We start from the raw sequence: 55,058 nt of genomic DNA, 5'->3' as shown, positions 1-55,058 counted from the left end.
CTTCGATGGCAGGAAAGCAACCATGCGGTCACAGATGCGTGATAAGGACCGCCATCCGGTACGAGTCAGGCGTCCGCGTGCTGGCGGGCGGCCAGGGCGTGGGCGACGTCCTTCGTCGCCGGGTAGAGGTCGAGGTAGTGGCCGTAGAGGTCTTCGTAGACGGCACCCGCGGCCGGGGCCGGGGTGACCGTCGACTCGACGGGGTTCCAGGCGGCGATGTCCGCCGGTGCCGCCGTACCGGCACCGACTGCCGCCAGGAAGGCGTCGCCGTACGCCGCGCCGATCAGGTGGCGGGGGATCTGCTGCTCCTTGCCGGTGACATCGGAGACGATCTGCGTCCACAGCTCGCGCGCGCCGCCGCCGACCGCGACGAGACGGGCCGGTGCGCCGCCGGCCTCGGTCATCGCGGCGAGGTTGTGGCGGACGCCGTACGCGGTGGCCTCCAGCGCGGCGCGGTAAAGGTGGCCGCGGGTGTGGCGCAGGGTGAGGCCGTGGACGAGGCCGCGGGCGTCGGGGTCGAAGAGCGGGGTGCGCTCGCCCGCGAAGTACGGGAGCATCAGCAGCCCTTCGGCGCCCGGCGGGACGGCGGCGGCCTCGGCGACGAGGGTGGCGTAGTCGGACCCGGTGAGGTCGCGCAGCCAGCCGGTGACGGCGCCGGAGGTGGCCATGCCGGCGGCGAGGCAGTACGTGCCGGCGAAGGCGCCCGCCGTACCCCACAGCTTCGGGCTGGACACCGGCTGCTCGACGACGTTGACCAGGAACATGGTCGTGCCGTACATCAGCATCAGGTCGCCCGCGCCGGTGGCGCCGACCGCCGTGGACTCCGCCCAGGCGTCGACCGTGCCGGCGACCACGGGGATCCCGGCGGGCAGGCCCGTGGCGGCAGCGGCGGCCGGGGTGACCTCGCCGACGACGTCGGCGGGCCACACCAGTTCGGGCCACTCAAGACCCGGCGCGATCTCCTCGCACCGCTCCGCGATCCAGCGCCGCTCGCGCAGGTCGTACAGCGGCGTGCACTGGCTCGCGGAGTGGTGGTCCAGGACGTACGCGCCGGTGAGCCGGTGCGCCAGCAGCGAACTGGCCATGTACCAGCGGCGGGTACGGGCGTACACCTCCGGCTCGTGCCGGCGCAGCCACTCCAGCTTCGGCCCCACGGCCTGGCTGGTCAGCGGCGAGCCGCACTGCGCGATGACCGTCTCCGCGCCGTACCTGGCGGTCTGCGCCTCGATCTCGGCGCCGGCCCGGGTGTCGACCCCGTAGAGGATCGCGGGCCGCAGCGGGGTGCCGGCGGCGTCGACGGGCAGCAGGCAGGGCCCGATCCCGCTGACGCCCACGGCGTCGATCCCCTCCCCCGCCGCGGTGGTCAGCTCCGCGGCGAGCGCCGTGAAGTCCGCCCACCACACCTCCTCGGCATCGTGCTCGACCCACCCGGGCCGCGGGGTGGAGGTGGCGTGTTCGCGTACGGCCTGGGCGACGAGCGTGCCGTCACCGCGGACGAGCACGCCCTTGGACGACGAGGTGCCGATGTCGATGCCGAGGAGGAGCCCCATGATTGTCAGTCGACCTTCCCGCTCATGTCGTACTTGGCGTAGACGTCCTCGGCGTTGTCCTTGGTGATCTCCACCGTGCCGAGGATCTGCTTCTTCTCCACCTTCTTGCCCGCGGCGATGTCGGCCGCGGTCTTCGCGGCCTCCTCCGCCCCGGTCGGGTACAGGTAGGTGTACGCCATCCGCTCCTGCTGTACCGCGCGGATGCCGCCGTCCGGGATGGCGAGGCCGTCGATGCCGATGAACGTGATCTCGTCCTTGCCCGCGGCCTTCGCCGCCTGCTGGGCGCCGATGGCCATGGGGTCGTTGTGGGCGTAGACGAGGTCGATGTCGGTGCCGCGGGCGAGCCACTGCTGCATGATCTTCGTGCCCTCGGGCTGGAGCCACTTGCCCTCGCGCTCCTCGACGACCTTGATGTCGGGGTTCGCCCCGATGGCCTCCATGAAGCCGTCGTGGCGCTGCTTCTGCGGCTCGGTGGAGAGCAGGCCGCGCAGCTCGGCGACGTTGCCGCCGTCAGGCAGCTCGCGGACGACGGCTTCGCCGGCCTTCTTGCCGATCTCGCGGTTGTCGCCGCCGATGAAGGAGGTGTAGCACTCGGTGTCGACGGTGCGGTCCAGGATGATCACGGGGATGCCGGCGGCGCACGCCTGCTCGACGGCGGGGGTGACGGGGGCGGGCTCGTTCGGCGAGACGATGAGGATGTCGACCTTCTGCTGGACGAACTGCTGGATCTGGCTGACCTGCTGCGCGTTGTCCTGCTGGGCGTCGGCGATCGGCAGCAGCTTGAGGTTCGGGTAGTCCTTGACGTAGTGCTCCAGTTGCTTGTTCAGCTGGGCGCGGTACGGCTCGGCGTTGTTGGCCTGCGAGTAGCCGATGACGAACTCGTCGCCGGCGCCCTTCTCGCCGCCGCCTCCGCCCTCCTCGGTCTTGGAGGCGCAGCCGGCGGCCAGCGCGGTGGCGGCGAGCACGGCGGTGGCGGCGGTGAGCGCGCGGCGGAGGGTGCGGGTGCTGGTGCTGGTGCTGGTGCTCAACGTGGGGTCTCCTCTGAAGCGGGGGCCGGGGACTGGCCGGGGACCTGGGCCTTGGCGGGGGTGCGGCCCGGTCCCGTACGGGATCGGCCGCCGCGTAGCCTGTCGATGCCGTTCTTGATGCTCTGCAGCAGGTCGGGGCGTTGCAGCACGACCGCAAGGACGACGATCGAGCCCTTGATGACCAACTGCCAGTTGTCGTCCACGGCGTTCAGGCCGAGGACGTTGTCGAGCAGGGTGAGGATCAGCGCGCCGACGAAGGTGCCGATGATCGTGCCCTTGCCGCCGGCGAGCGAGGCGCCGCCGATGACGGCGGCGGCGATGGCGTCGAGTTCGTACGTGTAGCCGGCCTGCGGGTCGGCGGAGACGCTGTACGCCGCGTCGATGGGGCCCGCGAAGCCGGCGAGCATCCCGGAGAGGGTGAAGACGGCGATGATGACGAAGGTGACGTTGATGCCGGAGAGCCGGGCGGCGGTGGGGTTGCCGCCGACGGCGTAGACGTGCCGGCCGAAGGTGGTGCGGGACAGCAGCAGGTGGAAGACGACGCAGACCATGAGGAAGGCGAGGACGGGGAAGTAGATGCCGTCCGGGCCGAGGATGCCTTCGAGGACGTTGTTGTCGGGGGTGCCGAGCTTCTGGAACGACTCGGAGTTCTCGGTGAGTTCGCCGTCGGGTCCGGCGACGAGGGTGCCGACTGACTCGTTGTCGCTCATCTTGCGGTCGAGCCCTCTGGCGATCGACATCATCGCCAGAGTCATGACAAACGATTGAATCTTCAGCCACGCGGTGCCGATGCCGTTGGCGAGGCCGAAGCCGGCGCCGATGAGCATGCACGCGGGCACGATCAGCCAGACGGGCATGTCGTGGTGCGCCACCATGATGGCCGCGGACATCGACGCGAAGCCCATCAGCGAGCCGACCGACAGGTCGATGCCCGCCGCCAGGATGACCAGCGTGACGCCGACCGCGAGGATGCCGCGGGTGGCGAACGCGCCGACCGCGTTGGTCAGGTTGGTCTGGTTGAGGAAGACGTCGCCCTTGGTGATCACGCCGAGGGCGACGATGAGGATCAGGCCGATGTACGCCTGCAGCGAGCCGAGCACCGGCAGGATCCGCCGGGCCCGCGACACGGCCCCGTCCGGGCCCTCGTCGCCGGCGGTCGCCGCCTCCGGCTGGGTCTTGGTCATCTCCGCCTCAGCTCCGCGTTCCTCGAAGGTGGTGGGTGGTGACGGTCTCGCGCGCCATCGCCGCGGTGAGGATGGCCTCCTGGCCGGCCTGCGGCCCGCGCGCCGGATCCCGGTGGAACTCGCCGGTCAGCCGGCCCTCGCAGAGCACCAGCACCCGGTCGCACATGCCGATCAGCTCCGGCAGCTCGGAGGAGACCGCGAGGATCGCGGTGCCCTGCGCGGCCAGTTCGTCCATGAGCCGGTGGATCTCGGCCTTCGCGCCGACGTCGATGCCGCGCGTCGGCTCGTCCATGAGCAGCACGCTGGGCTTCGTCAGCAGGCACTTGGCGAGGACGACCTTCTGCTGGTTGCCGCCGGACAGGTGCTGTACGGCGGTCTCCATGCCGGGCGTCTTCACCTTCAGCGCCTCGATCTGCCCGGCGACCGCGGCCCGTTCGCGGCGCTTGTGCACCGTGCGCCACGGGGTGCGGTAGCGGGCGAGGGCCGCGAGCGAGCCGTTGAAGCGCACGGTGTTGGCCGTGACGAGGCTCTGCCCCTTGCGGTCCTCGGCGACCAGCGCGAGGCCGCGGCGGATCGCGTGGCCGGGGCTGCGCGGGCGGTACGGGCGGCCGTCCACGGCGATCCGGCCGTGCGCCCGGGTGCCGTAGTGGCCGAAGAGCGCCTGGAGCACCTCGCTGCGCCCGGCGCCCATCAGCCCGGCGAGCCCGACGATCTCCCCGGCCCGTACGGAGAGGTCCACGCCGTACAGCGACGGGCCGCCGTCCTGCGCGACGTACGTCAGCCCCTCGGCGGCGAGCCGCACCTCGCCGCCGCGGTGCTGCTCGGCGCGGCGCGGGAACAGCTCGCCGAGGGGGCGGCCGACCATGAGCCGGACCAGCTCGGCCCGGGTGGTCCCGGCCATCCGGCGGCTGGCGACGTACGCGCCGTCGCGCAGCACGGTGACGGTGTCGGCGATCTCCTCCAGCTCCTCCAGGCGGTGGGAGATGTAGACGACGCCGACGCCGCGGGCGGTCAGGTCGCGGATGACGGCGAAGAGGCGGCGTACCTCGGCGTCGGCGAGCGCCGACGTCGGCTCGTCCATGACGAGCAGCCGGACATCGAGGTTGAGTGCCTTCGCCACCTCGATGAGCTGCTGCTCCGCGAGCCGGCAGTGCTTGACCGGCCGCCGCGGCGGCACGGCGAGGCCGAGGCCCGCGAGCAGTTCGCGGGCGCGGGTCTCCTGGGCCTTCTTGTCGACGGTGCCGCGGGCGGTGCGCAGCTCGCGGCCGAGGAAGACGTTCTCGGCGACGGACAGCTCGGGGACGAGGTTCAGCTCCTGGTGGATCATCCCGATGCCGTGCCGCTGCGCGTCCCTGGGCGAGTGGATGGCGGCGGGCACGCCGTCGCGCTCGATGACGCCCTCGTAGTCGGGGTGGACCCCGGCGAGGACGTTCATGAGCGTCGACTTGCCCGCGCCGTTCTCGCCGAGGAGCGCGACGACCTCCCCGGCGTGCACGGTCAGCTCGACCCCCTTGAGGGCCTGCACACCGGGGAACGACTTGGCGATCCCGCGCATCGCCAGTAACGGCGCTGTGCCTGCGTGGTCTGTCATGGCTACGCGGCGTCTCCGAAGCCGTCGTACGCGATGCCCAGTTGGTCGCAGACCGCGCGGAGGTCGGCGACGTAGTCGCCGGGGACGGCGTGGATGTGGTTGCTGCCGAAGCGGGTGAGGAACTCCTCCGCCGTGGCGTTCAGACGGGCGAAGGCGTGCGGCCACTCCCAGGTGGAGGCGCGCATCATGCGCTCGTTGGTCTCCGCGTCGTACTGCTCCAGGTCGCCGCGCATCACGTGCATCCGGTACTCGCCGCGCAGCCGCGTGAGCCGGGCGAAGGTCATCGATCCCGGCGCGGCGAGGTGCTGGACGGACGCGCCGCCGGCCGGGAAGTAGAAGACCTCCGGCAGGAAGCTGACGTGCCGCAGGTTCTCCGCGGGGTCGTCGGAGCGGGCCGCGTACCAGGTGGCGTGCTGGCCGGAGTTGCACAGGTCCCAGACCTGCTTGTCGGTGTGGTAGTGGCGTACGTCGGCGAAGAGCACGGGGTCGCCGGAGAGCAGCTTGAGCACCTGCATCGTCAGCGCCGCGTCCATGTCCGCCTCGGTGGAGGTGACGTGGGTCTCCTTCGGGCCCTCCCAGTCGTACGGGTCGTTGAGGAACGCCTCGGCGACGTCCATCGTGCAGAAGTTCGCGGTCAGCTCCGGCTGGCCCTTGATGCCGGAGAAGTCGAGGTTCCACTCCTCGATCAGCTCGCGCATCGCGTAGTACGCGCGGATCTGCCGCTCCAGCAGCTCGGGGGTGAGCCGGTCGCCGTCGTACTCCACGCCGGCCGCGTGCCGCTCGATCCAGGTACGGGCGTTCTTCACCCGCGCCGCGTCGGCGTTCTCGCTGCGCCGCACGACCTCCCACTGGTCGATCTCCTCGACGTCGACACCGAAGACCTTCATCCACTGGTCGGTGTTTGCGGTGGCGGTGTACATGCCCATGGGCCGGCCGCCGATCCGGCCGAAGGTGGAGCCGCGCAACTGCTGCACGGCGGCGCCCGCGCGGACGTGGGTGAGGATCCGGTCCCGTACCGCGGGATCCGCCAGGTCGCCCCAGGCGCGGGCGTGGACGCGGCCGATCTGGTCCAGGCCGCCGGCGCCGGCGAGGAGGCCGACCATGCCGGGGTACTGGGGGTCGAGGTTGGCGACCATCAGGATCGGTCCCGGCGTGGACTCGGCGGCCAGCATGGTGAAGTGCGGGAACGTCCACACGGAGTGGTGGAAGATCGTCACGTCCACGTGCCGCTCGGCGAGCCAGCGGGCCTGGGAGGTGGCGAGGACGTTGGACTCCACGTGCTCGGGCGCGACGATCACCTCGTGCCCGGCGTCGGTGAGCATGGCGGCCAGCTCGCGCGCGGCGCGGGAGACGTGGTCGCGTACGTCCCGCTGGACGTAGTCCCGGCCGTCGGAGATGGACAGCAGACCGATGCGTGCCATGTGGCTGGCCTCCAATTGCGTGCGGTTGTGATGCGTGGTGACGGTGCTGCGGTGGCGTACGCGCGCGAGGTGACGCCTGCGCGTACGGGCGGGCGGCGGCGCGTTACTTGAGGCCGGAGGTCTTGATGGACTCGACCATCTGGCGCTGGAAGAAGAGGAAGAGCATCAGCATCGGGATCACCGCGACCACGGCGGCGGCGAGGATGTAGTTCCAGTTCGAGCCGTACTGGGTGGTGAAGGACGCGATGCCGACCTGGGTGACGGTCAGGTTCTCGCTGCTGGTGGCGACCAGCGGCCAGGCGAAGGCGTTCCAGTTGGCGAGGAAGAAGAACACCGAGAGCGCGGCCAGGATGGGCCGGGACAGCGGCAGGATGATGCTCCAGTAGATCCGCCAGTAGCCCGCGCCGTCGGCGATCGCCGCCTCCTCCAGCTCCCGCGGGATACCGAGGTAGAACTGCCGCAGCAGGAAGATGCCGAAGGCGTTGAAGAGCGGCGGGATGATGAGGGCCGCGTAGCTGTCGAGCATGCCCATCTCGCGGACGACGATGAACAGCGGGATGAGGATCACCGGCGGGGTGATCAGCAGGGTGGAGAAGATGACGACGAAGATGCCGTCGCGGCCGGGGAAGCGCAGGCGGGCCAGGGCGTAGGCGGCCATCGAGTGGAAGAACAGCGCGAGGATCGTGATGATCGCGGCGGTGAAGAAGCTGTTCCACAGCCAGCGGTCGAAGGCCACCTCGGTGAGGACGTAGCGGAAGTTCTCCCAGGTGACGTCCTCGGGCAGCAGCTTGCCGTCGGTGACCGCCTCGCGCGGCTTGATCGCCGAGGTGATCAGCCAGAGGACCGGGAAGACGCTCAGCACCGACAGCACGATGGCCAGCACCGTGAGCCCGGCGCGGGCACGGCGGCGGCCGGGGCCGCGCAGCGGGGTGGGGCGGGCGGCGGTGGTGCCGCCGGCCAGGGTGTCAGTGCTCATCGTCGAACCTCCCGCCCTTGGTCGCCTTGAAGATCAGCCAGGACAGGGCGACCATCACCACGACGAGGAAGGAGCCCAGGGCCGCGGCGTAGCCGTACTCGCCGAAGACGAACGCCTGTTGGTAGATGTAGAACATCGCCACGGCGGTGCCGTTGGCGGGGCCGCCGTCGGTCAGCACGAAGATGAGGTCGAAGGTGCCGGTGATCGCGGCGACCGTGCTGACGATGAGGACGAAGAAGCTGGTGGGCTTCAGCAGCGGCCAGGTGATCTGCCGGAACGAGGTCCAGGGTCCGGCGCCGTCGATCTTCGCGGCCTCGTACAGCTCCCGGGGGATCTCGTTGAGGCCCGCCAGGAAAATGATCATGTAGTAGCCCATGTAGTACCAGACGGTGACCGCGATCACCGCGTACAGCGCGAGGCCGGGGTCGCCGAGCCAGGAGCGGGCGCCCAGACCCACCTCGCCGGCGCCCTTGTTCACCACGCCGGTCTGGTCGTCGAGCATGAACTTCCACAGCAGGCCGACGACGACGAGGCTCAGCATGTGGGGCAGGAAGAGTGCGGTGCGGTAGACCGCCATGCCGGGCAACATCTGCTTCATCAGCACGCCCAGGCTGAGGCTGACGACGAAGAGCGTCGGCACCAGGATGACGACGTACTTCGCGGTGACCCACATCGAGGACCAGAAGTACGGGTCGTTGAACATGCGCTCGTAGTTGCCGACACCGATCCATTCGTACGAGCCGAAGCCCGAGACCTGGAAGAAGCTCAGCACGAACGACAGCAGCATCGGCAGGACGACGAAGAGCCCCAGGCCGAGGGTGTCGGGTAGCAGGAACAACGCGGCGGCCAGCCGCTCGCGCCCCTTGCGCCCCAGCTTGCGCCGACCCGCGGGAGCGGCAGCGCGCTCCACGGCGCCGGGGGCGCGCTCTTGCTGTGTGGCGATGCTCGTCATATGAGGCTCGCCCCCTTATAGCTCTTCATGAAGGCATCGATCGTCTGGGCGGCCCGGTCGGCCTCGCCGTCGACGCCCTTGCCGGCGAGCATGGTGGCCTGGATGGCGTCGGAGATCGCCTTGTAGACGATCGGCGGGTAGCGGGGCTCGGCCCGGCCGCCGGGGAAGATGTCCTCCTTGAACTTCTTCATCGCCCAGGAGTCGTAGCCGCCGCGCTCCGCGCCGCGCTCCAGGGCGGAGGTGCGCGGGGAGATGTCGGACTTCACGCCCGTACACCACTCGACGGTGCGGTCGATGGACTCATCCGACATACCGCCGAGGGCCCAGCCGCAGAACTCGGCGGCGGCGTCGGGGTTGGCGCCCTGGGTGCTGGCGCAGAACGACCAGCCGCCGAGGGTGGTGGTGTACTCGCCGCCGGGCGGTACGGGCAGCTTGAAGACCCCGTACTCGTGGTCGGGGGCGCCCGCCTTGAACGCCTGGACCTCCCAGATGCCGATCTGCCACATGCCGGCGAGGTCGGAGGTGAAGGCGGTGATGCGGTCGTCGGCGGCGGGGAGCGTACGCGGCGCGATGCCGGCCTCGACGGCGTCCTGCCAGAGCCCGAGGGCCTGGCGGGCGCCCTTGGAGTCGAAGGCGACGTTGCCCGCCTTGTCGACGACCTCGCCGCCGCCCTGCCACATCCAGCAGTACCAGGTGAAGTTCTGGTAGTAGCCGGGGTCGGTGTGGAAGACGAGCCCGGCGGCGCCGGTCTTGCTGCGGATCTTGTCGCCGGTGTCGAGGAGCTGGTCCCAGGTGGTCGGGATGTCGGCCTCGGAGAGGCCGGCCTTCTCCCAGACGGGGACGTTGTAGAACATCGCCAGCGGCTCGACCTCCATGGGCAGGGCGTAGACCTTGCCGTCGACGGTGCGGCTGGTGAGGCTCGTGCCGTAGTCCTCGACCACGCCGTCGTCGAGGTGCGGGGTGAGGTCGGCGAGGATGCCGCCGTTGTAGTAGCGGGTGAAGTCGCCGGGGCTGAGCAGGAAGATGTCGGGGCCCGCGCCGGCGGCGAAGGCGGTGACCATCTTCGAGCCCTGGTAGCTGACGCCGGGGACGAAGTACGGCTCGATCTTGACGTCGTGGGTGTCGTTCCAGTCCTTGATGAGCTTGTCGAACCACTTCGACTGGGCGACCATCGCGGGGTCGGACGCCTTCGGGTCGTAGAAGTGCCAGAACTTCAGCGTGCCGCCGCCGGCGCTCGCGGAGCCGCCGCAGCCGCTGAGCAGCGGGGTCGCGGCGGCCGTCGCGGCGGCGGCCGCGCCCGCGGTGCCGCCGAGGAAGCGGCGGCGCGAGGGGGCGCCGGGGGTGCGGCGGCGCGCGGGGGCGCCCCGGGCGGGTACGGCGCCGTTGCCGTGGTGGAGCATGTCGTGCCCCTGTCTGTCGGGTGGGTGCTGGGGTCGGGAGCGCGGGGGCTCGTACGGGCTCAGTCGGGGGCGTCGACTTCCAGGTCGAGCAGTCCGGGGGTGGCCGGGAGGGCTGCGCTCGACGGCGCGTCCAGGTAGAACAGGGAGGTCGAGGCGATGTCGTCGCGGTTCTTGCGGTAGCGGTGCTTGAGGCCGTTGCCCTGTCCGGCGCCGATACCGAGGCACTGCACGGTCACGCGGAGGTCCTCTTGGAAGCGGACGGGGTCCAGGACGTGCCAGCGGTACATCCCGAACCGCTGCTGGCTCGCGTAGAGGCCGTCGGGCCGGAGGATCTGGTTCAGGCCGAGATAGGGCGTGGTGTACGCGGTGTAGCCGTGCGGCTTGACGTCGAAGTTCCAGGCGCCGCCGAAGTAGTCCTCGGTGCCCGTGCCGCAGATGGTGGGCCAGTCCTCGTCGCCGTCGAGGTAGAACTTCAGCTCGCCCTCGCCCCACCAGCCGGGGCTGTTGGTGCCCCAGGCGAGGTACGTGCCGACGTACTGGCCGGCGCCGGTGACGCCGTCGAGGAGGGTGTGGATGCCGGATTCGTCGACGGGGTTGCTGCGGCGCCACTGGGCGTGGAAGTAGGAGGCGTCGGCGGGGACGTCGGCCAGCTCGTAGTCGATCTGGTAGTAGAGCGTCATCTGCTCGGGGGCGAGGTTCTCCAGCGTGACGCGGGCGCGGCGGCGGAAGGGCATGGGCCAGTACGCGTTGAAGCCGCCGTTGGGGGCGACGGTGACGGGCACCGAGGAGACCTGGCTGAAGACGCTCCAGCCGTTGCAGAAGAAGTCGCCGAGCGGCACCTCGACGGCGGGGGTTTCGGCGCCGTCCCAGTAGACGCGCAGCAGGGTCTGCCGCCAGGCGGCGTGCGGGGCGGTGGTGCACCAGAGGTGGCGTATGGTGCCCGGCCCGTCGATCTCGGCGAGCACGGCGGTCTCGCCGGGGGCGATGTCGATGCTCGGGGAGACCTTCCAGCCCTGGCCGAGCCGGCTCGCGGCCCGGGCGCCGGTGCCCTCGGTGGCGGCACCGCCGGCGCCCTTGGCGCCGGTGGGGTTCTCGGCGCTGATCGAGCGGGTGACGGCGGGGGTCGTACGGGCGAGGTCATCCAGGCCGAACGTGGTGCTCATGGACGCTCCGTTGTGAAATCGTTTTCGTACGGGTGTGGCGAAGGGTCATCCCAAGTGCGCGCGCAGCAACTGAGCGGGTTCCGGTGACGTGAGGCGGCCCCACCGGAAATCCCTTGAAATCCATTTCACGCGAACGTAGAGTTCACGCAAGACGGTGTCAAGAGGTCCGTACGAGACCGTGGAAAACACCGTCCGCGCCGACCCGTCCACGTACCCGACCGGATGCCGGGGCCGCGCCGCGGGCCGCATCGCGGGACCGCCGGATGCGCGTATCCGATGCCCCGAGGCGGTCCGACCGGGCCCCGGACTGGCGGAGAATGGGCGGCAGGGCACCGGACGCGCGGCCGACTCCCGCGCCTGCGTGAGAGGTTCAGGTAGCGGAGAAGTGACGACCATCAACGATGTGGCGCGCGCCGCGGGGGTCTCGCCGGCCACTGTCTCCCGGGTCTTCAACGGAGGCCGGGTCACCGCGGAACGCGCGGAGCGCGTCCGCAAGACCGCGGCGGAGCTGGGCTTCTCGCCGAACAGGGTGGCGCGGTCGCTGCGGATGCAGCGGGCGAGCGTCATCGGGCTGATCATCCCGGACATCGAGAACCCCTTCTTCACGTCGCTCGCGCGCGGGGTGGAGGACGCGGCGCAGCAGACGAACCTGTCGGTGGTGCTGTGCAACACCGACGAGGACGTGGACAAGGAGCGGCGCTATCTGGAGATCGCGGCGGCCGAGCAGATGGCGGGCGTGATCGTGGCCGCGGCGTCGCGGAACCGGACGGACCTGTCCGTGCTGGAGGGCCGCGGGATGCCGGTGGTCGCGGTGGACCGGCGGCCGCGGGGCGCGTCCGTGGACGCGGTGATGGTCGACAACCAGCACGGCGGCGAGGAGGCCACCGCGCACCTGCTGCGCAGCGGCTACCGCCGGATCGCGTGCATCGCGGGCCCGGAGGGCGCGTCCACGTCCGACGACCGGCTGGCGGGCTACCGCGCGGTGATGCGCGACCACCTGCGGGAGACGGACGGGGGCACGCTGCCGCCTGAGTACGTACGGCACGCCGACTTCCGGGTCGAGGGCGGCCGGGCGGCGATGCGGGACCTGCTGGCGCTGCCGTCGCCGCCGGACGCGGTGTTCGTGGCGAACAACCTGATGACGGTGGGCGCGTTGCAGGCCCTCAGGGAGGCGGGCACGGAGCCGCCGCGGACGGGGGTCCTGTCGTTCGGCGACGTCCCGTGGGCGTCACTGGTCCGCCCGCCGCTGTCGACGGTGCAGTTGCCGTCGTACGACCTGGGGTGGACGGCGGCGGGGCTGCTGCAGGAGCGGATCGCGGGGACGGAACGGCCGCTGCAGACGGTGGTGCTGCGGACGGCACTGCAGGTGAGGGAGTCGACGTCGGGACCGGGGACGGAGGAGGCGTAGGCCAAGGCGGCGGGGGCGCAGCCTGCGGCGGCGGGGGACGCATAACGCTCTCCCCCGCACCCCCGCCCCAGGGTAAGCCGCCCCTGTGACAGACAGCCCGCCACCGGAGCACGCCCTGTGGCGTACGTACAGGCGCACAGCCCACAGCGCCCGGCTCGCCCCGCAACAGTCCCCCCCGGCCGGCCGTCGGCCCCCGACCCGCCACGCAGGCCGCCTACGCCACCAGCGCGCGGCCTCGGGCCCGCCGCCCCCGCGGAGCGCCTACGTGTCCAGCAGGCGCCGCCACTCCGCCACCGACTGCGGCGACACCGGGCCCGACCAGCCCTCCGGGCGGACCGCGCCGCCGACGTGGAAGGCGTCCAGGCCCGCCGCCCGGAGGTGGGGAACGTGGGCCGTGGTGAGGCCGCCGCCGGCCATGATGCGGGCCTCGTAGCCGGGCTGGCAGGCGGTCGCGCGGGCGGCCTCGGCGACCAGCACCGGCAGGCCGTCCGCGACACCCTTCGCCGAGCCCGCCGTCAGGTAGGTGTCCAGCCCCGGCAGGCCCGCGAGCTGCTTGCGCAGCGTGTCCCGGTCCGCCGCCCGGTCGATCGCCCGGTGGAACGTCCACCGGCACCCGTCCCCCACCGCCTCCAGCAGCCGCCCGACCGTCGCCAGATCCGGCCCGCCCGCCTCGTCCAGGAACCCGAGGACGAACTCCTCCGCCCCCTCCGCCCGCAGCGCCCGCGCCCGTACCGCCAGCGCCTCCACGTCCCCCGCCGCGAACCCGTCCTCGGCCCGCAGCATGACGCGTACGGGGATCTCCACCGCGGCCCGCACGGCGGCGACGGTCTCGCGCGACGGGGTGAGCCCGTCGGCGGCCATGTCCGTGACCAACTCCAGACGGTCGGCACCGCCCGCCTCCGCGGCGGCGGCGTCGGCGGCGTTCAGGGCGATGACCTCAAGCAGCATTGGTCTAGACATGAAGCACAGCCTGCCATATCGCGCAGAATGGTGACCATGCCCGCCCCCGGAGATAACCAGCCCGCACCATCGGCGCCCGAGCCCACCGACCCGGCCCTCCTCGACCGCTGGACGGCACTGCTCACCCGCTGCCGCTCCGGCGCCGCACCCCCCGACCCCGTACCGTACGGGATGAACCTGCTGGAACGGTGGGGTGAGTCCCAGCGGCGCTACCACACCGCGGCGCATCTGGCCGCGGTCCTCGACCGCATCGACGAGCTGGCCGCCCACGCCGATGACCCCGACGCCGTACGCCTGGCGGCCTGGTTCCACGACGCCGTCTACCGGCCGGAGCACAGCGAGAACGAGGAGCGCAGTGCGCGACTCGCGCAAGTCGCCTTGGCAGAGGCGGGAGTTGAGGCCGAGCGCGTGGCGGAAGTGGCGCGGCTCGTACGGCTCACGGTGACCCACGACCCGCACGCCGGGGACCGCAACGGCGAGGTGCTGTGCGACGCGGACCTCGCGGTGCTGGCGGGTACGCCGACGGCGTACGCGGCGTACGCGGCGGCGGTCCGGGAGGAGTACGGCTTCGTGCCGGCCGACGCGTTCCGGGAGGGCCGCGCGACGGTGCTACGACAACTGCTCGGGCTGCCCCGGCTGTTCCGTACGGAGACGGGGTACGCCCGCTGGGAGGCGGCGGCGCGGCACAACGTGGGGACGGAGCTGGAGCTGCTGGGCGGGTAAGGCTTCCGACAGGACGTCAGTCGAGGTGAACGGGAGTGACAGCCGTGCCTACCCCGCCGCTTTCACCGCGCCCTCGGCCGCCGGCTCGCCGCCGCACGCCACCAGCCTCGTACGCCGCGCCGCCGACCGGCCGGCGACCACCGTCATCACCACCGCGCCCACCGCCAGCACGGAGCCGGTCCACGCGGTGGCGGCGTACCCGAGGCCGGCGCTGATGACGAGGCCGCCGAGCCACGGGCCGACGGTATTGCCGATGTTGAACGAAGAGGTCGCCGTCGCGCCCGCGAGGCCCTGTGCGTCGCCGGCAACATCGAAGATGCGGGCGTTGAGCGCGGGCGCGGTGGTGAAGGCCGTGGCGCCGAGGAGGATCGACAGGGTCACGATCGCCACCGGGTACTCGGCGAGCAGCGCGCACGCCACCAGCACGGCGGCGGTCGCGGACAGCCCGACGTACATGGTCCCGAACCGGTACCTGTCCGCCATCCGCCCGCCGACGAGCGTGCCGAGGAACGCCCCGGCGCCGAAGAGCGCGAGCACGGTCGGCACCCAGCCGTCGCCGAGGCCGGCGACGTCGGTGAGGAGGGGGGCGAGGTAGGAGAAGAAGGAGAACGTTGCGCCTGCGAAGAGCGCGACCGTAGCCATGGCGAGCCACACCTCGCCGTCACGGTAGATGCGCAGCTCCTGCCGGAGGCTCTGCGGCTGGGCGTCGTCGGGCCCGCCGCGCGGTACGAGCGCCACCACGCCGACGAGGGCGACGGCGGTCATCAGCGTCACGGCCCAGAATGCGGACCGCCAGCCGAAGTGCTGCCCGAGTAGCGCCCCACCGGGCACCCCGGCGACGTTCGCGACGCTGAGCCCGCCGACCATGATCGCCATCGCCCGTGCGCGGGCACCTGTCGGAACGGTTGCGATCGCGACGGCGGCACCGACGGCCCAGAACCCGGCGCAGGCGAGGGCACTGACGATGCGGGTGGCGAAGAGGACACCGTAGGAGGTGGAGACGGCCCCTACGATGTGCCCGGCATAAAGAAGGAAACGCTGGGACGCCGGGGGAACATTCCTGCGATCGCGGGGATCCCGTCACCCCGTCCCTGTCTTCCTCCCCCGTCTCCGCAGGCCCCCCTCCACCAGTCTCCGCAGCAGTTCCTTCGAGCCCACCTCCACGGCGCCCCGGCTCACCGCGTCCCCGTACCGCGTCGACGGGATGTCGTAGTGGTCCCCGTCGAACGCCCTCCGCGGTACCCCCATCGACTCTGCGAACGCGTGCAGTTCCTCGTACGACACGTCGCTCACCAGGTGCGACCACATCCGCCCGTGACCCGGCCACGTGGGCGGGTCCACGTAGATCGTCATCCGGCACCGCCTCCCCCCAGGCTCCCCACCCGGGCCACCACCGCGCCCGTCCTGCCGCACACCCACCGCGGGTCCGGGCCCAACTCCGGTTCGATGTCCAGCGCGTGCGGGCCCGCGGAGTCGACGTCCTCGCATACGGGGCACAGCGGCCATCTGCCGTACTTCTCCAGCAGCGCGTCCTGGACGTCCTGGGCCACCAGGCCGTCGAGGTACGCCACGCCCTCGGGCCACTGCTCCACCCACCAGCGGCGGTGGACCACCGCGTCCTCGACGAAAGTGACCACGTCCGGTTCCGCCACGTCGGCGGCGCTGAGGTCGGCGAGGATCAGCGCGCGGGCGCGGTGTAGCGCCTGCTCCAGCCCTTGGTGCTCCATACATTCATTGTCCCGCAACCGGCACCCGCGAGGCCGGGCCGCGGCCGGGCGCCGGGGTTTTCCACAGGGCCGACGCGGGGGGTTGACTCGCCCTCCGTCGCGAAAATATCTTTCGTGTGTGAGCTACAGCGTGAAGGAAACTTTCACTCCTGACACCCCGACCGGACCCGCGCCGCCCGCGCCCGCCGCCCTCGCGGCCAAGGTGCGCACGGTCGCGCCGTCCATGACGCGCTCCATGCAGCGCGTCGCCGAGGCCGTCGCCGGGGACCCGGCCGGCTGCGCCGCGCTCACCGTCACCGGCCTCGCGGAGCGCACCGGTACGTCGGAGGCCACCGTCGTGCGGACGGCGCGGCTGCTCGGCTATCCCGGGTATCGCGATCTCCGGCTGGCCCTCGCCGCCGCCGCCGCGCAGCAGGAGGCCGGGCGGGCGCCGTCGGTCACCGCGGACATAGCGGTGGACGATTCGATGGCCGACGTCATCGCCAAGCTCGCGCGGGACGAGCAGCAGGCCCTCGCGGACACCGCGGCCGGGCTCGACCCCGTGCAGTTGGAGGCGGCGATCGCCGCCATGGCCACCGCCCGGCGCATCGATGTGTACGGCATCGGCGCCTCGAACCTCGTGGGCCAGGACCTGGTCCAGAAGCTGCTGCGGATCGGCGTCGTGGCGCACGCCTCGCCCGACCCGCACCTGGCCGTGACCAACGCCGTCCAACTGCGCGCGGGCGACGTGGCCATCGCGATCACGCACTCGGGCCGCACGGTCGACGTCATAGAGCCGCTGCGGGTCGCGTTCGACCACGGGGCGACGACGGTGGCGATCACCGGCCGCCCGGACGGCCCCGTCGCGTCGTACGCCGATCACATACTCACCACGTCCACGGGTCGCGAGAGCGAGCTGCGGCCGGCGGCCATGTCCAGCCGGACGGGCCAACTGCTGGTCGTGGACTGCCTGTTCATAGGCGTGGCCCAGCGGACGTACGAACGGGCCGCCCCGGCGCTCGCCGCCTCGTACGAGGCGCTGGCCCACCGGCACAGCCCGCTCCGCCCGCGGTCCTGACGCCGCCCGGCGACACCCGACGACGACCGATGCACCGGCGACCCGCCCTCCGTCCAGGCGCGGACCCCGCCCACGGCACCGGCCGCGCCGGAGGCCGCGGACGAGTCGGATCTGTCGGATACGCCGGGCGTACGGGCCCTGCCCCGCGCGCCCGACGCGTCCACCGCGCCACCCGCACCACGCACCGCCCACGCGCCACGCACACCCCACACCGCATACCGCTCCCGCGCCAAGCACCGCTCGTGCAGCTCGTGCCGTACATGCCGTATGTCCAGCACGCACCCCTCACACCACGGTTACCGCTCATGCGCCACATACCGCTCACGCACCACTCGCGGGCCTCACCCGCCCGCGGCCACGCTCCACCCCGCACCACCCCGGGCGCCGGGCTCCGCACCGGCCTGCCCCAGGACGTCCCCGCGGGCGTCCGAGGGCCGGCGCCCGACCGCACCGCCGTACGACGCCGGCGCCGCCCGGTGGCCTGGCGCGCTCCGCGCGCCGGACGCCCGTGGCGGTAGTCCGACCGCCGGCGACAGCACCACGCAAGCCGCCGTGATCGACCCACCTCCGCGTGCGCGCACCGCCCACCGCGCGCCACGCACCGTATGGAAAGAGCCGCTCCGACATGCCCTCTCCCTCAGCAGACATCCGCCGGGAGCTGGAAAACCTGACCACCGAGGCGTTCCGTCCCGAGCTGGCAGAGATCGACCGTCTCTCCAGCCTGGAGATCGCCGGAATCATGAACGAGGAGGACAGCGGGGTACCGGGCGCTGTCGCCACGCAACTGCCGCAGATCGCCGCCGCCATCGACGACATCGCCGAACGCATGGCCCGCGGCGGCCGGCTGTTCTATCTGGGCGCCGGCACCGCGGGCCGGCTCGGGGTGCTGGACGCGAGCGAGTGCCCGCCGACGTTCAACACCGACCCGTCGCAGGTCGTCGGCATGATCGCCGGCGGGGACGTGGCGCTGCGGACCTCCACGGAGGGCGCGGAGGACAGCGAGGAGCTGGCCGCGGATGACCTGGCGGCGGCGGAGCTGGGACCCGACGACGCGGTCGTCGGCATCTCCGCCTCCGGCCGCACGCCGTACGCGGTCGGCGGCGTGACGTACGCCCGCGGCCTGGGGGCGCTGACCATCGGGCTGTCCTGCAACGCCGGTTCGCCGCTGGGCGCGGCGGCGCAGCACGGCATCGAGGTCGTCGTGGGCCCCGAGCTGATCGCGGGGTCGACTCGGCTGAAGGCGGGCACGGCGCAGAAGCTCGTGCTCAACATGCTGTCGACGATCACGATGATCCGTCTCGGCAAGACGTACGGGAACCTGATGGTCGACGTGCGCGCCTCCAACGAGAAGCTGCGGGCCCGTTCGCGGCGCATCGTCGCGCTGGCGACGGGCGCGGGCGACGAGGAGGTGGAGGCCGCCCTCGCCGAAACCCACGGCGAGGTGAAGAACGCGATCCTCACCATCCTCGGCGGCGTGGACGGCAGCACGGCGGAGCGCCTGCTCGACGCCTCACACGGTCACCTGCGCGTCGCCCTGAAGTCCGCGACCGACGTGAGCTGAGCCCGGCGGCGGCGATAAGGGGTCGTTGACAGGAGGGTCCCCCAGCCGGCGCCGGCTGGGGGTACCAGACCGCCCCTCCCCCGACGGCGCCGCGGCCGCCGCCGCTGCGCGCCGACGCGCCGCCGCCGGGTGCCAACGCGCCCGAGGGCGGCACCCCCTGCGGGGTACCGCCCTCGGTTCGTCAGCCCGTCCGGCGACCGGCCGCGGCCGGTCGCCGGACGTACGGACTTCGCGATCCCGGATCAGAAGTCCATGTCGCCGCCGGGCATACCGCCCCCGGCCGCGGCCTTCTCCTTCTCCGGCTTGTCGGCGACGACGGCCTCGGTGGTGAGGAACAGGCCCGCGATCGACGCCGCGTTCTGCAGCGCGGAGCGGGTCACCTTGGCCGGGTCGAGGATGCCCTCGGCGATCATGTCGACGTACTCGCCGCTGGCGGCGTTGAGCCCGTGACCGGCGGTCAGGTTGCGCACCTTCTCCACCACGACGCCGCCCTCAAGGCCGGCGTTGACCGCGATCTGCTTCAGCGGGGCCTCCAGGGCCAGCTTCACGGCGGACGCGCCGGTGGCCTCGTCGCCCTGGAGCTCCAGCTTCTCGAAGACGTGGCCGGCCTGCAGCAGGGCCACGCCGCCGCCGGCGACGATGCCCTCCTCGACGGCCGCCTTCGCGTTGCGCACGGCGTCCTCGATGCGGTGCTTGCGCTCCTTCAGCTCGACCTCGGTCGCGGCGCCGGCCTTGATGACGGCCACGCCGCCGGCCAGCTTGGCGAGCCGCTCCTGCAGCTTCTCGCGGTCGTAGTCGGAGTCGCTGGCGTCGATCTCGGCCCGGATCTGGTTGACCCGGCCCTGGACCTGCTCGCTGTCGCCCGAGCCGTCGACGATGGTGGTCTCGTCCTTGGTGATGACGACCTTGCGGGCGCGGCCCAGCAGGTCGAGCGTGGCGCTCTCCAGCTTGAGGCCGACCTCCTCGGAGATGACCTGGCCACCGGTGAGGATGGCGATGTCGCCGAGCATGGCCTTGCGGCGGTCGCCGAAGCCCGGGGCCTTGACGGCGACGGACTTGAAGGTGCCGCGGATCTTGTTCACCACGAGGGTGGACAGGGCCTCGCCCTCGACGTCCTCGGCGATGATCAGCAGCGGCTTGCCGGACTGCATGACCTTCTCCAGGAGCGGCAGCAGGTCCTTGACCGCGCTGATCTTGGAGTTGGCGATGAGGATGTACGGGTCCTCCAGCTCCGCCTCCATGCGCTCCATGTCGGTGGCGAAGTAGGCGGAGATGTAGCCCTTGTCGAAGCGCATGCCCTCGGTGAGCTCCAGCTCCAGCCCGAAGGTCTGCGACTCCTCGACGGTGATGACGCCTTCCTTGCCGACCTTGTCCATGGCCTCGGCGATCAGCTCGCCGATCTGGGTGTCGCCGGCGGAGATGGAGGCGGTGGAGGCGATCTGCTCCTTGGTCTCCACGTCCTTGGCCTGCTCCAGCAGGGCAGCGGAGACGGCCTCGGTGGCCTTCTCGATGCCGCGCTTCAGCGCCATCGGGTTGGCGCCGGCGGCCACGTTGCGCAGGCCCTCCTTGACCAGGGCCTGGGCCAGGACGGTCGCGGTCGTCGTGCCGTCACCGGCGACGTCGTCCGTCTTCTTCGCGACCTCCTTGACCAGCTCGGCACCGATCTTCTCGTACGGGTCCTCGAGCTCGATCTCCTTGGCGATGGAGACACCGTCGTTCGTGATCGTGGGGGCGCCCCACTTCTTCTCGAGGACGACGTTCCGGCCCTTGGGGCCGAGGGTGACGCGGACGGCGTCGGCGAGCTGGTTCATGCCGCGCTCGAGGCCGCGCCGCGCCTCCTCGTCGAACGCGATGGTCTTGGCCATTGTGTTGAGTCCTCCCGGACAGGGGGGTCGTCTGTGTCCGGACCGCGCTGGCGCCCGCGACGGACGGTCCGCGACCCGCGTGGTTCCCTCCCACCCGGCGTACGGACCTCACCGAACCGGTCCCGTGCTGTCACTCTCACGGGGAGAGTGCTAACGCCAATGATTAGCACTCGCCCCCTGCGAGTGCAAGCGGGCAGGGGGTTCTCATGCGCAGAGCCGAACCGGACCGCGGCACCGCACAACAGGCCGCGGGAGGAGGCGGACACGGGAGGACAAAGGGGGCAGGAGCAGGGAGGAGCGCGGACAGCAGAGGGCCCGCACCCCGGAGGGTGCGGGCCGTCGCGAGTCGTCCGTGGTCGATGCCCGGCGCTCAGCCGCTGACGCGGACCATGTCTGCCTGCGGCCCCTTCTGACCCTGCGAGATCTCGAACTCGACCCGCTGGCCTTCCTCGAGGGTGCGGTATCCGTCCATCTGAATCGCGCTGTAGTGGACGAAGACATCCGCACCACCGTCGACCGCGATGAAGCCGTACCCCTTCTCCGCGTTGAACCACTTGACGGTGCCCTGAGCCATTCCAAACTCCCCTATTGCTGGCCCTTACACAGGACCGCACTCCGCGGACCCGGGTCAGACCTCACCCCCGGATACACGCCGGGGCGTGCGCCGGAACGCGTCGACCGCGGCTGAATGTATCCGCACAGATGCCCAGTGCAACAGGTCAATCGGACGAGAATTCTGCGGACACGCGATCGGTATTTTTCCGATCAATTTCCGCCATTCCCTGACAACTCGGGCAGGGCATAACTCACCATCACGACAATTAACTCTCCGCATTTGCACGGAACTTGTCGCGTTCTCATATGCGTGGAGCATGGGCCACGAGGGGGGAACGCCCCAACCCTATCGCGTGTCATGACATGCGAACGGCCCCACTCCGGATCAGTGGGGCCGCACGCGCGCAAGCGGGGTTCAGCAGCCTCCGGCGACCGCCGGAATGATCGAGACCCCGGCCCCCTCGGGAGTGGGAGTCTGCAGGCCATCGGCGAAGCGGACGTCATCATCGTTCACGTAGACGTTCACGAAGCGGCGCAGCTTGCCTTGATCGTCCAGCACCCGGCCGGCGATGCCGCGGTGGTGCTTCTCCAGGTCTTCGATCACCTCGGCCAGCGTCGCGCCCTCGGCGCTCACCTCTGCCCGCCCGTCGGTATACGTACGGAGGATGGTCGGAATTCGGACGTTCACGCTCATGATGCGAGGCCGGCCTCTCGGAAGGAGTCGAGTGTGGGACGAATGATCGCGCTCGGCCCCGTGGTGGGAGCGACCGCGTCGAGGGTCTTCAGACCGTCGCCCGTGTTGATCGCGACGGTGGTCTCGGCCGGGTCGATCCGGCCGTCCGCGACGAGCTTCGCCAGCACGCCGAAGGTCACGCCGCCCGCCGTCTCCGCGAACACGCCCTCGGTACGGGCCAGCAGCTTCACCGCGTCCACGACCTCGGCGTCCGTCACGTCCTCCACCGCGCCGCCGGTGCGGCGGGCGATGTCCAGCACGTACGGGCCGTCGGCCGGGTTGCCGATGGCGAGGGACTTGGCGATCGTGTCGGGCCGCACCGGACGTACCACGTCGTGACCGTCCTTGAAGGCCCGCGAGACCGGGGAGCAGCCGGCCGCCTGGGCGCCGAAGATCTTGTACGGGCGCTCCTCGACCAGCCCCGTCGCGATCAGCTCCTTCAGCCCCTTGTCGATCTTCGTGAGCTGGGAGCCGGAGGCGACGGGGATGACGATGTTGTCCGGGAGCCGCCAGCCGAGCTGCTCGCAGATCTCGTACGCGAGGGTCTTGGAGCCCTCCGCGTAGTACGGGCGCAGATTGACGTTCGTGAAACCCCAGCCCTCGCCGATCGGGTCGCCGATCAGCTCGGAGCAGAAGCGGTTCACGTCGTCGTACGTGCCCTCGATGCCGACGACGTCACCGCCGTAGACCGCGGCCATGACGACCTTCGCGTGCTCCAGGTCGTACGGGATGAACACGCACGAACGCAGTCCCGCCCGCGCCGCGGCCGCGCCGACCGCGCCGGCCAGATTGCCCGTGGAGGAACACGACAGGGTGGTGAAGCCGAAGGCGCGCGCCGCCTCGACGGCGATCGCGACGACGCGGTCCTTGAAGGAGTGCGTCGGGTTGCCCGAGTCGTCCTTGACGTGCAGCGCGCCCGTCACGCCCAGCTCGGCGGCGAGCCGGTCGGCGCGGTGCAGCCGGGTGAACCCCGGGTTCAGGTTCGGCTTGTCCGCCACGTCCGCGGGGACCGGCAGCAGCGGTGCGTACCGCCAGATGCTCCGCGGACCCGCCTCGATACGGGCCCGCAGCCGGGAGGCGGACTCGGCGTCACCGCCGGGGAGCTCGTAGGCCGCCTCCAGCGGCCCGAAACACGACTGGCACGCGAACACCGGACCGAGCGGCACCCGCTCCCCGCACTCCCGGCACGACAGCGCGACGGCGGGGCCCAGATCAGGGGCGCCGTCGACGGCGGTGCGGGTGGGAGCTGTGTCTACAGCCATACTGGCGAGGCCCTCTCTCCTCATCTTCCCCGCGACGCATCTCGCCGCAGGACGGAATTGGCACCATCACCGTCCGGGGCCTCGCAGCGTCGCGAGTACCGGACGGAGGGTTGCCGGGGCTTCAACGGGCCGTTCCCTCTGCCCCTCTGGATGAGCTCTGTATGGCGCGGGTCCGGCGGGGCCGTCCGGCGCTTTTGTCCGGCGCGCGGACCCCGACATAGGGACGTCACGCACGTTGTTCAAGACTGTAACCGACGACCAGGACAGTTGTGAGGGCCGTCCGATACGCGAGACGGCTCTCACACCGGACAGGACACCGGCAAGGGGAGGCCCGCAGGTGCTCGATGACGTGGAGCAGTGGCTGAGGACGCGGTCCTGGTCCGCGGCGGACCGGCCGCCCGCGCGGCTGCTGGCGGCCAAGCGGGCGCTCGGGGCGCGCGGGACCGTGAGCGTGGTGCTGCCCGCGCTCGACGAGGAGGCCACGGTCGGTGCGATCGTCGCGGCGATCCGCGCGGAGCTGATGGCTCCCGGCGACGGCGGGCTGGTGGACGAGCTGGTCGTGATGGACTCCGGCTCCACGGACCGTACGGCGGAGGTCGCCGCCGCGGCCGGCGCGCGGGTCGTGCACCGCGACGAGGTGCTGCCGCGGCTGCCGGCGGTGCCGGGCAAGGGCGAGGTGCTGTGGCGGTCGCTGCTGGTGACGCGCGGCGAGATCGTGTGCTTCGTGGACGCGGACCTGCGGGACTTCGACACGGCGTTCGTGAGCGGGATCGTGGGGCCGCTGCTGACGGAACCTGACGTGGAGTTCGTGAAGGCGGTGTACGACAGGCCGCTGGGCACGGGTGCGACCGGACAGGGCGGGCGGGTGACCGAGCTGGTGGCCCGGCCGCTGCTGAACCTGCACTGGCCGCTGCTGGCCGGCTTCGTCCAGCCGCTGGGCGGCGAGTACGCGGCGCGCCGGTCGCTGCTGGAGCGGCTGCCGTTCCCGGTCGGGTACGGGGTGGAGCTGGGCCTGCTCGTCGACGCGCTGCACACGGTGGGGCTGGGCGCGCTGGCGCAGGTCGACGTCGGCGTCCGCCGGCACCGGCACCAGGACGACCGCGCGCTGGGGCGCATGGCGGCGGCGATCTACCGCACGGCGCAGTTGCGGCTGGCGCGGGGGCACCTGGTGCGGCCGCGGCTGACGCAGTTCGACCGGGGGGCGGACGGGGCGTTCGAGCCGCGGACGTACGGGGTGGACACGGACGAGCGGCCGCCGATGGGGGAGATCCGCGAGTATGTGGAGCGCCGAGCGGCGTAGCCCTCGCCGGGCGGGCGATGGCGGGGTGATCTCCCCGTACCCACCCCTTCCCGCAACTCAGGTCCCCGCCCCGAGACCCCGGGGCTCCGCCCGAGACCTGCCGGGCTCCGCCCGAGCCTCCTAGGGGCCGCACCCCCGAGACCTCCGCGAGTCTCTCTCCCCCGGCCGACTGCGCCCCCGCCCCCTGTCCGGCCTCTCGATCGTCCGGAGCCCCCTGGCCCCACCGGCCCACGTGTCCCCACCGGTATCGGCCACACCGTCCCGGTTGCGTTTCGGCGGGCTCTGCCGCGGCTAGGCTCGGCGCATGGTCGTGTCGCCCGGTGCTCCCCTGCTCGTCGCGTCCAACCGCGGGCCCGTCTCGTACGCCGTCGGCGACGACGGCGCGCTCGTCGCCAAGCGCGGCGGTGGCGGGCTCGTCTCCGGGCTCAGCGCCGTGGGACCCGAGGCCGGGGCGTTGTGGGTGTGTGCCGCGCTCGGTGACGGGGACCGGGAGGCCGTGCGGCGGGGGGTGGCCGAGCCGGGGGTGCGGATGCTCGGCATCGACCCGGACGTCTTCCACGACGCGTACAACGGCGTCGCGAACTCCGTCCTGTGGTTCGTCCACCACATGCTCTACGACATCCCCGTCGCCCCCGTCTTCGACGCCGGGTTCCGCCGCCAGTGGGCCGCGTACGAGACGTACAACCGCGCCTTCGCCGACGCCCTCGCCGACGGTGCCGCCGAGGGCGCGGCGGTGCTCGTGCAGGACTACCACCTGTGTCTCGTCCCCGGCATGCTCCGCGAGCGCCGCCCCGACCTGCGCATCTCGCACTTCACCCACACCCCCTGGGCGCCCCCGGAGTACTTCCGGCTCCTCCCCGACGACATCGCCGCCGCCCTGCTGCGCGGGCTGCTCGGCGCCGACCGCGTCGGCTTCCACACCCGCCGGTGGGCCGAGGCGTTCGCCGGCTGCTGCCGCGGGGTGCTGGGCGGCGAGGCGGAGGTCGCGTGGGCCGGGGAGGAGGCGCGGGGGGAGCGGACGACCTGGGTCGACGTGCACGCCCTCGGCGCCGACGCCGACTTCCTGCGCGAGCGGTCGCGGCGGCCGGACGTCGCCGGGCGGATGGCGGCCCTGCGCGAGCAGATCGGCGGCGCGGACCGCGAGATCGTGGTGCGGGTGGACCGCACCGAGTTGTCGAAGAACATCGTCCGCGGGCTGCTCGCGTACCGGCGGCTGCTGGAAGCGCGGCCGGAGTGGCGCGGGCGGGTGGTGAAGCTGGCGTTCGCGTATCCGTCGCGGCAGGACCTGGCCGTGTACCGGGACTACACCGCCGAGGTACGCCGCCTCGCCGCGGAGATCAACGAGGCGTACGGGACGGACGGCTGGCAGCCGGTCGTGCTGCACGTCGAGGACGACTTCGCCCGCTCGCTCGCCGCGTACCGGCTGGCCGACGTGGCGCTGGTCAATCCGCTGCGGGACGGGATGAACCTGGTCGCGAAGGAGATCCCGGTGGTCTCGGACGACGGCTGCGCGCTGGTGCTGTCCCGGGAGGCCGGCGCGTACGCGGACCTCGCCGAGGACGCGCTCGTGGTGCACCCGTACGACGTGGAGGCCACGGCGGACGCGCTGCACGCGGCGCTGACGATGCCGCGCGACGAGCGTGCCCGGCGGACGAAGCGGCTGGCGGCGGCGGCCACGGCGCTGCCGCCGCAGGCGTGGTTCCTCGCGCAGTTGGACGCGCTGCGGGCGTAGCCGGCGGTACGGGCCGCGCCGCCCTCAGCGGCGCGCGGTACGGGCCGCGCCGCCCTCAGCGGCGGTGGCGCTCCTGGAAGCGGGCCGCCTTCGCGCGGTTGCCGCACCCCTCCATCGAGCACCAGCGGCGGCGGCCGTTCTTGCTGACGTCGTAGAACCACAGCACGCACTCGGGGTTCGCACAGCCGCGGACCCGCTCCGGGTGCTCCTCGTAGAGCCGGACCAGATCGGCCGCGGCGACCCAGGCCGGCAGCCACGCGGGGTCGTCCACGACGATCTCCGAGGTGGCCCGGCCGGCGCGCAGCAGGGGGCGGCGGGCGCCGTGGGCCAGTATCTCGTCGAGCGGCTGCTCGTCGCCGTCGAGGGCGGCGCGCAGGGCGGCGCGGGCGGTGGTCAGCGGCCCGGGGCTGCGGAGTCCGCGGGGTCCGCGGGGTCCGCGGGGTCCGCGGGGTCCGCGGCTGCGGAGTCGGCGGGGTCCGGGGCTCCGAGCCCGACGGCGCGGGGCTGCGAAGCCTGACGGCCAGGGGCTACGTGCCGAGGGCCGTTGCCAGGGCCGTCAGGAGGTCCACCACGCCCTGCGGTCCCTCGACCGTCAGGTCCGCGCGGTCCGCCAGCGTGTCCGCGCCCTCGCCCGTCGTCGCCGCGCTGCACACCAGCAGCCCGGCGACGCCCTCCGGGCGCAGCGCGTCCACGGCGTCGTAGGCGGCGAGGTCGCCGAGGTCGTCGCCGGCGTAGAGGACGGTGCGGGCGCCGGTCTCGCGGGTCAGGGCGGTGAGGGCGCGGCCCTTGTCCATACCCGGGGGGCGGAGTTCGAGGACGAAGCGGCCCGGTTCGACCACGAGGCCGTGGGCCGCCGCCAGGTCGTCCAGCGGCTTGCGCAGCGCGTCGGCGGCCTCGGCGGGGTGGTCGGCGCGGCGGGTGTGGACGGCGACGGCGCGGCCCTTGTCCTCGATCCACGTGCCCCGCCAGGCGCCCGCCGCCTCCAGCACACCCGGCAGTTCGGCCTGCACCGCCGCGACGCCGGGGTGCGGGTCGGGCGCGCGGAGGGTGCCGGTGGCGGCGTCCCACTGCTCGTCGCCGTAGTGGCCGAGGACGCGCAGGTGGGCCAGCCCCTCGACGCCGGCGAAGCCGCCGTACCGTACGGCCACGGCGGCGGGCCGGCCGGTGATGACGGCGACGGTCCCCATGCGCGGCGCGACCCGGGCCAGCGCGGGTACGGCGCCGGGGTGGGCCCGCGCGGAGTCCGGGTCGGAGACGATCGGGGCGAGGGTGCCGTCGAAGTCGAAGGCGACGAGGGCCTGCTCCGGGTCGGCGAGGAGCGCCGCGAGGCCGGCGCGGCCCGCCTCGGTACGCGGAACGGGGAGCTGTGCTGCGGAGGTGCTGCCCATGTCCAGGACCCTACCGGCCCGGGGTAACGTGCAGGGCATGTCGGAGGGTGCGCTGACCGAGCGGGACTTGGCGGTGCTCGCGCTGGAGAAGCGCGCGTGGCCGGGTCCGGGGGCGAAGGAGCGGGCGATCCGGGAGCGCCTGGGGCTCTCCCCGACGCGGTACTACCAGGTGCTCAACGCGCTCCTGGACGACCCGCGCGCGCAGGAGCACGACCCGGTGACGGTCAATCGGCTGCGCCGCGTCCGGCAGGCCCGCCGCGACGCCCGGGAGGGCTGACGCGCGTTCGCGCTCCCCCGGTCCGGGTGGGCTGCGGGGTCCGCGCGGTCCGTACGGGCGGCACAGGAGGACGACAGGAGGACGAGGGGCGGGTCACTCCTCCGTCGTGGAGGCCGACTCCGCGATGCTCTGGAGGTTCGTCAGCACCCGCTCCGGCGGCTCGCCGCCCGCCTCGGCCGCCTTGCCTATCTGCTTCTTCAGCTCCGCGTTGACCCGCGCCCACGAGGTCTTGTTGTCCGGGTAGAAGACCGCGGTCTGGAGCTGGTCCAGGAACGGCTGCAGGTCCTTGCGGCCCTGGCTCAGCTTGTCCACACCGGAGACCGTCGTCGGCAGCAGGTCGTAGCGCTGCGCGAACTTCAGCACGTTGGTGTCGTCGAAGAGGACGTCGAGGAACTTGCCGATCTGGGAGCGGTTGCCGTTGGCCTTGAACGCCATGATCCAGTCGGCGACGCCCATCGTCGACTCCGAGGGCCCGTCGCGTCCGGGCAGCTTCAGGGCGATGCCGAAGTCGACCTTCTCGCGGCGCAGGTTCTGCATCAGCGTCGGGTGGCCGAAGATCATGCCGACGTCGCCCTTGACGAAGTCGGCGAAGGCCGTGCGTCTGTTGGTCTCGGAGGGCGCGGCGTAGGTGAGGCCGGCGCCGACGAGGTTGTCGCGTATCCAGTTGAAGGTGTGGATGTTCTGCTCGGAGTCGATCGTGTAGCTGCCGACGTCGTCCGTGTACGCGCCGCCGCCGCTGATCATCCACATCAGCGTCTCGCCCTGGGCCTCCTCGGGGCCGAGCGGGAGCGCGTACGGGACCTTCACGCCGGTGTCCTTGAGCGCCTGCGCGACGTCGAGGAGTTCGTCCCAGTCCTCGGGCGCGTCCTCGGGGTCGGTGCTCAGACCCGCGTCCTCGAAGAGGGACTTGTTGTAGAACAGCAGCCGCGAGCTGGAGACGAAGGGCATGCCGTACTGGACGCGGTTGACCTCGCCGGCGGCGGCGAGGCTCGGTACGAAGTTGGCCTGGGTGGGGATGGAGAGCAGTTCGTCGGTGCTGTAGAGCATGTCGCGGGAGCTGTACTCGGCGTACGGGCCCATCTGCGCGATGTCCGGCGGGTTGCCGTCCTTCACCATCTTGTCGACCTTGGCGTCGATGTCCTCCCACGGGATGATCTCGATGTCGACCGAGATCCCCGGGGTGTCGTTGGAGAACTTCGCCGCCAACTGCTCCCAGTAGCGCCGGGCGGTGTCGGACTCGCCCGTGCCGTACTCGGCGGCCACCAGCTTCAGCGTGACATCGCCGCCGCCACTGCCGTCCCCGCACGCGCTCAGCGGCAGGGCCGCCGCTCCCGCGGCACCGGCCGCCGCCTTCAGAAATCCACGCCGCTGCACAGCTTTAGCCCACCTTCAGAATCATCTGAGAGGGCCGAGTCTGTCCGGAGCGCCCCTCTCAGGTCTACACCAGACGGATATCACTTCCGTAACCACGTCCCCCCTTCCTGCCATTGCCGCACGGGGTACCGGGCTGATAGGGAAGCGACGAGCTGAACCGCACACCAACGGTCGCGGAACAGCACGAAAGCGCGCACGATCGCAACGGTGCGCGTGGCGACGTACGTCCACGAGCACAACCAGGGAGCCGCACCTCATGGCAGCCGCAGAACCGTCCCGCACCGCCGCCGAGATAGCCACCCAGCCGAGCTGCTGGCGCCGAGCCCGGCAGGAGGCGGCGGCCGTCACCGGGCTGCCGCAGCCCGGGGAGAGGGTCGCGGTGGTCGGCTGCGGCACCTCGTGGTTCATGGCGCAGGCGTACGCCGGGCTGCGGGAGGCGGCGGGCCAGGGACACACCGACGCCTACGCCGCCTCGGAGTTCCCGGCCGGGCGGCGGTACGACCGGATGGTGGCGATCACCCGGTCCGGGACGACCACCGAGGTGCTGGACCTGCTGGCCGCGGTACGGAACGACGCCGCCGGGACCGCGACGACCGCCCTCACGGCGGACGCGGAGACGCCCGTCGCCACGGCCGCTGACGCGCTGGTCACGCTGGCGTACGCGGACGAGGAGTCGGTGGTGCAGACCCGGTTCGCGACGACGGCGCTGGCGCTGCTGCGCGCCGGCCTCGAACTGCACGGGCCGCCCGCGGCGGGTGTGAAGTCCGTCACGGACGCCGCGGTCGACGCCGAGTTGGCGGTGACGCAGCCGCTGCCGAAGGAGCTGGCGGCGGCGGTGCAGTGGACGTTCCTGGGCCGGGGCTGGACCTGCGGTCTGGCGGCGGAGGCGGCGCTGAAGATGCGCGAGGCGGCCGGCGCGTGGACGGAGAGCTACCCGGCGATGGAGTACCGGCACGGGCCGATGGCGATCACCGGCCCCGGGCGGGCGGTGTGGCACTTCGGCGAGCTGCCCGAGGGGCTGGCGGCGGACGTCGGCCGGGTCGGCGGCCACCTGAGCGCGGAGTCGACGGCGCGCGGGCTCGACCCGATGGCGGACCTGGTACGGGCCCAGCGGCTGGCGGTGGCCGTGGCGGAGGCGAAGGGGTACGACCCGGACCGCCCCCGGAACCTGACGCGCAGCGTCGTCCTGCGATAAGGCCGTGCGGCCGGCCTTCGGGACGGCGCATGCGGCGGGGCGGCACCGCGGAAGGGCGCTGACGCGGGCGGCCCGCGGAAAACACACGGCCGTGCGTCACGCGGCGACGCACGGCGGAGGGCCCGGCGGGGTGCGGCCGGCGTGCAGCGGGGGAGCCCGCGGTCGGCGTCCGGGGGTTCAGCGGGGGCACTCACCCGGATACCGGGGGAAACCGGACCCGTCATCGCGACTGGACTAGACCTCTCGCCTCTTTACGGGCGAGACTGTCCCCCGTGAGACACGTCATCGCCCTCGATGTGGGCGGCACCGGCATGAAAGCCGCCCTCGTCGGGGCGGACGGCGCGCTGCTCCACGAGACGCGCCGGCCGACCCCCCGCGAGGCGGGTCCCGAGGCCGTCGTCGCCGCCGTGCTCGACTTCGCGGCCGAGCTGCGGGACATCGGCGTGGAGAAGTACGGCGAGCCGGCCGTCGCGGCCGGCGTCGCGGTGCCCGGGATCGTGGACGACGCCGAGGGCGTCGCGGTGTTCTCGGCGAACCTCGGCTGGCGTGACGTACCGTTCCGCCGCCTCCTCGGCGAGCGGCTGGCCTGCCCCGTCGCCGTCGGCCACGACCTGCGCACCGGCGGGCTCGCCGAGGGCCGGCTCGGGGCCGCGCGCGACGTGGACCGGTTCCTCTTCATCGCCCTCGGCACCGGCATCGCCGCCGCCATCGGCATCGAAGGACGCATCGAGCCCGGCGCCCACGGCGGCTCCGGCGAGATCGGCCACGTCGTCGTACGCCCCGACGGGCCGCCCTGCGGCTGCGGGCAGCGCGGCTGCCTGGAGCGGCTGGCGTCCGCCTCCGCGGTCGGCGAGGCGTGGGCCACCGCCTGCGGCGACCCCGGCGCGACCGCCGCGGACTGCGCCCGGGCCGTCGAGGCCGGCGACCCGCTGGCGGAAGCCGTCTGGCAGGACGCCGTCGACGCCCTCGCCGGCGGTCTGATCACCGGCATCACCCTGCTCGACCCCCGCCGGATCGTCGTCGGCGGCGGCCTCGCCGAGGCCGGCGACACCCTGTTCGTACCGCTCACGCGCGCCGTCCGGGCGCGCCTCACGTTCCAGACATTCCCCCAGATCGTCCCGGCGGAGCTCGGAGACGCCGCCGCCTGCCTGGGCGCCGGGCAGCTCGCCTGGGACCTACTCGCCACGGAGGTAACCGCCTGATGCGGGATTCGATGCGGGAGGGCGGCACGGTGCTCACCGGCGCCCGTGTGGTCCAGCCGGCCGGCACCGTAGAGGACGCCCGGCTCACCGTCGCGGACGGCCGGATCGCCTCGGTGGCACCGCAGGCCGGCCCGGCACGGCCCGGCACGGCACCGCAGGCCCCCGGCGGGCCGCGGGACGACGGCGGGCCCGCGGCCCTCGACCTCTCCGGGCACTGGATCGTCCCCGGCTTCGTCGACATCCACGTGCACGGCGCCGGCGGCGCCTCCTTCTCCGGCGGCACCCACGAGCAGGCCCGCACCGTCATCGACACCCACCGCGGCCACGGCACCACCACCATGCTCGCCTCCACCGTCACCGGCGACCTGGACGACCTCGCCCGGCAGGCCGGCGTCCTCGCCGAGCTGGCCGAGGACGGCGAGCTGGCCGGCATCCACTTCGAGGGCCCGTTCATCTCCCCGCACCGCTGCGGCGCCCACCAGCCCTCGCTGCTGCGCGACCCCGCGCCCGCCGACGTGCGCAAGCTCGTCGAGGCCGGCCGCGGGCAGACCCGGATGCTCACGCTCGCGCCGGAGCTGCCGGGCGGCCTCGACTCCGTACGCCTTCTCGCCGACAGCGGCGTCATCGCCGCCGTGGGCCACACCGACTCCTCGTACGACGCCGTGCAGGAGGCCGTCGCGGCCGGCGCCACCGTCGCCACCCACCTCTTCAACGCCATGCCCGCGCTCGGCCACCGCTCGCCGGGTCCTGTCGCCGCGCTGCTGGAGGACGAGCGGGTCACCGTCGAGCTGATCAACGACGGCGTGCATCTGCACCCCGCGGTACTGCAGTTGGCGTTCGGGACCGCGGGGGCGGGCCGGGTCGCGTTCATCACCGACGCGATGGGCGCCGCCGGCATGGGCGACGGCCGCTACCCGCTCGGCCCGATGGAGGTCGACGTGCGGGACGGCGTGGCCCGGCTGGTCGACGGCGGGTCGATCGCGGGCTCCACGCTGACGCTGGACACCGCGTTCCGCCGGGCGGTCACCGTCGACGGTCTGCCGGTCGGGGACGTCGTGGCGGCGCTGTCGGCGACGCCGGCGAAGGTGCTGGGCGCGTACGACCGGATCGGCTCGCTGGAGCCCGGAAAGGACGCGGACCTCGTCGTGTTCGACGACCGGTTCGCTCTCGTCGGGATCATGCGCAAGGGTGCGTGGATCGTCGAACCCGGTAGCTGAGGCGCGCCGGCGGCGGCGCGCGCCGTCGACGGCGCTCAAGCACCATGGCAGGATCTTTCGCGCATATGTTCCTCACCGTCACACTCAATCTGGCACTCGACGTCACGTACCGGGTGCCGCGGCTGCGCGCCCACGCGTCGCACCGCGTCACCGACGTCACGGAGCGGCCCGGCGGCAAGGGCCTGAACGTGGCCCGCGTGCTCGCCGCGCTCGGCCACCCCGTCACCGTCACCGGCCTCGCCGGCGGCCCCACGGGCGCGCAGGTCCGCGCGCTGCTGGCCGCGGAGTCGGCTGGAGTGACCGACGCGCTCGTCTCCGTCGCGGGCAACACCCGCCGCACGGTCGCCGTCGTGGACGGCAGTACGGGCGACACCACCCAGCTCAACGAGGCGGGGCCCGAGGTCACCGCCGACGAGTGGGCGGTGTTCCTCGACGCGTACGCGTCGCTCCTCAAGGGCTCCGGCACGGGCACAGGCACCGGCGAAGGCCCCGCACCCGTGCGGGCCGTGGCGCTCTGCGGCAGCCTGCCGCCCGGGGTGCCCGTGGACGCGTACGCCGAGCTGGTGCGCGCCGCGCACGCCGCCGGCGTGCCCGTACTCCTCGACACCAGCGGCGAACCGCTGCGCCACGGCGTCGCCGCGGGACCCGACCTCGTCAAGCCCAACGCCGAGGAGCTGGCCCAGCTCACCGGCGACACCGAGCCGCTGCGCGCCGCCGACGACGCCCGCCGCCGCGGCGCCCACGCCGTCGTCGCCTCGCTCGGCGCCGACGGACTGCTCGCCGTCACCGCCGAAGGCACCTGGCGCGCCGCACCGCCGCGGCACGTGCCGGGCAACCCCACCGGCGCCGGCGATTCCGCCGTCGCCGGCCTGCTCTCCGGGCTCGCCGAGGGCCTGGACTGGCCCGCCCGGCTCGCCCGCGCGGTGGCGCTGTCCGCGGCGACCGTCGCCGCGCCCGTGGCGGGCGAGTTCGACACCGCCGTCTACGCGGAGACGCTGCCGCGCACCGAGATCACGTCGGGCCGCGGTGCGGCCCGGGATGGGGCCTGAAGATGCCACTCACGACCACCGGCGAACTCGTCGCCGCCGCCCGCGCCGCGGGCCACGGCGTGCCCGCCTTCAACGTCATCACGCTGGAGCACGCCGAGGCGATCGCCGCCGGCGCGGAGGCCGCGGGCGCGCCCGCGGTGCTGCAGATCTCGGAGAACGCCGTACGGTTCCACGGCGGCCGGCTCACGCCGATCGCCGCCGCGACGGCGGCCGTGGCGCGCTCCTCGTCCGCGCAGTTGTCGCTGCACCTGGATCACGTCGTCTCCCCGGAACTGCTGCGCTCCGCGCACGGTCTTGGCTTCAGCTCGGTGATGTTCGACGCCTCCAAGCTGTCGTACGCCGACAACGTCAAGGCCGCCGCGGAGGCGGTGCGCTGGGCGCACGAGCACGGCATCTGGATCGAGGCGGAGCTGGGGAAGGTCGGCGGCAAGGAGGGCGAGGCGCCCCTCGACGCGCACGCGCCGGGGGTGCGGACGGACCCGGACGAGGCAGTCGCGTACGTCAGGGACACCGGGGTCGACGCGCTGGCCGTCGCGGTGGGTAGCTCGCACGCGATGACCGAGCGCACGGCGGCGCTCGACCACAAGCTGATCGGCCGGCTGCGGGCCGCGGTCGCGGTGCCGCTGGTGCTGCACGGCTCGTCCGGGGTACCGGACGAGGAGCTGCGGCAGGCGGTGGCCTCGGGGATGGTGAAGATCAACGTCGGTACGGCCCTGAACACCGCGTTCACCGGCGCCGCCCGCGCCCATCTGGACGCGCACCCAGATGTGGTGGACCCGCGCAAGTACCTGGCGCCGGGGCGGGACGCGATGGCCGCGACCGTGCGGCGGTTCCTGGAGGTCGTCGGCGGCTGACGGAGCGGGGACGGCGACGGGCCCGTAGCGGCGCTACGGGCCCGGACGTACCGGCGCTACGGCACCGGAAAGCGCTACGACGAGACCTGGCCCTCCTTGAGCTCCACCTTGCTGATCGCGCTCTGGCATTCCTTGTTGCCCGACTCGCAGGACAGCTTGATCTCGTTGGCGCCCTCTTCCAGGGAGATCCACGAGTAGGTCCGGGTCCAGCCCGCCAGCCAGTCGTTCTTCTTCGCCTTCGCGAAGTTCTCCAGGTTCAGCGCCCGGCCCTCCGCCTCACCGTTGATGGTGAGGGTGAGTTCGGCGTCCTTGCCCGGCACGCTGTAGTCGACGAAGAGCGTGTACTCCCCCGCCTCGCTGACCTCGGGCTTCCAGGTGGCGGACGCGCCCTCCTTCTCCAGGCCGTGGACGTACGGGCCGTCCTCGGAGACGTTCGTGTCGCTGCCGACGACCGCGCCGCCGGCCAGCGCCAGCTTCGCGCCCTCCTCGGTGGGCGGGGCGGTCGGGTCCTTCTCGGGCTTGTCGTCGCCGTTCTTGGGCCCGTCGTCGCCGTCGGGGCTGGGGGCGACGGACTCCGAGTCGCCGCCGCCGACGTCCGAGTTCTCCCCGTCGCCGCTGAAGAGCACCGCGGCGACGATGGCGATGACCACCGTGGCGACCACGGCGACCGCGCCGAGCATCAGCCCGTTCCGCCCGCTGCCGCGGCCGCGGCGGGGGCCCTCGCCGGGGTCACCCGGCGGGAAGGACGGGGGCTGCGGCGGGGGGCCGCCGTAGGTCTCGGGCGCGGCGTAGTGCGGGCTGGGGCTGGACTGCCCGTACGGATACGCCTGCTGGGGCGGCACCTGGTGCGCGGCCTGCTGGCCGCCGTACGTCCGCTCGCCGACGGCCCTGACCTGGGTGTACGACGTGCGCGGCACACCCGGGGCGGGGGCCGTGCCCTCCCCCGGTCCCGGCACCGGCGCGGCACCGCCCTCGGGGCGGTACAGATGGGCGAAGGGGTCGTCGTCCTCGGGCGGCGTGCCCGCACCGTGGTTGCCGGCCGTCATCTCCCTCTCACTCCCTGGTGGGCGTTGCGTCCCGGCCGGCGGACCGCCGGCCAGGGGGCGAGCCTACCCCGTCCGGAGCAGTACCCGAGCGTTCCTTCTGTCGACTGTGGACGAAGCCACGACGGCCGCCTGTGGACGACCGGGGGCCGCGGGGCGGCGCCGCCCCGGGCCCGTACCACCGCCACTAGCCTGCCCGGCGGTGCGAGCGGCCCTGCGAGCGGGCCCGCTTCTCGCGGTACATGAGCTGGTCCGCCGAGCTGAGGATCTCCTCCGTCGACATCCCGCACATCGCCCAGCCGGTGCCGATGCTCGCGCCCACGCGCACCCCCCGGCCGTCGACGCGGATCGGCGGGATGATCGCGTTCCGCAGCCGCACCGCCAGGTCCTCGGCGCCGCCGGGCGTCAGGCCGTCGGCGAGCACCACGAACTCGTCGCCGCCGAGCCGCGCGACGGTATCGCCGTCGCGGACCGCGTGGGTCAGCCGCTGTGCGACGGCGATGAGCACGGCGTCGCCGGTGTTGTGCCCGAAGCGGTCGTTGATGGACTTGAAGCCGTCGAGGTCGCAGAAGAGCACCGCGAGCCCCTTGCCCCCGGACTCCCCGCCGCCCTCGGGGGCCATCGCGTGCACATGGTGCTCGTAAGGACCGGGTCCTGCCCACTGCTCCTCGGCACCGTCCGTCCCGAAGCCGTGCCCGTTGCTGTCGACCTCGCCGGGGACAGGACCGGCGCCGACGATGGCCCGGCCGCGCGGCCCCGGCAGCCCGGCGGCGGAGTGGCTGACGGCGCCCGTGTACAGCTCCGGCGGCCGGTCGCAGAGCCGGGCGGTGAGCCGGGCGCGCAGTTCGGCGGCGTTGGGCAGGCCGGTGAGCGAGTCGTGGCTGGCGCGGTGCGCGAGCTGCGCCTCGTGGCGCTTGCGCTCCTCGATGTCCTCGACGTGGGTGAGGAGGTAGCGCGGGCCGTCGGCGGCGTCGGCGACCACCGAGTTGCGCAGGCTCGCCCACACGTACGTGCCGTCGCGGCGGGCGAGGCGCAGTTCGGCCTTGCCGCCCTCGGCGAAGGTGCGCAGCAGGGTGCCGACGTCCTCGGGGTGGACCAGGTCGGAGAACGACAGCCGGCGCAGGCTGGAGGGCTGGCGGCCCAGGAGCCGGCACAGCGCGTCGTTCGTACGGATCAGCCGCCCGTGGTCGTCGCCGCCCATCTCGGCGACGGCCATGCCGCTGGGCGCGTACTCGAAGGCCTGGCGGAAGCTCTCCTCGCTGGCGCGGAGCGCCTGCTGCTCGCGCTCCAGACGCACCAGCGCGCGCTGCATGTTGGCCCGCAGCCGGGCGTTGGTGATCGCTATGGCGGCCTGCGAGGCGTACATCTGCAGGGCCTCGCGCCCCCAGGGTGTCGGCACCCGGCCGTTGGCCGGCTTGTCGACGGACAGGACGCCGAGCAGCTCGCGGCCGGCGTCGTAGATCGGTGCGAAGAGGCGGTCGCCGGTGACCCAGTCACCGGGGGCGGAGGGCGGCGGGACGACGGGGTGGGTCTGCGGCACCGCGTCGTCGTCGAGCACCCAGCCTTCGCTGTGGGGTATGTAGCGCAGCTCGCCCCACTCGACGCCCATGTGGAGCCGGCGTTCCCACGCCTCGCGCGGGCCGACCCGGCCCGCCATGATCGCCTCGGCGGTCGGATCACCGCCGACGGCGGCGACGACGAGATCGCCGTCGGGCCGTACGAGGTTCACCGCGGACACCTCGTACCCGAGGGCGACGAGCCCGTCCGCGACGCTCTGGAGAGTGTCGGCGAGGCTGCGCGTCTGATTCAGGTCCGCGAGGACCGAATGCAGCCGGCGCAGGCTCGCCAGCCTTACGTAAGGTTCGGCCTCCGTCTCCATACCTGCCCTCCCGTCTCGCCCCGACCTCGGCGGAAGACCCCCGCGTGGAATTTCATCCAACGACACGGCCACTGAATCACAGCCAGCTCTTCGGCGGGTACACAGGGTCAACATTGGATGGCCTCTGTGACTCAAGTCACAGGGTGGGAAGGTGTTAACCGGCGTGCGGCCAAGAGTCGCACGCCGGTCCGCGCGAGCTTCGCGCCGGGTGAGGCGGAAGGGGCCGTACGGCGGGGTCCGTGGGGGGCCCGCGGCAGGTGGGGCGGGACGGAGACCTAGGACTCCGCTCCGCCCTCGGCCCGATGCCCGGGGCCCGTCCGCCCCGTTACGGTTCGAAGCGTGCTGCATGAGACGCAAACGGTGGACCATCCTGTTGGGGTGAGCGACGAGCAGTTCCGGGCGGCCATGAGCCGGCTGGCCGCGGGCGTGGTGCTGGTCACCGCGTACGACCCGGACCCCGGCCTGAACGGCGAGGACGTCGGGATGACGGCGACCGCGTTCCTGTCGGTGTCCCTGGACCCCCCGCTGGTGATGGTCAGCGTCCGCAACGGCTCCCGCATGGACGAACTGCTGACGGAGCGCGAGGAGTGGGCGGCGTCGGTGCTCTCCGAGAGCCAGCGGCACATCGCCGGACGGTTCGCGATGAAGGGGCGGATCAGCGACCGGCTGCTGTTCGACGACATCCCGTACACGCGTGGCGAGGTGACGGGGTGCGCGCTGGTGGGCGGGGCGCTGGCGACGGTGGAGTGCAGGACGGAGCAGCGCGTGGTGGCGGGGGACCACACGCTGGTGATCGGGCGGGTGCTGAGCGCGACGCAGCCCAGCTCCGACGGGAGCCCGCTGACGTACTTCCGGGGGCGGTACCGGACGTTGGGCTGAGCCTTCGCACCTTCGCGTTGGCGACGGGCGGGAGCGAGGGACTCGGCGGGAGACGGCCGAGCTGTCACTGGCCCCAGCCGCGGCCCGTGCGGCCGCGCTTGACGTCGGACCGCTGCTTCTTCTCCCGCAGCCTGCGCTCGTTGACCCCCCGCGGGACCTTCCGCTTCCGCCGCGGCGCGGGCGGCGGCGCCGTGGCCTCCGCGAGCAGCGCGGCGAGCCGTACGGCGGCCGTCTCGCGGTTGCGCCACTGCGACCGGTGCTCGCTCGCCCGGACCACGACGTGCCCGTCGACGAGCCGGTCCGCGAGCCGCTCCAGGGCCCGCTCCTTCCACACGGGCGGCAGCGACTGCGTACCCGCGAGATCGAAGCGGACCTCGGCCTGGGTGTCGCTGGTGTTCACGTGCTGACCGCCCGGCCCGGAGGAACGCGAGAAACGCCACAGCAGCTCGGCCTCCGGCAGGACGACCGAGCCGCGGATGCGGTAGGGACCGGACATGTCTCCCATGATCCCGCGCGGATGTTCGACCTGTCACGTCGTTTGCGCCACCCGGGAGTCGCCCGGAAGTGGCGGGGGTACGGTGCGTGGAACCGGGTGGGGCACACCGGCGTTGTGGTCCGTAGACGTGGCTCCGGCACGTGGAGCCAGAACCAGGAGGGGACTCCCCATGCCCGTAAGCCTGTCCAAGGGCGGCAACGTTTCGCTCACCAAGGAAGCCCCCGGGCTGACCGCCGTCACGGTCGGTCTCGGCTGGGACGTCCGCACCACGACGGGAGTGGACTTCGACCTGGACGCGAGCGCCATCGCGGTGAACGCCGAAGGCCGGGTCTTCTCCGACCAGCACTTCATCTTCTTCAACAACCGGCAGTCGCCGGACCAGACGATCGTGCACACCGGTGACAACGTCACCGGCGAGGGCGCGGGCGACGACGAGCAGATCAAGGTCAACCTCGCCGGCCTGCCGCCCGAGATCGACAAGATCGTCTTCCCGGTCTCGATCTACGACGCCGAGACCCGCAGCCAGAACTTCGGCCAGGTGCGCAACGCGTTCATCCGCGTCGTGAACCAGGCCGGGGAGGCGGAGATCGCCCGCTACGACCTCACCGAGGACGCGGCGACGGAGACCGCGATGGTCTTCGGCGAGCTGTACCGCAACGGCGCGGAGTGGAAGTTCCGCGCGGTGGGCCAGGGCTACGCCTCGGGCCTGTCGGGCATCGCCCAGGACTTCGGCGTCAGCGTCTAAGCCGACGGGATCCGCGGGACATCCGCATACACGGAGTGGCCCGCCGCGCGGGAGCGCGGCGGGCCACTCGTGTTCTTGGGGTCAGAACTCGGCAGTGTCCAGTTCGAAGTCGAACGGCTTCGGCAGCGTGATCTTCTCACCGAGCGTCGCGCTCTCGCTGCGGGCGTACTGCCCTGCCTTCGGCCTGCTGAACACCGAGACGATGCCCGCTTCGCGATCGATGAGCAGATAGAGGGGGATCCCAGCGCGGGCATATCCGCGAAACTTCTTCAAGCGGTCGTTGCGGGCTGTGGACTTCGAGGTGACTTCGGCGACAAGCAAGACGGGATCGGGATCGTGCCACTCAAGTTCGGCCTGGAACGCCCGCTTGGGGGCGACCACCAGATCAGGGATGACCCGGAGGCTGGGATCGGGACCGGAAAGTTTCAGGCCGATTCCGTGGTATATCCGAACATCTCTACGATGGTCGCGAACCTGCTCGTGCATCCCGGAGACGAAGTCTTCGTGCTCAGCATTGGCCGGAGGTGTCACGTGGATTTGCCCCTCGATCAGCTCCACGCGCCATCCCCTGGGGACAGCCGCGCTTGCTGCGAAGAAGGCGTCCTCGACCGGGTGGTTTGCAGGCACGAGCACCTCGCGCTCAGGAATCGTCAATGCCATGGGTGTCCTCCTTCGTCGAAAGGACGCTCTCAGCGTATGCGAGCCGACGCGGCAGAATGAGGCGCCGTTTCACCCGAACGGGTGTTCAGTGACATTTCTGCAGGTCATCCGCCGTCATCCACCGCCCGGACCGCCACCCCCACCTGCGCGGCGAAGACCGGGGCCAGGGCAAGCAGTTGCTCGGGGCTGATGACCGCGCCGGCCAGGCGGTCCACGCCTCGTTCGAGGGTCAGCTCCGAGGCACCGCGCAGGTCGACGTCCGTCAGGCGGGCGCCGGAGAGGTCCGCGCGCTGGATCGCGCAGCCCTCGAACGCCACCCGCTCCAGCCGGGCGTCGCCGAAGTCCGGCTCCGCCAGCACGCAGTCCTCGAACACGACGTCCGTCAGCCGCGCCCCGCGCAGGTTCAGGAAGTCCGCCTTGCCGCCGCGCACCACCACCCGCTCCAGCGTCGCCCCGTGCAACTGCACGCCGCCCAGCCGGGTGTCCGTCAGCTCCACGTCCCGCAGCGTCGCCCCCGCCAGGTCCGTCCCCGCGCCGCGCACCTCCTCCAGCACCGAGTCGATCAGCCGCGCGCTCGGCAGCCGCGCCGCGTCCAGCACGCAGCGGCGCAGCGCGCAGTCCATGAAGCGCGCCCCCGCGCCGTCCGCCCCCGTCAGGTCGAGCCCGGCGAACTCCAGCGCGTCGTAGTCCCCGTCGGGCTCCAGGTCCGCCGCCCCGTACGTCCCCGCGGCGCCCTCCTCCCCCGCCCCGTACCGCTCCAGGGACGCCGGGAGCCGCACCGTGGGCCGCCGCGGCGCCTTGACCGTCTTCCGCCTCGTCATGCGCCCCATCGTGACCTACGGCACTGACACCGCACCCGATGTCACATTCCATGCCCCCGTCTTCGTCCTGTGATCAGAACGGCAATACCGCAGGTGAGGAGCACCACATGCGACGGATCTCCGTCATCGGCGGCGGGCTGGCCGGGCTCACCGCCGCCATCACCGCCGCCGAGGCAGGCGCCCGCGTCACCCTGTACGAGGCGCACCACACCGTCGGGGGGCGCGCCCGTACCGCCGACGGGCCCTACCGCACCAACGAGGGGCCGCACGCCCTCTACTACCGCGGCCCGCACTGGGCCTGGCTCAAGCAGCGCCACCTCCTCGGCCCGCTCGCCCCGATCCCGCCCCTGGAGGGCTCCCGGTTCCGCTTCCGCCGCGACGGCCGGCTGCGGAAGGTGCCGCCGGCCGCGATGCTGCGCCTGGTCCGCCGCCGCGAGGCGCCCGTGGACCGCGACTTCCACGGTTGGGCCGCGGAGATCGCAGGCGAGGCCGGCGCCCGGGCCGCCGCCCACTACAGCGCCGTCGCGATCTTCCATCACGACCCGGGCTCCCTGTCCGCCGCCTTCGTCCAGGAGCGGCTGCGCCGCACCACCGCGCTGCCGCCCGAGGCGCACTATCCGGCGGGCGGCTGGGGTTCCGTCGTCGACCGGATGGCGAGCATGGCGTGGAACCTCGGGGTACGGATCGAGACCGGCACCCGCGTCGCCGAGCTGCCGCGGGGCGGCCCCGTCGTCGTCGCCACCTCGCTGCCCGCCGCCCGCGCGCTCCTCGGCGACGCGTCGCTGACCTGGCACTCGGGCCGTACGGCCCTCCTCGACCTCGCCGTGCGCGAGCGCCGCGGCGACGCCTTCGTCGTCTCCGACCTCGACGCTCCCGGCTGGGTGGAGCGTTTCTCCGCCGGGGACACGTCGCTGGCTCCGGCCGGCGAACAGCTCATCCAGAGCCAGGTGCCGGTGGCGCCCGGGGAGAACAAGACGGTGGGTGTCGCGCGCGCTGAGGAGCTGCTGGACCTGGGCTACCCGGGCTGGCGGGACCGTACGGTATGGCGCCGCGAGGCGCTGGCCGCGGGCCGCACGGGCGCGGTGGACCCGCCGGGCAGCACGTGGCGCGACCGGCCCGGGGTGGACCGGGGCGACGGGGTGTACCTGGCGGGGGACCAGGTGGCGGCGCCCGGGGTGCTGAGCGAGGTGGCGTTCGCGAGCGCGATCGAGGCGGTGCGGCTGGCGCTGCCGGCGGGGCGGCCGGCCGCGGCGGCGTAGCGAGGGCGGGGCGCGGGGGCGTGCGCGGCTCCGTGCGGCCCGAGGGCGGGACCGCTTGACCTGAAGTTCTGTTCAAGTTGTCTGCTGGCCTCATGCACGCCATACGACTTCACGCCTTCGGCCCCGCTGAGAACCTCGTCTACGAGAAGACCGACGACCCCGTGCCCGGCCCCGGCCAGGTCCGTATCGCCGTCGCCGCCGCCGGGGTGCACCTCCTCGACACCTTCCTGCGCGCCGGCGAGACCGGCGGCCCCATGCCGCCCCCCGACCTGCCCACGATCCCCGGCCGCGAGGTCGCCGGCACCGTCGAGTCCGTGGGCGACGGCGTCGACCCGGAGTGGCTGGGCCGCCGCGTCGTCGCCCACATCGGGCTCCGGCCGGGCGGCTACGCGGAGTTGACCGTCACCGAGGCCGAGCGGCTGCACGCGCTGCCCGACTCCCTCGACGCCGCGGAGGCCGTCGCCATGATCGGCACGGGGCGGACGACGATGGGCTTCCTGCACTTCGCGGAGGTGACGGCGGACGACGTCGTGATCGTCACGGCGGCGGCGGGCGGCGTCGGCTCGCTGCTGGTGCAGTACGCGCGGAACATCGGCGCGTACGCCGTGGGCCTGGCCGGCGGCCCGGAGAAGGTCGCGCGCGTACGGGACCTCGGCGCGGACACCGCCGCCGACTACACCGAGCAGGACTGGCCCGGCGCCGTACGCGCCGCCCTCGGCGACCGCCGGCCCACCGTGCTCCTCGACACCGTCGGCGGCACCGCCGCGCGCACGGCGGCAGACCTCCTCGCACCCGGCGGGCGGCACCTGGTGCTGGGCTGGTCGTCGGGGACGCCGCTGGAGTTCACGGAGGCGGAGCTGGCGGAGCGGGGCATCACGTCGGTCAACGTCCTCGGCCCCGACTGGCTCAGCCGCATCGGCGGCGACGACCCCCTGCGGCGGATGGAGGAGGCGGCGCTGACGGAGGCGGCCACGGGCCGCTGGACACCGCTGGTGCAGCGCTACCCGCTGGCACGGGCCGCCGAGGCCCACCGGGCGCTGGAGACGCGGGGGACGGTGGGGAAGGTCGTACTGGAGCCGTAGGACGGGCAGTCGGGCGGCAGAGCAGGCGGGTGCCGGAGGGGGAGGAGGGCTGGACGGCGGTCCGCGGGGTACGCCCGCGGACCGGCGTCCGGCCATGGCGCGGCGGCCACCCGGTACGCGTCACCCCCCGCCCGGTCCGCGCAGCCGCACCGCCGCGGCCGCCGCCGCGAGCGGGAACGCCGCCACCACCCCCAGCGCCGCCGCCAGGCCCGCCGCGTCCGCCAGCGTCCCCGCGGCTGCTGCCGTACGACGCCGCCGTCTGGCGCGCCACCGACCCCGGCGACCGGGCTGATGACCGCGCCCGTACGCACCGAGCACACCGACAAGCGCGGCTGCTGGGACTACTGGGAGTGCGAGCTGTCCGACGAGTGCGTCAACGGGTTCGCGGACCTCGCGCGGGCCCGGGTGCCGGTCGCGGCGCTGCGCGCGCCGACGGGCGATGAACCGGACCGGGCAGCGATCCACCGGCAGTTCCTGCGGCCGCGGGGGCTGCACGACGAACTGCGGGCGGTGCTCTTCCTTGAGCACTACGAGCCGGTCGCCGCGGCCGGAACACTGCGCACCCGGCCGTGACCTCCGCGGGGCAGGACGTACGGTGCAGATCGTGGATGTAGATCGAGAGGCCGGCGCCCCGGGCCCGGCGGAGCCGCGGCTGCGGCCGCCGCACCACCGGGTGGACCGCCGGGCCGTCGCCTGGTGGCGTACGCGACTGCTGCTTGCGGCGGCCGTGCCGGTCGCGGTGCTTGGGGTGCTGGGCGCGCTGATCGGTCCCGCCAGGTTCTGGCTGCTGGCGGTGGCCGCGGCGGTGGCGGCGGCGGGGCTGGCGGTGGGCACGGGGCTGCCGCGGTGGTACTACCGCGTGCACCGGTGGGAGGTCACGGACGACGCGGTGTACGTCCGTACCGGCTACTTCTGGGTCGACTCCCGGATCGCGCCGATGTCGCGGATCCAGACGGTGGACACCGAACGGGGGCCGCTGCAGCGGGCGTTCGGTCTCGCGGCGGTGACGGTGACGACCGCGTCGGCGAAGGGCGCGCTGCGGATCGAGGCGCTGGACCACGAGGAGGCGGCGGAGCTGGCGGAGCAGTTGGCGCTGGCGACGCAGAAGACCCCGGGGGACGCGACGTGACGGACGCGGTTACGGGTACGGGGCAGGGCGCGCCCGCGGAGCGGACCGCGACGCCCGCCGGCACACCGGACCCGGCGCCCGCAGCCCCGCGTACCCCCGCCCCTGCTTCTGCCCGGCCAGACCCCGCCCCGCCGGACCCGGCCACCGACTGGCGCCGCCTCGACCCCCGTTCCCTCCTCGTCACCGCCCAGCTCCTCCTCGGCGCCGCCTTCGGCGCCGGTGTCCCCGTCGGCGCCGGGCTCGCCGCGCACCTCGACGTCCGCGCCGCCGTGGCCTGGGTGCTGGCCGGGTCCGTGCTGCTCCTCGGCGGCGGGCTCGCCGTGGACGTGCTGCGGCTGCGCCACACCCGCTACCGCGTCGGCGCCGAGCGCGTCGAGCTGCGTACCGGCGTGCTGTTCACCAGCCGGCGCTCCCTCCCCCGCGACCGGATCCGCACCGTCGACCTCACCGCGCACCCCCTCCTCCGCCTCCTCGGGCTGGTCAAGGTCCGTATCGGCACCGGCGACCAGACCGCCGCGGGCGAGTCCGCGCTGCAACTGACGCCCGTGCGGCGCGCGGAGGGCGAGTCGCTGCGCCGCGCACTCCTCCGCCGGGACACGACAGCCGCACCGGCCGGCGACGACCCCCGGCTCGCCACCCTCTCCCCCGGCTGGATCCGCTACGCGCCCCTCTCCTTCCTCACCCCCCTCCTCGCGCTCACCGGCTGGGGCGCGGTGATGCAGGTCAGCCAGTGGTTCGGCGCGGAGGAGACGGTGGTCGACTGGGTACGGGACACGTTCAGCCCGCTGCCCGCGCTGTGGACGGTGCTGGCGCTGGGATCGATCGCGCTGGTGACCGGGTTCGTGGGGTCGCTCGGGCTGTGGACCGAGATGTGGTGGAACTACCGGCTGGAGCGCGAGCCGGACGGCACGCTGCGCGTCCGCCGGGGGCTGCTGACCACCCGGTCGATATCGCTGGAGGAGGCGCGGCTGCGCGGCGTCGACGTGGTCGAGCCGCTGGGGGTGCGGCTGTCGGGCGCGGCCCGGGTGGAGGCGATCGCAACGGGACTGTCCCGCAAGGACGGTGAGGACGACGACCTGAGCGCTCTGCTGCCCGCCGCCCCGCGCGCCGTCGTCGACGACGTGACGGCCCGGGTGCTCCGCGCGCCCGTCGCCCTGACCCGGCCGGAGCTGGCGCCGCATCCGCGGGCGGCGCTGGCGCGGCGGCTGCGGTGGTCGCTGGGCGCGGCGCTGGTGCCGGTGGCGGTGCTGGTGGCGCTGGGGGCGGCGCTGTCGGTACGGGGGCTTCTGTACGCGGGGGCGGTGGCGGCTGCGGTGCTGCTGCCGGCGGCGGCGCTGCTGGCGCGGGACGCGTACCGGAGCCTGGGGCACGGGCTGGCGGGGCCGTATCTGGTCGTACGCAGCGGCACCCTGCGGCGCTCGACGGTGGCGCTGCGGCGGGACGGGGTGGTCGGCTGGACGGTGCGGCAGTCGCTGTTCCAGCGGCGGGCGGGGCTGGTGACGCTGCGGGCGACGACGGCGGCGGGGGCGCAGGCGTACGCGGCGTACGACGTGGGGGAGGCGCAGGGGCTGCGGTTCGCGGCGGAGGCGGTGCCGGAGCTGCTGACGCCGTTCCTGGTCACGGGGGCCGGGGCGGAGGGCCCGGCGCCCGCCCCCGTACCCGCGGAGGGGGATGCGCCGTGACCAGTGCGCGCAGGGCGTCGTGAGCTGCGGGCAGATCACGTACGGGCCGCAGAGCGTCGAGGGCCCGAAGGGCCTGACGAGTTGCAGCGGCGGCAACGGGCAGTTCGCCGAGCTGGACGACAACAGCAAGGGCTGGCGCGTCAGCAGCAGACGGCTTCCCCGTGTAAGGTGACCGTCGCCGTGTTCGTCTACGGAGAGAGAAGAGAGAGGGAGGTGAGGTTGATGACCGCGCTCAAGGCCACCGTGCGCAGCGTCCGGGTCTCCCTCACGTCCCGGGCCGTGGCCTGACCTCTCTCCCACCCCCGCCCACGCCGGGAGCGTGAGCCCGCGGGGGCGTCCACGAACACGACCATCGAAACGGATCCACATCCATCATGGGCAACACCGGCAACACCTGGATCACGCGCGCCGAGACCCGCGCCGACATCCCCGTCATCCGCGAGATCACCCTCGCCGCCTTCGGCCGCGAGCACGAGGCCGACATCGTCGACAAGCTGCGTGCCGACGAGTCCGCGTGGATCGAGGGCCTGTCCCTCGTCGTCACGGACCCCGAAGCGGCATCCGGCACCGCCGGCGCCGCGGTCCTCGGGCACATCCTGCTTACCCGCGGCCACATCGGCGACACCCCCGCGCTCTGCCTCGGGCCCGTCTCCGTGCGGCCCGAGCGGCAGCGTGACGGGGTGGGTTCCGTGGCCGTACGGGCCGCGCTCGCGGCGGCCGCGGCGCGGGGCGAGCGGTACGTCGTCCTCGTCGGACACCCGGAGTACTACCCGCGGTTCGGGTTCACGCGGGCGTCCGCGTACGGCATCCAGCTCAGCGTCGAGGTGCCGGACGACGCGCTGATGGCCCTCGCGCTCGACGAGGCCCACCCGCTGCCCGGCGGCATGATCCGCTGGCCGGCGGCGTTCGGTATCTGATCACCACCGGTACGGGGCCGGGCGCGGCCCGCGCCCGGCCCCGTACCGCCACCGGCACCGCTCAGGCCGGCTTGCGCGCCTCGAAGAGCGTCCGCGAGCTGTGCGCGACGAACGGGCCCTCCGCCGCGATGAGTTCGTGCATCTCCCGCAGCCTCGGCCGGTACGCCGCGACCGTGAAGCCCGGCACCATCCAGATCACCTTCCGCAGGAAGTACGCGACCGCGCCCACGTCGTGGAACTCCATCCGCAGCCGCTCGGTCCGCACGTCCACGATCTCCAGCCCGGCCGCCTCCGCCGCCGCCCGCTCCTGCCGCGGGTCGCGGCCCCGCCGCGTCTCCTCCGGCTGCGGCCCGAGGAAGTACTCGACCAGCTCGAAGACGCTCGCGGGGCCCACGTGCTGGGCGAAGTACGTCCCGCCGGGGCGCAGGACGCGGGCGATCTCCCCGAAGTACGGCTTCACCGGGTGCCGGCTCACCACCAGGTCGAACGCGCCGTCCGCGAACGGCAGTGGCGGCTCCTCCGGCGCGGCGACCACCACCGTGCCGAGGGGGTGCAGCAGGGCCGTGGCCTTGGCGACGTTCGGCGGCCACGCCTCGGTGGCCACGGACAGCGCCGGCCGCGCCGGCACCCCGGCCAGCACTTCGCCGCCGCCGGTCTGGATGTCCAGCGACGCGCTCGCGGCGGCCATGCGGGCGCCCATGGCCCGCTGGTAGCCCCAGGAGGGCCGGGCCTCGGTGGCGCGGCCCTCGAACCAGGAGAAGTCCCAGCCCTCGGTGGGGGTCGCGGCGGCTTCGTCGAGGAGGCGGTCGAACTCGGGGTCGGGGGTCGGGTCGGTGGAGGGGTCGGGGCTCATGTGGTGATCGTCGCAAAGTCAGCGGGCGGCAAGCGACCGCATTAGTGCGCCGCCGTACCCGCGCGCCCCACCGCACCTCCCACCCCCGACTCCCCCCGCACGGACGGTCGTTCGGAAGTCTGCGCGCGGCACTCGCTTTCCACGGTCTGCCTCGGATATGCATGCCGCAGCGCACTCCGGCGTGACAAATTGTCGTTACGCCGAAGTTCACCCTGCCGTGGCGACGGCGCGGAACCATGGGGCCGGTTACCGCCGGCCCCTCGTGGCAGACCGCTCGAAGCAGGAGGCTCGCCGTGCACACCAACGAAATGGGAGTCTTCGGGGTCTCCCCCGCCGAGGAGCAGCTCTACCGGCACTTCCTCCGGAACCCCGATTCGCCCTCCGAAGGCGTCCACGTGAAGCTCGGCATCGACCGGCATGAAACGGAAGAGGCCGTGGCCCGCCTGATCCGGCTGCGGCTGCTCAGACCCGGGGATCGGCCGGGGTGGTTCGTCCCCGTCGATCCGGAGCAGGCCGTGGCGCGGCTCACCGAGATGCGGCTGCGCGAGATGTACCAGGAGATCCAGCGGCTCACCCAGAGCCGGTACGTGCTGACGACGCTCCGCGCGGAGACCGCGGCCCCGGTGGAGGGCGGCGGCCAGGCGGGCGCGTACGGCGGTGAGCACGGGGTGGAGGAGATCGACGACCGGGAGGCCCTGAGCAACCGGATGGAGGAGCTGGTCTTCTTCGCCCGGGAGGAGATCGCCTCCGTCGAGCCGGGCTTCCACCTGATGAGCGAAGCGGTGCTGAAGCGGCGCGCGGTGGAGTGGCGGGCGCTGAAGCGCGGGGTGCGGCGGCGGCTGGTGCTGCCCGCGGACACGCTGCGGCATCCGCGGGTCGCAGGACACGTGCGGGAGCTGCTGGCCCGGGGCGGCGAGGTGCGGGTGGTCGAGGAGATCTCGGACCAGCTCGCCGTGTACGACGAGCGGGTGGCCCTCATGCCCAAGGACCCGAAGAACCTCGACGAGGGCGCGCTCCTGGTACGGGGGCGGGGGCTGGTCAGCACGCTGTCGGGGCTCTTCGAGAAGGTGTGGGAGCAGGCGGAGGACGTCTCCGTCGAACTGCGCGAGCCCGTGGAGCCGGAGCCGGAGCTGTCGGAGGCGGAGCTGCGGGTGCTGCGGATGATGTGCGAGGTGGGCAAGGACGAGACGGGGGCCAGGGACCTGGGTGTCTCCGTGCGTACGTACCGGAGGCACATCGCCGACGTGCTGCGGATCCTCGGCGCCTCCACGCGGGCGCAGGCCGCGCTGCTCGCCCGCGAGCGCGGGTGGGTGTGACCGCGGTCAGTCCTCCACCGACCAGCCGGCGCACGCCCGGTGCGTCAGCGCGTCGCCCGCCACCGTCGTCGCCCCCACCTCCGGCACCGCCAGCCGCAGCCTGATCCGCTCCGACTCGACCCGCAGGCCGTGCGGGAGATGGGCCCGTAGCAGCCACAGCAGCCGGACCGCGGTCGTCTCCGCGGGCGGGGCGTCGAAGTCCTGGCGTACGAACGCCACCTCGACCGACCGGCCGCCGCTCATCGGCCCGCCCCGGCGGCGGCTTCCGGTGTACGCGCCCGCAGCGCCCGGCGCGCCGCCGCCGTCAGCGCCTCGATGCCCGTCTCCAGCGCCGGGCGCAGGTCCGGCGCGAACCGCGGCGAGTGGTTGCCCGGCACCGGGACCCCCGTGCGTGCCGCTTCGCGGCGGGCCGACGCGGAGACGGTGCCCAGCATCCAGTAGCCGAGCCGGACGCCGGGGGCCCCGTGCACCTCGGCGCCCGCGGGGCCGTACCAGGCGAAGTCCTCCGCCGCGGTGGCCGGTTGCCAGCGCAGCACCCGGGCGCCGCCCAGCGCCGCGACGTGGGCGTCCCGCAGCTCCGCGGTCAGCCCCGCGTCCGGCAGCAGGGTCCGCGAGCGGGCCCGTACCGTCACCTCCGGCGGCTCCGGCGCGCCCGCCGCCTCCGCCTCGCCGGCCAGCACCCGGCGGACGCCCGCCAGCAGCCGGTCCAGGGTGCCCTCGTCGAACGCCCGCAGGCTGATGCCCAGTTCGGCGCGGTCCGGGATGACGTTCGCCTCCGTACCCGCCCGCAGCCGGCCCACGGTCAGCACCGCCTGCTCCGCGGGGGCCCGTTCGCGGGCGACCAGCGCCTGGAGCCGCAGCACGGCCGCCGCCGCCGACACCACCGGGTCCACCGTCAGGTGCGGCGCCCCGGCGTGGCCGCCGGTGCCGTGCAGTACCGCGTCGACCGCGACCGTGCCGGCCAGCAGCGGGGCACCGTCCGTGTGGGCGACGGCGCCGGCGGGCAGCGGCGCGGTGTGCTGCGCGAGGACCGTATCGGGCGGGCCCGTGAGGTCGTACAGCCCGGCGCGCAGCATCGCCAGCGCGCCGTCCAGCGTCTCCTCGGCCGGCTGGCCGACGACGGCCACCGTGCCGCGCCAGCCGCCGGTGTCGCGGGCGAGCAGCGCGGCGGCGCCGGCGAGCGCGGCGAGGTGCACGTCGTGGCCGCAGGCGTGGGCGACGCCGGGGACGGTGCTGGCGTAGCGGAGTCCGCTGGCCTCCGTCACGGGCAGCGCGTCGAGTTCGGCGCGCAGCAGCACGGTCGGGCCCTCGCCTCTGCGCAGCAGCCCGACGACGCCGTGGCCGCCGACGCCGCGGGTGACGGCGTAGCCGTCGGCGGCGAGCCGGCCGGCGAGCACGCCCGCGGTGCGTTCCTCGGCGCCGGACGGCTCGGGGTGGAGATGGACGTCGAGACAGCACTCGACGGCGGACCGCAGAACGTCCGCGGGTACGGCCATGCGCGCCACGCTCCTCTTCCGGGCAGCTCCAGCCTGCCCGATGACGTGATCAGTACGGGCTCAGCCCTCTGTCGCCGGGTGACAGCGAAGTGACAGCGAAACGGAGGCGGCGGTGGCAGCGGTCGTCGCTTGAATGTTCGGGACAACCAACGGATCCGCCGGTCTCACGCACGGCGGGCCCGCCGCTCACGGAAGAAGGAGTTCCCATGGCTGACAAGGCGCTCTCCACCCTTGCCGACGAGATCCTGGAGCTGGAGTCGGAGACCTTCGAGATCTCGGACTACTCGGACCAGGCCGAGGTCGTCCTCGCCGGTTCGACCTCCTGCTCCTCCACCTCGACCTGCTCCAGCACCACCAGCACCACCTCGTGCAGCGCCTGACGTCCCGTCAGTAACGCCGCGCCCAAGGCAGCCCTCACGGGACGGAGTCGGTCCTCCCGTGAGGGCTGCGGTGTGCGGTGACCCGGGCATCCGCTACGGGAACGGGTGCGGCACGGTACGCGGCCCGCCCCCGGCTGCCGCCGCAGCCGCCGCCAGCAGCCGCGGCATCCGCAGCGCCCGCTGCCGGTGCCAGCCGAAGTCCAGCGGCAGCAGCCCCGGCGCCAGCGTCGCGACGGTCCGCAGGCCCACCGCGCGCTGCTCGGGCGTCGTCTGGTCGACGGCCACGGCGTCGTGCCCGTGCACCGCCAGCGCGTCGACGAGCAGCCGCAGGTCGTCGCGGAGATCCAGCGTCGCGGGGCGCACCTGCGCCCAGTCGGCGTAGACGCCGGCCAGCGGCAGCGCGGGGTCGTCGGTGAGGAAGTCCCGGGCGTGCGCGGCCATCCGCGGCAGCCCGTAGAGCTGGGCGTGGTCCTTCAGTTGCCGTACGCGGCCGAAGTCCGCCGCCATCTCCTCCAGTTCGGCGCGGCGCTCGGCCACCTGGTACGGCAGGTGCGGGATGTACGTCAGCACCTCGCTGAGCGCGCCGGTCAGCGCGGCCGCCGGGTCCAGGGCCGCGGCGGCGCCGAACGACAGCAGCCCGGGGCCGCCGTCCTCCCGTACCGCCACCGCCGTGATCACCGGGATGCCGAGGTCGCTGCGGGTGTCGAAGGCCCGTACCTCGTAGCCGAGGAGCGCCGCCCGGTCGAGCATGCCGCGCACCCGCGGGTCGCCGGTCGAGCGGGGGTCGACGCGGGTGAGGGGGGCGCGCCCGTACCAGGCGAGGAGGAAGGCGTCGCGCTCGATCAGCTCCAGCAGCCCGTAGAGCGCGGCCTCGGCGAGCGAGCCGCCGGTGGCGCAGCCGTTGGAGCACTCGAAGACGAAGTTGTCGGACGGCAGCCCGGCGCTGTAGTGCACCAGCCGCGCCGGTACGAGCACGGGGTGGTCGTCGCGCAGGCAGTGGCCCCAGATCCAGGGGATCGGGCGGGCCGGGTCGAAGGGGGCCACCATGGGGTCGTCGCGGTACGTCTCCGGGGAGTACAGCCCGGTGCGCCGGGGGTCGACGACGGCGTTCTCGCCCCATTCGGCGGCGAGTTCGTCGAGCGAGGCGGTCACGGGGCGCAGCCCGCGGCGGGCGTGGGTGCCGGCGTAGCGCTCCAGGCCCTCCAGGTAGGCGAGGGTGCGGCTGGTGGCGTACGCGTCGGCCTGTCCCGAGAACGTGACGTCGTTGAGCCCGGCGTAGCCGCGGACGAAGGCGCTGCCGGAGATCGGCGCGGTGGTGGTGGACGCCGGGTTGAGGTGGGTGGTGGAGCCGAGGGCGCCGCAGACGGGGTTGGCGAGGGCCGCCTCGGGGAGGTCGAGGGCGGTGAGCGGGGTGACGCGGTAGACGTCGGGGGCCGGCTTCGGGGTGGGGGCGAGGTACATCCTGCCGTGCTCGGGCGCGTCGTCCGCGGGCGTCACGCAGGCGGGGCAGAGCGGCTCGGGGAGCAGCGGGAAGGTGGCGAGCGCCAGGGTGCCGAGGTCGACGCGGGTGACCCGGGCCAGCCCGTCGGGCGAGCGCCGGCCGGCGACCGCCCGGCACACCGCCCACACGGCGTCGGCGGCGTGGTCGGTCAGCACCGGCCACGCGGAGCCGCCCTCCGGCGCGAACCCGCCCTCCAGCGCCTCCCGTTCGGAGCGGGTACGCAGCCGCTGCCACCGCATCGCGAGGCACCGGCCGCAGGCGGGCCGCGGTGCGGGCGGTCCGCCTGCGACCGGATCCGGTCCGGCGCCCCAGGGGCCGACGAGCACCGCGCGCGAGGCGAGGTGCACGGTGGCGCCGGGGCGCTCGTCCGGCCACGGGTCGCGGCCGGGGTGCAGGGTGTCGGCGGCGCCGAGGGGGACGACGAGGGGAAGCGGGGCGCCGGGTTCGCGGGTGGTGGGGAGGCCGTCTCCGCCGGCCGCCCAGCGGCTCCGCAGCGCCTCCGCCAGCCAGGATCGCGCCGCCTCGAACGGGCCCGGCGCTCCGGCCCGTACGGTCTCCGTCTGCTCCGCCGCCGTCGCCGTCATGTGCGGTCGCTCCAGCGGAAGACCCGGAACGCCACGGCGCCGAACACGGCCGCGAACGCCGCCAGGCCGCCGCACGCCACCGCGATGTCCGCACCGCCGCCCGCGTCGGTGAGCGCCGCCGAGACCCCGTCGTTGAGGTGCCGCAGCGGCAGCACCCAGCTCATGGCCTGCATCCACGACGGCATGGCGTCCAGCGGGTAGAAGGAGCCGGACAGGAACGCCATCGGCACCATCAGGAAGTTGGCGACCGCGGCCACCGCCTCCGGGGTACGGGCGTAGGAGCCGACGATCGCGCCCAGCGCCAGGAACGCCGTGATCCCCAGCACCAGCACCGGGATCGCCAGCGGCCAGCCCGCGGCCAGCTCCAGCCCCATGACGGGCAGCAGCGCCACCGCCACGAACAGCACCGCCTGCACCAGCCCGATGCCCACCGCCAGCACGTACCGCGAGCCGAGCACGGCGGACAGCGGCGTCGGCGTCATCCGGATCACGCGCAGGATGTCGTCCCGGCGCCACTGCATCAGCACGAACCCGACGCCGAAGACGGCCGCGTTGCCCACGCCCCAGGAGAGCACCCCGGGAGCGATGTACGCGATGTACGGGCGGCCGCTCTCCTCCACGTCCTGGCCGTGGAAGATCAGCCCGAAGACGACGAGGAAGAGCAGCGGGAAGGCGAAGGTGAAGAAGAGCGTGGTCTTGTCCCGGGTGTACGCCCGGTAGCCGGCCTCCGCCAGCGCGGAATAGGCACTCATGGCATCTCTCTCCGATGGCTCAGAAGGCGGCGGGTGGCGGCGGTCAACTGTCAGTCCTGGCCGGTGAGCTGGAGGTAGACGTCCTCCAGGCTGGCGGTGCGGGTACGCACCCCGTGCAGCCCTGCGACCTTCTCCACGGCGGCCAGCACCGGTCCTGCGTCCTCGGTGCGCAGCACCAGCGCGTCGGACTCGCGGGTGACCTCGGTGACGCCGGGCAGCACCCGGGCGTCCTCCTCGCTCAGCCGCTCCGCGGGCACCAGCAGCCACACCGACGTACCGCCGCGCGCGACCAGCCTGCCCGGGGTGTCCAGGGCGGTGATCCGGCCGCGGTTGACGATCGCGACGCGGTCGCACAGCGCCTCGGCCTCGTCGAGGTGGTGGGTGGTGTAGACGATGGTGCGGCCGGCCCGCTTGAGGTCCCGCAGCAGCTCCCACAGGGCGCGGCGGGCCTGCGGGTCGAGCGCGGCGGTCGGCTCGTCCAGGAAGATCAGCTCGGGCGCGTGCACCAGCGCGGAGGCGATCGCGAGGCGCTGCCGCTGCCCGCCGGACAGGTTCTCCACCCGCACGTCCGCCTGCTCGGTGAGGCCGACGAGGGCCAGCGTGCGGTCGGCGGCGGCGCGTTCCGTCCCGTAGAGCGCGGCCATCGTCTTCAGGTGCTCGTACGCGGTGAGCCGGACGAAGAACGCCGACGTCTGCGTCTGCACGCCCAGCCGCGGCAGCAGCGCGGCGTCCCGCGGCCAGGGCGCCCGGCCCAGCACCTCGACCACGCCGCCGTCGGCCTCCCGCAGGCCCTCCATGATCTCGATGAGGGTGGTCTTGCCCGCGCCGTTGGGGCCGAGGAGGCCGAAGAACTCGCCGCCGCGGACCGTGAACGACACCT

At 73.3% G+C, this 55,058-nt stretch carries 52 protein-coding genes, 2 pseudogenes and 1 riboswitch (1 of these 55 running past the window's edge); of the genes and pseudogenes, 23 read left to right on the top strand and 31 right to left on the bottom strand.

What is annotated here, in order from left to right:
• Positions 1-65 precede the first annotated feature (65 nt).
• From OG946_RS21045 to OG946_RS21005, 9 genes are all read right to left on the bottom strand, one after another.
• Positions 66-1,550, bottom strand: a complete 1,485-nt coding sequence (locus OG946_RS21045; protein WP_326797602.1) for an FGGY-family carbohydrate kinase — start codon at positions 1,548-1,550, stop codon at positions 66-68.
• A 5-nt stretch (positions 1,551-1,555) separates the two neighbouring features.
• Positions 1,556-2,578: a substrate-binding domain-containing protein gene (locus tag OG946_RS21040; RefSeq protein ID WP_326797601.1), complete on the bottom strand. Its 1,023-nt coding sequence runs from the start codon at positions 2,576-2,578 to the stop codon at positions 1,556-1,558.
• A complete protein-coding gene (locus tag OG946_RS21035; RefSeq protein WP_326797600.1) occupies positions 2,575-3,762 on the bottom strand; it encodes an ABC transporter permease in 1,188 nt (395 codons plus the stop codon). The genes OG946_RS21040 and OG946_RS21035 overlap by 4 nt, the downstream gene beginning before the upstream one ends.
• Positions 3,763-3,769: 7 nt before the next feature.
• Positions 3,770-5,353 carry a sugar ABC transporter ATP-binding protein gene (locus OG946_RS21030; RefSeq protein ID WP_326797599.1) on the bottom strand — a complete coding sequence of 528 codons (1,584 nt, stop codon included), beginning with the start codon at positions 5,351-5,353 and terminating at the stop codon, positions 3,770-3,772.
• A gap of 2 nt (positions 5,354-5,355) precedes the next feature.
• Positions 5,356-6,774, bottom strand: coding sequence for an L-fucose/L-arabinose isomerase family protein (locus OG946_RS21025; RefSeq protein ID WP_326797598.1), 1,419 nt, complete (start codon positions 6,772-6,774; stop codon positions 5,356-5,358).
• 103 nt (positions 6,775-6,877) lie between these two features.
• Positions 6,878-7,750 (bottom strand): carbohydrate ABC transporter permease, encoded by an 873-nt coding sequence (locus tag OG946_RS21020; RefSeq protein WP_125936463.1) that lies wholly within the window; start codon positions 7,748-7,750, stop codon positions 6,878-6,880.
• The gene (locus OG946_RS21015; protein ID WP_326797597.1) at positions 7,740-8,702 is read right to left on the bottom strand and encodes a carbohydrate ABC transporter permease; all 963 of its coding nucleotides are present in this window, start codon (positions 8,700-8,702) and stop codon (positions 7,740-7,742) included. Before OG946_RS21015 ends, OG946_RS21020 begins: the two co-directional genes overlap by 11 nt.
• Entirely contained in the window at positions 8,699-10,102 is a 1,404-nt protein-coding gene (locus tag OG946_RS21010) for an ABC transporter substrate-binding protein (protein ID WP_326797596.1), read from the bottom strand. Before OG946_RS21010 ends, OG946_RS21015 begins: the two co-directional genes overlap by 4 nt.
• 59 nt (positions 10,103-10,161) lie before the next feature.
• Positions 10,162-11,265 (bottom strand): glycoside hydrolase family 172 protein, encoded by a 1,104-nt coding sequence (locus OG946_RS21005; protein WP_326797595.1) that lies wholly within the window; start codon positions 11,263-11,265, stop codon positions 10,162-10,164.
• A 385-nt stretch (positions 11,266-11,650) separates the two neighbouring features.
• Between OG946_RS21005 and OG946_RS21000 the strand changes: the two genes are divergently transcribed.
• A complete protein-coding gene (locus OG946_RS21000; protein ID WP_326797594.1) occupies positions 11,651-12,673 on the top strand; it encodes a LacI family DNA-binding transcriptional regulator in 1,023 nt (340 codons plus the stop codon).
• 261 nt (positions 12,674-12,934) lie between these two features.
• Here OG946_RS21000 and OG946_RS20995 read toward each other — a convergent pair whose 3' ends face one another.
• Positions 12,935-13,633, bottom strand: coding sequence for a copper homeostasis protein CutC (locus tag OG946_RS20995; protein WP_326797593.1), 699 nt, complete (start codon positions 13,631-13,633; stop codon positions 12,935-12,937).
• 27 nt (positions 13,634-13,660) lie between these two features.
• Between OG946_RS20995 and OG946_RS20990 the strand changes: the two genes are divergently transcribed.
• Positions 13,661-14,356, top strand: a complete 696-nt coding sequence (locus OG946_RS20990) for an HD domain-containing protein (protein WP_326797592.1) — start codon at positions 13,661-13,663, stop codon at positions 14,354-14,356.
• Between the two features lie 48 nt (positions 14,357-14,404).
• Here OG946_RS20990 and OG946_RS20985 read toward each other — a convergent pair.
• From OG946_RS20985 to OG946_RS20975, 3 genes and pseudogenes are all read right to left on the bottom strand, one after another.
• Positions 14,405-15,376, bottom strand: a pseudogene (locus OG946_RS20985) (MFS transporter); the annotation flags it as partial.
• A 60-nt stretch (positions 15,377-15,436) separates the two neighbouring features.
• Positions 15,437-15,709 carry a DUF4031 domain-containing protein gene (locus tag OG946_RS20980; RefSeq protein ID WP_326797591.1) on the bottom strand — a complete coding sequence of 91 codons (273 nt, stop codon included), beginning with the start codon at positions 15,707-15,709 and terminating at the stop codon, positions 15,437-15,439.
• Positions 15,706-16,083: a hypothetical protein gene (locus OG946_RS20975; RefSeq protein ID WP_326797590.1), complete on the bottom strand. Its 378-nt coding sequence runs from the start codon at positions 16,081-16,083 to the stop codon at positions 15,706-15,708. The genes OG946_RS20980 and OG946_RS20975 overlap by 4 nt, the downstream gene beginning before the upstream one ends.
• 118 nt (positions 16,084-16,201) lie before the next feature.
• On the opposite strand from OG946_RS20975, the gene OG946_RS20970 reads away from it, so the two are divergent.
• Both OG946_RS20970 and murQ read left to right on the top strand, forming a co-directional pair.
• Positions 16,202-17,140 (top strand): MurR/RpiR family transcriptional regulator, encoded by a 939-nt coding sequence (locus OG946_RS20970; RefSeq protein ID WP_018839736.1) that lies wholly within the window; start codon positions 16,202-16,204, stop codon positions 17,138-17,140.
• Between the two features lie 625 nt (positions 17,141-17,765).
• Positions 17,766-18,701: an N-acetylmuramic acid 6-phosphate etherase gene (gene murQ / locus OG946_RS20965; RefSeq protein WP_326797589.1), complete on the top strand. Its 936-nt coding sequence runs from the start codon at positions 17,766-17,768 to the stop codon at positions 18,699-18,701.
• Positions 18,702-18,943: 242 nt separating this feature from the next.
• Here murQ and groL read toward each other — a convergent pair whose 3' ends face one another.
• From groL to thrC, 4 genes are all read right to left on the bottom strand, one after another.
• Positions 18,944-20,566, bottom strand: coding sequence for a chaperonin GroEL (gene groL, locus OG946_RS20960; protein WP_101422708.1), 1,623 nt, complete (start codon positions 20,564-20,566; stop codon positions 18,944-18,946).
• Positions 20,567-20,936: 370 nt separating this feature from the next.
• Positions 20,937-21,140, bottom strand: a complete 204-nt coding sequence (locus OG946_RS20955) for a cold-shock protein (protein WP_018839739.1) — start codon at positions 21,138-21,140, stop codon at positions 20,937-20,939.
• 396 nt (positions 21,141-21,536) lie between these two features.
• Positions 21,537-21,815 carry a MoaD/ThiS family protein gene (locus OG946_RS20950; protein WP_326797588.1) on the bottom strand — a complete coding sequence of 93 codons (279 nt, stop codon included), beginning with the start codon at positions 21,813-21,815 and terminating at the stop codon, positions 21,537-21,539.
• Complete coding sequence (thrC, locus tag OG946_RS20945; protein WP_326797587.1) at positions 21,812-23,116, bottom strand: threonine synthase; 1,305 nt, start codon at positions 23,114-23,116, stop codon at positions 21,812-21,814. Before thrC ends, OG946_RS20950 begins: the two co-directional genes overlap by 4 nt.
• A 17-nt stretch (positions 23,117-23,133) precedes the next feature.
• A riboswitch (SAM riboswitch) is annotated at positions 23,134-23,273 on the bottom strand.
• A 180-nt stretch (positions 23,274-23,453) separates the two neighbouring features.
• On the opposite strand from thrC, the gene OG946_RS20940 reads away from it, so the two are divergent.
• Together OG946_RS20940 and OG946_RS20935 are read left to right on the top strand one after the other, a co-directional pair.
• Positions 23,454-24,416 carry a glucosyl-3-phosphoglycerate synthase gene (locus tag OG946_RS20940; protein WP_326797586.1) on the top strand — a complete coding sequence of 321 codons (963 nt, stop codon included), beginning with the start codon at positions 23,454-23,456 and terminating at the stop codon, positions 24,414-24,416.
• Between the two features lie 304 nt (positions 24,417-24,720).
• Positions 24,721-26,148, top strand: coding sequence for an alpha,alpha-trehalose-phosphate synthase (UDP-forming) (locus tag OG946_RS20935; protein ID WP_326797585.1), 1,428 nt, complete (start codon positions 24,721-24,723; stop codon positions 26,146-26,148).
• Between the two features lie 55 nt (positions 26,149-26,203).
• Here OG946_RS20935 and OG946_RS36160 read toward each other — a convergent pair whose 3' ends face one another.
• Both OG946_RS36160 and otsB read right to left on the bottom strand, forming a co-directional pair.
• On the bottom strand, positions 26,204-26,419 hold the full coding sequence (locus tag OG946_RS36160) for a CGNR zinc finger domain-containing protein (protein ID WP_442814433.1): 216 nt from the start codon (positions 26,417-26,419) through the stop codon (positions 26,204-26,206).
• Positions 26,420-26,675: 256 nt separating this feature from the next.
• Positions 26,676-27,536 carry a trehalose-phosphatase gene (gene otsB, locus OG946_RS20925; RefSeq protein WP_326797584.1) on the bottom strand — a complete coding sequence of 287 codons (861 nt, stop codon included), beginning with the start codon at positions 27,534-27,536 and terminating at the stop codon, positions 26,676-26,678.
• Between the two features lie 37 nt (positions 27,537-27,573).
• Here otsB and OG946_RS20920 point away from each other — a divergent pair, with 37 nt between their 5' ends.
• A complete protein-coding gene (locus OG946_RS20920) occupies positions 27,574-27,813 on the top strand; it encodes a DUF3263 domain-containing protein (RefSeq protein ID WP_326800324.1) in 240 nt (79 codons plus the stop codon).
• Positions 27,814-27,906: 93 nt separating this feature from the next.
• Here OG946_RS20920 and OG946_RS20915 read toward each other — a convergent pair whose 3' ends face one another.
• The gene (locus OG946_RS20915; protein ID WP_326797583.1) at positions 27,907-29,187 is read right to left on the bottom strand and encodes an ABC transporter substrate-binding protein; all 1,281 of its coding nucleotides are present in this window, start codon (positions 29,185-29,187) and stop codon (positions 27,907-27,909) included.
• A gap of 256 nt (positions 29,188-29,443) precedes the next feature.
• On the opposite strand from OG946_RS20915, the gene OG946_RS20910 reads away from it, so the two are divergent.
• From OG946_RS20910 to OG946_RS20890, 5 genes are all read left to right on the top strand, one after another.
• Positions 29,444-30,382: an SIS domain-containing protein gene (locus OG946_RS20910; RefSeq protein ID WP_326797582.1), complete on the top strand. Its 939-nt coding sequence runs from the start codon at positions 29,444-29,446 to the stop codon at positions 30,380-30,382.
• Between the two features lie 272 nt (positions 30,383-30,654).
• Positions 30,655-31,584 carry an ROK family protein gene (locus OG946_RS20905; RefSeq protein WP_326797581.1) on the top strand — a complete coding sequence of 310 codons (930 nt, stop codon included), beginning with the start codon at positions 30,655-30,657 and terminating at the stop codon, positions 31,582-31,584.
• Positions 31,584-32,801 carry an N-acetylglucosamine-6-phosphate deacetylase gene (nagA, locus tag OG946_RS20900; RefSeq protein WP_326797580.1) on the top strand — a complete coding sequence of 406 codons (1,218 nt, stop codon included), beginning with the start codon at positions 31,584-31,586 and terminating at the stop codon, positions 32,799-32,801. Before OG946_RS20905 ends, nagA begins: the two co-directional genes overlap by 1 nt.
• Positions 32,802-32,866: 65 nt before the next feature.
• On the top strand, positions 32,867-33,850 hold the full coding sequence (locus OG946_RS20895; RefSeq protein ID WP_326797579.1) for a 1-phosphofructokinase family hexose kinase: 984 nt from the start codon (positions 32,867-32,869) through the stop codon (positions 33,848-33,850).
• Between the two features lie 2 nt (positions 33,851-33,852).
• A complete protein-coding gene (locus OG946_RS20890) occupies positions 33,853-34,704 on the top strand; it encodes a class II fructose-bisphosphate aldolase (protein ID WP_326797578.1) in 852 nt (283 codons plus the stop codon).
• A 74-nt stretch (positions 34,705-34,778) separates the two neighbouring features.
• Here the strand turns inward: OG946_RS20890 and OG946_RS20885 are convergent, their stop codons facing one another.
• A complete protein-coding gene (locus OG946_RS20885; protein WP_326797577.1) occupies positions 34,779-35,750 on the bottom strand; it encodes a CBM35 domain-containing protein in 972 nt (323 codons plus the stop codon).
• A gap of 184 nt (positions 35,751-35,934) precedes the next feature.
• Positions 35,935-37,626, bottom strand: coding sequence for a diguanylate cyclase CdgB (gene cdgB / locus OG946_RS20880; RefSeq protein ID WP_326797576.1), 1,692 nt, complete (start codon positions 37,624-37,626; stop codon positions 35,935-35,937).
• A 339-nt stretch (positions 37,627-37,965) separates the two neighbouring features.
• On the opposite strand from cdgB, the gene OG946_RS20875 reads away from it, so the two are divergent.
• Positions 37,966-38,505 carry a flavin reductase family protein gene (locus OG946_RS20875; protein WP_326797575.1) on the top strand — a complete coding sequence of 180 codons (540 nt, stop codon included), beginning with the start codon at positions 37,966-37,968 and terminating at the stop codon, positions 38,503-38,505.
• Positions 38,506-38,569: 64 nt separating this feature from the next.
• Here the strand turns inward: OG946_RS20875 and arfB are convergent, their stop codons facing one another.
• Positions 38,570-39,001, bottom strand: a complete 432-nt coding sequence (gene arfB, locus OG946_RS20870) for an alternative ribosome rescue aminoacyl-tRNA hydrolase ArfB (RefSeq protein ID WP_326797574.1) — start codon at positions 38,999-39,001, stop codon at positions 38,570-38,572.
• 169 nt (positions 39,002-39,170) lie between these two features.
• Between arfB and OG946_RS20865 the strand changes: the two genes are divergently transcribed.
• The gene (locus tag OG946_RS20865) at positions 39,171-39,746 is read left to right on the top strand and encodes a TerD family protein (protein WP_326797573.1); all 576 of its coding nucleotides are present in this window, start codon (positions 39,171-39,173) and stop codon (positions 39,744-39,746) included.
• 81 nt (positions 39,747-39,827) lie between these two features.
• On the opposite strand, the gene OG946_RS20860 is transcribed toward OG946_RS20865, so the two are convergent.
• Complete coding sequence (locus OG946_RS20860) at positions 39,828-40,406, bottom strand: Uma2 family endonuclease (RefSeq protein WP_326797572.1); 579 nt, start codon at positions 40,404-40,406, stop codon at positions 39,828-39,830.
• A gap of 104 nt (positions 40,407-40,510) precedes the next feature.
• On the bottom strand, positions 40,511-41,227 hold the full coding sequence (locus tag OG946_RS20855; RefSeq protein WP_326797571.1) for a pentapeptide repeat-containing protein: 717 nt from the start codon (positions 41,225-41,227) through the stop codon (positions 40,511-40,513).
• Positions 41,228-41,334: 107 nt separating this feature from the next.
• On the opposite strand from OG946_RS20855, the gene OG946_RS20850 reads away from it, so the two are divergent.
• The 7 genes and pseudogenes from OG946_RS20850 (at position 41,335) to OG946_RS20820 (ending at position 47,296) form a co-directional block, all read left to right on the top strand.
• On the top strand, positions 41,335-42,486 hold the full coding sequence (locus OG946_RS20850) for an FAD-dependent oxidoreductase (protein WP_326797570.1): 1,152 nt from the start codon (positions 41,335-41,337) through the stop codon (positions 42,484-42,486).
• 92 nt (positions 42,487-42,578) lie between these two features.
• A complete protein-coding gene (locus OG946_RS20845) occupies positions 42,579-43,568 on the top strand; it encodes a zinc-binding dehydrogenase (protein ID WP_326797569.1) in 990 nt (329 codons plus the stop codon).
• Between the two features lie 291 nt (positions 43,569-43,859).
• On the top strand, positions 43,860-44,141 hold the full coding sequence (locus OG946_RS20840; RefSeq protein WP_326797568.1) for a hypothetical protein: 282 nt from the start codon (positions 43,860-43,862) through the stop codon (positions 44,139-44,141).
• A gap of 22 nt (positions 44,142-44,163) precedes the next feature.
• Entirely contained in the window at positions 44,164-44,697 is a 534-nt protein-coding gene (locus OG946_RS20835; RefSeq protein ID WP_326797567.1) for a PH domain-containing protein, read from the top strand.
• A complete protein-coding gene (locus OG946_RS20830; protein ID WP_326797566.1) occupies positions 44,694-46,379 on the top strand; it encodes a PH domain-containing protein in 1,686 nt (561 codons plus the stop codon). Before OG946_RS20835 ends, OG946_RS20830 begins: the two co-directional genes overlap by 4 nt.
• Positions 46,372-46,524, top strand: a pseudogene (locus OG946_RS20825) (lytic polysaccharide monooxygenase); the annotation flags it as partial. The gene OG946_RS20830 and the pseudogene OG946_RS20825, both read left to right, overlap by 8 nt.
• A gap of 229 nt (positions 46,525-46,753) precedes the next feature.
• Positions 46,754-47,296, top strand: a complete 543-nt coding sequence (locus OG946_RS20820) for a GNAT family N-acetyltransferase (protein ID WP_326797565.1) — start codon at positions 46,754-46,756, stop codon at positions 47,294-47,296.
• Positions 47,297-47,357: 61 nt separating this feature from the next.
• On the opposite strand, the gene OG946_RS20815 is transcribed toward OG946_RS20820, so the two are convergent.
• Entirely contained in the window at positions 47,358-48,149 is a 792-nt protein-coding gene (locus OG946_RS20815; protein WP_326797564.1) for a class I SAM-dependent methyltransferase, read from the bottom strand.
• A gap of 293 nt (positions 48,150-48,442) precedes the next feature.
• Between OG946_RS20815 and OG946_RS20810 the strand changes: the two genes are divergently transcribed.
• The gene (locus OG946_RS20810; protein ID WP_326797563.1) at positions 48,443-49,465 is read left to right on the top strand and encodes a helix-turn-helix transcriptional regulator; all 1,023 of its coding nucleotides are present in this window, start codon (positions 48,443-48,445) and stop codon (positions 49,463-49,465) included.
• A gap of 6 nt (positions 49,466-49,471) precedes the next feature.
• Here OG946_RS20810 and OG946_RS20805 read toward each other — a convergent pair whose 3' ends face one another.
• Together OG946_RS20805 and OG946_RS20800 are read right to left on the bottom strand one after the other, a co-directional pair.
• On the bottom strand, positions 49,472-49,708 hold the full coding sequence (locus tag OG946_RS20805; RefSeq protein WP_326797562.1) for a hypothetical protein: 237 nt from the start codon (positions 49,706-49,708) through the stop codon (positions 49,472-49,474).
• On the bottom strand, positions 49,705-50,961 hold the full coding sequence (locus OG946_RS20800; RefSeq protein ID WP_326797561.1) for an amidohydrolase: 1,257 nt from the start codon (positions 50,959-50,961) through the stop codon (positions 49,705-49,707). Before OG946_RS20800 ends, OG946_RS20805 begins: the two co-directional genes overlap by 4 nt.
• Positions 50,962-51,167: 206 nt before the next feature.
• On the opposite strand from OG946_RS20800, the gene OG946_RS20795 reads away from it, so the two are divergent.
• Positions 51,168-51,341: a thiazolylpeptide-type bacteriocin gene (locus OG946_RS20795; protein ID WP_018840305.1), complete on the top strand. Its 174-nt coding sequence runs from the start codon at positions 51,168-51,170 to the stop codon at positions 51,339-51,341.
• A gap of 93 nt (positions 51,342-51,434) precedes the next feature.
• Here the strand turns inward: OG946_RS20795 and OG946_RS20790 are convergent, their stop codons facing one another.
• The 3 genes in view from OG946_RS20790 to OG946_RS20780 are tightly spaced (at most 50 nt apart) and all read right to left on the bottom strand, a layout consistent with a single transcriptional unit that may run on beyond the window.
• On the bottom strand, positions 51,435-53,426 hold the full coding sequence (locus OG946_RS20790; protein WP_326797560.1) for a TOMM precursor leader peptide-binding protein: 1,992 nt from the start codon (positions 53,424-53,426) through the stop codon (positions 51,435-51,437).
• On the bottom strand, positions 53,423-54,178 hold the full coding sequence (locus OG946_RS20785; RefSeq protein ID WP_326797559.1) for an ABC transporter permease: 756 nt from the start codon (positions 54,176-54,178) through the stop codon (positions 53,423-53,425). The genes OG946_RS20790 and OG946_RS20785 overlap by 4 nt, the downstream gene beginning before the upstream one ends.
• A 50-nt stretch (positions 54,179-54,228) precedes the next feature.
• Positions 54,229-55,058 carry the 3' portion of an ABC transporter ATP-binding protein gene (locus tag OG946_RS20780; protein WP_326797558.1) on the bottom strand. Its footprint extends 94 nt past the window's final position, so the window shows 830 of its 924 coding nt (coding positions 95-924); its start codon lies beyond the right edge, outside the window; it ends in the stop codon at positions 54,229-54,231.

Source organism: Streptomyces sp. NBC_01808 (genome assembly GCF_035917395.1).
GTDB lineage: Bacteria > Actinomycetota > Actinomycetes > Streptomycetales > Streptomycetaceae > Streptomyces.
This window is presented reverse-complemented; position numbering and strand designations above follow the sequence as displayed.

Coding starts and splice junctions, on each gene's coding strand:
- OG946_RS21045 (WP_326797602.1), bottom strand. CDS start 1,550: ATGGGGCTCCTCCTCGGCATCGACATCGGCACCTCGTCGTCCAAGGGC.
- OG946_RS21035 (WP_326797600.1), bottom strand. CDS start 3,762: ATGACCAAGACCCAGCCGGAGGCGGCGACCGCCGGCGACGAGGGCCCG.
- OG946_RS21030 (WP_326797599.1), bottom strand. CDS start 5,353: ATGACAGACCACGCAGGCACAGCGCCGTTACTGGCGATGCGCGGGATC.
- OG946_RS21025 (WP_326797598.1), bottom strand. CDS start 6,774: ATGGCACGCATCGGTCTGCTGTCCATCTCCGACGGCCGGGACTACGTC.
- OG946_RS21020 (WP_125936463.1), bottom strand. CDS start 7,750: ATGAGCACTGACACCCTGGCCGGCGGCACCACCGCCGCCCGCCCCACC.
- OG946_RS21015 (WP_326797597.1), bottom strand. CDS start 8,702: ATGACGAGCATCGCCACACAGCAAGAGCGCGCCCCCGGCGCCGTGGAG.
- OG946_RS21010 (WP_326797596.1), bottom strand. CDS start 10,102: ATGCTCCACCACGGCAACGGCGCCGTACCCGCCCGGGGCGCCCCCGCG.
- OG946_RS21005 (WP_326797595.1), bottom strand. CDS start 11,265: ATGAGCACCACGTTCGGCCTGGATGACCTCGCCCGTACGACCCCCGCC.
- OG946_RS20995 (WP_326797593.1), bottom strand. CDS start 13,633: ATGTCTAGACCAATGCTGCTTGAGGTCATCGCCCTGAACGCCGCCGAC.
- OG946_RS20990 (WP_326797592.1), top strand. CDS start 13,661: ATGGTGACCATGCCCGCCCCCGGAGATAACCAGCCCGCACCATCGGCG.
- OG946_RS20980 (WP_326797591.1), bottom strand. CDS start 15,709: ATGACGATCTACGTGGACCCGCCCACGTGGCCGGGTCACGGGCGGATG.
- OG946_RS20975 (WP_326797590.1), bottom strand. CDS start 16,083: ATGGAGCACCAAGGGCTGGAGCAGGCGCTACACCGCGCCCGCGCGCTG.
- murQ (WP_326797589.1), top strand. CDS start 17,766: ATGCCCTCTCCCTCAGCAGACATCCGCCGGGAGCTGGAAAACCTGACC.
- groL (WP_101422708.1), bottom strand. CDS start 20,566: ATGGCCAAGACCATCGCGTTCGACGAGGAGGCGCGGCGCGGCCTCGAG.
- OG946_RS20955 (WP_018839739.1), bottom strand. CDS start 21,140: ATGGCTCAGGGCACCGTCAAGTGGTTCAACGCGGAGAAGGGGTACGGC.
- OG946_RS20950 (WP_326797588.1), bottom strand. CDS start 21,815: ATGAGCGTGAACGTCCGAATTCCGACCATCCTCCGTACGTATACCGAC.
- thrC (WP_326797587.1), bottom strand. CDS start 23,116: ATGGCTGTAGACACAGCTCCCACCCGCACCGCCGTCGACGGCGCCCCT.
- OG946_RS20935 (WP_326797585.1), top strand. CDS start 24,721: ATGGTCGTGTCGCCCGGTGCTCCCCTGCTCGTCGCGTCCAACCGCGGG.
- otsB (WP_326797584.1), bottom strand. CDS start 27,536: ATGGGCAGCACCTCCGCAGCACAGCTCCCCGTTCCGCGTACCGAGGCG.
- OG946_RS20920 (WP_326800324.1), top strand. CDS start 27,574: ATGTCGGAGGGTGCGCTGACCGAGCGGGACTTGGCGGTGCTCGCGCTG.
- OG946_RS20910 (WP_326797582.1), top strand. CDS start 29,444: ATGGCAGCCGCAGAACCGTCCCGCACCGCCGCCGAGATAGCCACCCAG.
- nagA (WP_326797580.1), top strand. CDS start 31,584: ATGCGGGATTCGATGCGGGAGGGCGGCACGGTGCTCACCGGCGCCCGT.
- OG946_RS20895 (WP_326797579.1), top strand. CDS start 32,867: ATGTTCCTCACCGTCACACTCAATCTGGCACTCGACGTCACGTACCGG.
- OG946_RS20890 (WP_326797578.1), top strand. CDS start 33,853: ATGCCACTCACGACCACCGGCGAACTCGTCGCCGCCGCCCGCGCCGCG.
- OG946_RS20885 (WP_326797577.1), bottom strand. CDS start 35,750: ATGACGGCCGGCAACCACGGTGCGGGCACGCCGCCCGAGGACGACGAC.
- cdgB (WP_326797576.1), bottom strand. CDS start 37,626: ATGGAGACGGAGGCCGAACCTTACGTAAGGCTGGCGAGCCTGCGCCGG.
- arfB (WP_326797574.1), bottom strand. CDS start 39,001: ATGTCCGGTCCCTACCGCATCCGCGGCTCGGTCGTCCTGCCGGAGGCC.
- OG946_RS20865 (WP_326797573.1), top strand. CDS start 39,171: ATGCCCGTAAGCCTGTCCAAGGGCGGCAACGTTTCGCTCACCAAGGAA.
- OG946_RS20860 (WP_326797572.1), bottom strand. CDS start 40,406: ATGGCATTGACGATTCCTGAGCGCGAGGTGCTCGTGCCTGCAAACCAC.
- OG946_RS20855 (WP_326797571.1), bottom strand. CDS start 41,227: ATGACGAGGCGGAAGACGGTCAAGGCGCCGCGGCGGCCCACGGTGCGG.
- OG946_RS20850 (WP_326797570.1), top strand. CDS start 41,335: ATGCGACGGATCTCCGTCATCGGCGGCGGGCTGGCCGGGCTCACCGCC.
- OG946_RS20845 (WP_326797569.1), top strand. CDS start 42,579: ATGCACGCCATACGACTTCACGCCTTCGGCCCCGCTGAGAACCTCGTC.
- OG946_RS20840 (WP_326797568.1), top strand. CDS start 43,860: ATGACCGCGCCCGTACGCACCGAGCACACCGACAAGCGCGGCTGCTGG.
- OG946_RS20820 (WP_326797565.1), top strand. CDS start 46,754: ATGGGCAACACCGGCAACACCTGGATCACGCGCGCCGAGACCCGCGCC.
- OG946_RS20815 (WP_326797564.1), bottom strand. CDS start 48,149: ATGAGCCCCGACCCCTCCACCGACCCGACCCCCGACCCCGAGTTCGAC.
- OG946_RS20805 (WP_326797562.1), bottom strand. CDS start 49,708: ATGAGCGGCGGCCGGTCGGTCGAGGTGGCGTTCGTACGCCAGGACTTC.
- OG946_RS20800 (WP_326797561.1), bottom strand. CDS start 50,961: ATGGCCGTACCCGCGGACGTTCTGCGGTCCGCCGTCGAGTGCTGTCTC.
- OG946_RS20795 (WP_018840305.1), top strand. CDS start 51,168: ATGGCTGACAAGGCGCTCTCCACCCTTGCCGACGAGATCCTGGAGCTG.
- OG946_RS20790 (WP_326797560.1), bottom strand. CDS start 53,426: ATGACGGCGACGGCGGCGGAGCAGACGGAGACCGTACGGGCCGGAGCG.
- OG946_RS20785 (WP_326797559.1), bottom strand. CDS start 54,178: ATGAGTGCCTATTCCGCGCTGGCGGAGGCCGGCTACCGGGCGTACACC.